The organism is Gemmatimonadaceae bacterium, from assembly GCA_035606695.1.
GTDB lineage: Bacteria > Gemmatimonadota > Gemmatimonadetes > Gemmatimonadales > Gemmatimonadaceae > JAQBQB01.
On record DATNEW010000027.1, the window covers coordinates 57,672 to 115,342 of the forward strand.

The window sequence follows — 57,671 nt, forward strand, 5'->3', positions numbered from 1 at the left end:
CGCCGATGAGCGCCTCGGTGGCGGTGGATTGCTCGATCGGCATGAAGCAGGGATAGATCCCCGCCGCCTGCGTTTCCCGGGCAAGCGTGTAGCCATCGCACTTTTTGAGGATGCTCATCCGACCGCTCGATCGTAGATGCGCCAGCGGCGATACTCCGTCGCGCCCATCCCCCGCAAGGGCCGATTGAGCTTGTCGTTATCCTCGAGAATCCACGAGGCTTCTCCGCCGATCATCCCCTCCTCCTTGCCGCGGCGGTACATCTCGTCGGCAAACAGTCCGAAGATCCCGCGATTCTGATACTCCGGCTTGGCGCCCAGGATCATGATCCGGCAGGATTTGAGACGGGTCTTGGCGGCCAGGATCTTGAAAATGCCCGTCGGAAGCAGTCGTCCGTTGCCGATCTGCTTGAACACGCGATGGTAGTCGGGCACGATGATCATGAAGCCCGCCGGCTCGCCGTTCACTTCCGCCACGAACGCGAACCGCTGCCAGATGAGGTACTTGAGGACCTGCGCCTCGTGCTGGAAGCTCTCACGCGACATCGGGACGAATCCCCAGTTCGCTTCCCAAGCTGAGTTATAGACCTCCCAGCAGCGCTCGACTTCGGCGCCGAAGTTCTTGAGGTCGAGATCCCGGAAGACCAGGTTCTTGCCCTTGAACGCGCGCTCGGCGATGTGGCGAACGCGCTCGGGCAGCTCGAACCGGTGCTCGCCTTCCATGCCGAAATAGTAGGCGATGAGGTCTTTCGCCTTGGTGAATCCCGCGTTCTCGATGAGCGTGGAATAGTACTGCGGATTCCACGTCGTCATGATCATGGGGTGTTGCTCGAATCCGTCCACGAGCAACCCGCATTCATGATTCGTCGAGGGATTCATCGGCCCGCGCACGGTGTCCAGCCCGCGCGTGCGCAACCAGGACGCGGCCGAAGCGAACAGTCCGTTCGCCGCTTCCTGATCCTGCCCACACTCGAAGAAGCCGAAGAAGCCGACCTTGTCTTTGTGGAAGTCGTTGTGCGCGCGATTTTCGATCGCGGCGATGCGGCCGACGGGCTTGCCGTTGCGCATCGCCAGAAAGAGTTGGCGGTCCGCCGTGCGGTAGAACGGGTTCTTCTTGCTCAACGCATCGGCAACCGCGATGCGGAGCGGCGGAACCCACTGTGGGTGATCGACCGGGTTGTAGATCTGCCACGGCAGCCCGATGAACCGGCGCAGATCACGCGAGGAGTCGACAGAGACGATATCCAATGCCACGGTGCGAATCTAACACGCGACGTCCCTCTGGATAGGCCCCCGTCCCGAGTGCGGCTGGTCCTGTACGGCTCACAATCTTAATTTGGGCTCGAGCGATCGCTCATTCCTCAACGATCGAGCCACATTGAGCATTCGAACGCTGCTGGTCACCGGTGGGGCAGGCTTCATCGGATCCGCCGTCGTGCGTCAGGCGGTGAAGGCCGGTTTCACCGTGTTGAACTACGACAAGCTCACGTACGCCGCGAGCCTGGAGTCGCTGCGCGACGTCGAGGATCACCCGCTCTACCAGTTCGTGCACGGCGACATCTGCGACGCCGAGCTGGTGCGCCGCACGATCGCCGACTTGCAGCCGGACGCCATCATCCACCTGGCTGCCGAGTCACACGTCGACCGCTCGATCGACGGGCCCGGCGAGTTCGTGCACACGAACATCCAAGGCACCTTCGTGATGCTGAACGAGGCGCGTCGCTACTGGGCCGAGCTGTCGGGCGAGGCTCGCGCTCGATTCCGATTCGTGCAGGTGTCCACCGACGAAGTCTTCGGGTCGCTGCATGACGACGGCCTCTTCACCGAGAACTCGCCATACTCGCCCAACTCGCCGTATTCAGCGAGCAAGGCGGCCGGCGATCACCTCGCGCGCGCGTGGCATGCGACGTACGGCGTGCCGGTCATCGTCACCAATTGCTCGAACAACTACGGGCCGTACCAGTTTCCTGAAAAGCTCATCCCGCTCGCGATCCAGCGGGCGCTCGCCGGCGAAGAGATTCCCGTCTATGGCGACGGTCTGAACGTGCGCGACTGGTTGTACGTCGAGGACCACGCCGCGGGACTGCTCCTCGCCGCGACGCGCGGCACGCCTGGCAGCACCTACCTGTTCGGTGGCCGCGCGGAGCGGACGAACCTGCAATTGCTCCACACGCTGTGCGCCGCGCTCGACGAGTTCCGTCCCGAAGGCGCTCCGCACGAGCGGCTGAAGTTCGTGACCGATCGGCCCGGCCACGATCGCCGGTACGCGATCGATCCATCGTCGGCCGAGCACGGTCTGGACTGGAAGGCGGGCCACGACTTCGACTCCGGCATGCGCGATACGGTGCGCTGGTATCTCGCCAACCGCGACTGGGCCGAGCGCATTCACCGCGCGCGGTATCGTGGCGAACGTCTGGGCACGGTGGGAATGCGATGAAAGGACTGATTCTCGCCGGCGGAGCGGGTACGCGGCTGCATCCGATGACGCGCATCATGAGCAAGCAGCTGCTGCCCGTCTACGACAAGCCGATGATCTACTATCCCTTGTCGACGCTGATGCTCGCGGGATTGCGCGACATTCTCATCATCACGACGCCGGAAGACGCACCGCGGTTCTCCGCGCTGCTCGGCGACGGATCGGCGTGGGGGATCTGCCTTCACTACGCGGTACAGCCGGCGCCGGAGGGCCTGGCGCAGGCGTTCATCATCGGCCGAGAGTTCATCGGCGGCGACGACAGCGCGCTGATCCTGGGCGACAACATCTTCTACTCCGAGAGTTTGTCGGCGCGCCTGCAGACGCTGGCGCGACAGGTATCCGGCGCGACCATTTTCGGCTATCACGTCCACGATCCCGAGCGCTACGGCGTGGCGGAACTGGACGCCTCAGGCAAGATCATCGGCATCGAGGAGAAGCCGAAGCAGCCCAAGTCGAACTTCGCCGTCACCGGGTTGTACTTCTACGACAACGACGTGGTGGACGTCGTGCGCCATCTCAAGCCCTCGGCGCGCGGCGAATTAGAGATTACTGATGTCAACCGGACGTACCTCGAGCGCGGAACGCTGCGGTTGGAAGTGCTCGGGCGCGGCGCGGCGTGGCTCGACACGGGGACGCCGGAGTCGCTGCACGAGGCCGCCGCGTTCATTCAGACCATCGAGCGCCGGCAGGGGCTCAAGATCGCGTGTCCGGAAGAGATCGCCTGGCGCATGGGGTTCATCGACGCCGAACGCGTGGAGCAGCTCGCTCGGCCGATGCGCAATGCCTACGGCGCGTATCTGCTCCAGATGCTGCACCAGTCGCCGCTGGTTTGATGGACGCACGCGCGACGGCGCTCGACGGGGTGCTCGTCATCGAGCCGAAAGCGTTCCACGACGATCGCGGGTTGTTCTTCGAGGCATGGGAGCTCGAGCGATATGCGGCGCTGGGACTGCCGTCCGAGTGGCGGCAGGACAACGTCGTGCATTCGCGCCGTGGTGTGTTGCGGGGCATGCACTTTCAGCATCCCAACGGACAGCACAAGCTCGTGTACGCGCTCGAAGGCGAGATCTTCGACGTCGCGATCGACGTGCGGCGCGGATCGCCGACGTTCGGGCAATGGGTGGGCGAGACGCTGACCGCGGAAAATCGCCGCCAGCTGTCGGTGGCGCCTGGCTTCGCGCACGGCTATCTCGTCCTGAGCGATTTTGCCGTGGTGGCGTACAAGTGCTCGACGCGGTACGATCCCGCGGCCGAGCGCGTGATCCGCTGGGACGATCCCGAGCTGGCGATTGCGTGGCCGGGGCGGGCGACGCTCGTGGCGCCCCGCGATGCATCGGCCCGCCGCCTTGGCGAGCTGGCGCCTCCGGAATTACCAGATTGTTAATACTAATTCTGGAAACACCGCCGCCGTGAGCCGCCACCGCCCCATCCTGCTGTTCGGCCGCAGCGGTCAGATCGGGGACGCGCTGTACGAGCGGCTCGCGGCGCGGCACGACGTCGTCGCGCCGGATCGCGCGAGCGTCGACCTGAACAGCGAGACAGCGGTGCGCGAGGCTGTGTCGCAACACCAGCCGTGGCTGGTATTGAATGCCGCCGCGTACACCGCCGTAGACGCCGCGGAGTCCGACGAGGCGGCGGCGCATCGGGTAAATGCGGTCGCTCCGGGCGCGATGGCCGCCGCGGCGCACGCGATCGGCGCGGCGATCGTTCATTTCTCGACCGATTATGTCTTCGACGGAACGAGTGCCACGCCGTACGTCGAATCCGACGCACCGGCGCCGCTGGGTGCGTACGGCAGAACGAAGCTCGCGGGCGAACGAGCGGTGCGGCAGTCCGGCGCGCCGCATCTCATTTTCCGAGCGAGCTGGGTCTACGCGCCACGCGGCCGCAACTTCCTGCTCGCGATTCTGCGCCGCGCGCGCGAGACCGGCCAGCTTCGCGTCGTCGGCGATCAGACCGGCGCGCCGACCTCGGCGGCGGCGATCGCGGCTGCCGTGGTCACGATCCTCGAACGCACCGCCTCACCCAACGACATCTCGGCGCATTCCGGCGTGTATCACATGACGGCCCGGGGATCGACCACCTGGTTCGACTTTGCGCGCGCGATTCTCGACGGTGCCGGTGTCGGCGCCAACGTCGAATCCATCAGCACGCACGAATTCGGAGCGGCCGCGGCGCGCCCGCGGTACTCGTTGCTCGACAACACCAAGCTTCAAACGACATTCGGACTCGAGCTGCCTGACTGGCGTGTGCAGCTCGCGGATGTGCTGCGCGAGCTTGGACTCGCCGCAACGTGACCGTGTCCGGCGCGCGCGACACGAATGCGCCGGCGCCGCTCGCGTTGCGCATTCTCGCCGTCTATCTCGCCGCGACCGTCGTCCCGGCGATTCGTGGCGGCGTACGCGGCGAGGGTGCGTGGCCGTTCGCCGTGGCGCACGTCGTTTTGCTCGCGATCTCGTTGATGCTCATCTCCAGGCGCGCGAACAGCTCCGCCGCGGCGTGGCTTCCGCTGCTGGCGGTGCCCGTGTTGTACGCGTCGCTTCCCACGCTGATCGCCGGGCTCGACGGCCGGATGCACGATGGTGTCGTGCAGGGTTGGGAGGGGGGCGTCTTCGGGCAATCGCCCGCCGCGACACTCGCCGGCCGCTATCCGTATCGTGGTATTAGCGAGCTCTTACATCTCGCGTACCTGTCCTACTACCCCGTCATCTACCTGCCGCCGCTGCTGCTGTTTCTGCGCGGCCAGCGGCCGGCGTTTGACCGAACCACAGCCGCGCTCGTCACTACCTATGCGGTGTGCTTCGCGGTATTCGTGGTCTTTCCGGTGGAAGGACCGCGCTTCGCGTGGGCGCCGCCCGCCGGCATTCCAGATGGTCCGGTGCGCCGATTCACCTTGCGTCTTCTCGCGGCAGGCTCGTCGCGCGGTGCTGCCTTTCCGTCGTCCCATGTCGCCGTCGCGGTGACGCAGGCCGTAGTGGCGCTTCGGTGCCAACGAGCCGTGGGCATCGTGGTGTCGGTCTGCGCCGCGCTCCTTTCGCTCGGCGCGGTGTACGGAGGGTTCCACTACGGCATCGACGTCCTGGCCGGCGCCGCTGTCGGCCTGCTGATAGGCTCTGGATTCCTATTGCGTTGATCGCTGTGCATTATTCCTAGCTCGGTCGGCGCACCTTGCTGTAACCTCCTTTGCTTGTTCCTGTTATGACGTTTCGACGACTCGCCGCGCGGCTCGTGCTCGCGGCTCTCATTCTTTTCCATCCGCTGCATCGGCTGTCGGCCCAAACGCCGACGAAGCCGCCGTCTCCGGCCGACGCCCAGGCCATGCTTCAGAACCGGCCGGATCTCGTCGGAAAGCTTCAGGCGCAGCTTGCGGCGAGCGGACTCACTCCGGACCAAATCAAAGAGCGCCTGCGCGCCCAGGGTTATCCCGACAGTCTGCTCGACGCCTACATGCCGGGCGGCAAGGCCGACTCGACAGCCGTGCCGAGCGCTGACGTGTTCGCCGCGATGCGCCTGCTCGGGCTGAGCGATACGACCACGACGGATTCACTGAGTCGCGTCGCGACCCGACGCCGAAACTTCAAATCGAAGCTGGACTCCGCGTTCATGGACTCGCTGACCCTGGCGGCCCAGAACGACACGATTGCCGATGCGATGCGCCGCGTGCTGAGGTCGCGCGGGCGAGCGCAAATCGCCGACAGCGGATTTACGGTCTTTGGTCTGAACTTTTTCCATAACCAAACGACGCAGTTCGACGCCAACACCGCCGGTCCGGTCGATGATAATTACCGGTTTGGCTTGGGCGATCAGTTAGTGCTGATTCTCACCGGCGACGTCGAGACCTCGTATCCGCTCACGGTGACGCGCGAAGGATTCGTCGTCATTCCGAACGTCGGCCAGGTGCCCGTCGCGAATCTCACCAAGGCGCAGCTCGAGGACGAATTGTACACGCGGCTTGGTCGCGTGTACTCGGGAATCCGGCGCGGTCCGGACGCGCGGACTCATTTTTCGATCAACGTCAGCAAGGTCGGCACCAATCGCGTCATCGTGACGGGCGAAGTCACCGAGCCGAACGCGTACCAGGTTTCGCGCGCCGGCTCGGTCATGGATGCGCTATACAAAGCGGGCGGTCCCACCGAAACCGGCTCGCTGCGCAACGTCATCGTTCGCCGCGGGACGGCAACCGTCGGGACGCTCGACGTGTACGACTATCTCGTCCACGGCGACGCATCACACGACGTACGTCTCGAGAGCGGCGACGTCGTGTTCGTGCCGCCGCACGGTCCGCGCGCGCGCGTCGTCGGTGCGGTGCTCCGTCCCGCCACGTATGAGCTCAAGGCGGGCGAGACCATTAGCGATCTCGTACAGATGGCGGGTGGCTTCACCGCCACCGCCGATCCGGCGCGCGTTCAGATCGAACGTATACTTCCCCCGAACGAACGCCCGAGCCTGGGCTCGAGCCGCCGCGTGATCGAGGTGCCGCCGCAGGCGCTCGGACGAAATCCGGCGGCGGAAACGTGGATCGAGGATGGCGACGTCGTGCGCGTCGGTGAAATTCCCAAGCGTGTCGCCGCGCGGGTCAAGGTCGAAGGGAATGTCTGGAGTCCGGGCGACGTCGGCTTCGTGCCCGGTATGCGGTTGTCGGACGCGCTGCACCGCGCGGGCGGGCTCAAGCCCGACAGTTATCTCGGAACCGTGCAGATATCGCGGCTTCGCCCCGACTCGACCTACGAGATGCTGACGGCGCAGCTGCGCGATACCACCGGTGCGGTCGTCAACGACATCACGCTGGCCGACGGCGATCAGATACGAACGTTCTCGACGCCGGAATTCCGCTCGAAGCGCTACATCAACATCAGCGGCGCCGTTCGCAAGCCGGGCCGATATCAGTATCGCGAAAACATGACGATGCGCGACGCCGTGCTGCTCGCGGGCGGGCTCGAGGAAGGCGCGTTGCTCACGCAGGCCGAAGTCGCGCGAATGCCCGAGAATCGCGCCGGCGGCGTGACGGCGAAAACCACGCGCGTTCCGCTCGACTCGAGCTATCTGTTCGACCGCACGGCCGACGGCCGCTACGTTGCTCCGCCCGGAATTCCGGCGCCGGTGGCGCGCGCGCCCGAGGTTCAACTGCAGCCGTATGACGACATCCTCATTCTTCGCCAGCCCGACTGGGCGCTGCAGCGCACCGTCAGCATCTCGGGCGAAGTGAAGTATCCCGGTCGCTACACACTGCAGAAGAAAACGGAAACGCTGCGCGAGCTGATCGAACGCGCCGGCGGTCTCACGAAGGACGCGTACGCGAATGGCGTGTCGTTCTATCGGCAACGCGACAGCGTGGGGCGGATCGGTCTGGATCTCGGTCTCGTGATGCGAGACGCGAATGCACCGGACAATCTGCAATTGGCCGACGGCGACTCGATCATCGTTCCGGTGTTCACCGGCGTGGTGCAGATGAGCGGCCAGGTCAACTCGCCTGTCGCGGTAGCCTATGTGCCGGGCGCCGATCTCGATTACTACATTCGCGCCGCTGGCGGCGGCACCGCGAAGTCCGACGTCGGTCGCGCCTACGTCCGCCAGCCGAATGGCAAGGTCGAAAGCCGTAACCGCCACTTTTTGATCTATCATTCGACGCCTCAACCGGAGCCGGGCAGCACTGTGGTGGTCCCGCTGTCGGCCGGCGATCACAGCTTCGACTATGCCGGCTTCTTCACCGGCCTCGCGTCCGTCCTCTCGGCCGGTATCGGTCTGGCCGCCATTCTCAGGAGATGACCGACGCCTAAAGTGCCGCGGTATTTGATCGTCCGCATCGCCGGCATCGGCGATGTGGTCATGGCCAGCGCGCTGCTCGCCCGCATTCGCTCCGAGCAGCCCGCGGCCGAGGTCACGTGGGTCAGCGGTGAAACCGCGGCGCCGCTCGCCGAGATGCTCGAGGGGGTGACGCGCGTCGTCGCCGTGAATGAACACCGCCTCTTTCGCGGATCGGCGCTTCAGCGGTTCGCCGAATTGATCCGCGCCTGGCGATCGATCGGCTTTGCGCGCTTCACGCGCGTGTTCGTGGTGCACGTCGACGCGCGATATGCGGCGCTCACGCTGCCGCTCGTCACGTCGCCGCGTGTCATGCTCGATCGGCGCATTGGCCCCGCGATGAACCCCGTGCCCGGGCGATTCCTCGGCGACGAATACGCCCGTCTATTCGACGAGGCAGAGAACGTTGGACCGATCGCCGGTCACTGGCCGCTCGCGCGGGCGCGGGTCGGCGTGGCTGCGGGCGACCAAACCGACATCGCGATCGTACCTGGCGGCGCGAAGAACGTACTCCGCGAAAGCGCGCTCCGGCGCTGGCCGATTGAATCGTACGTCGCACTCACGCGCGAGCTCGTTGCGCGCGGCCGCACCGTGACGCTCGTCGGCAACGGTGACGACGCATGGGTTCGCCCGTATTTCGACGACCTTCCGGTGGACGATCGCATCGGGCAGCTGACATTGCCGCAAACGCTCTCGCTGCTCGCTGCGGCGCGCGCTGTCGTCTCGCACGACACGGGGCCGATGCATCTCGCGCGCCTCGTGCGCACGCCGCTCGTCGCACTGTTCGGACCGACACCGCCGTCGCATTTCATCGTGGCGGACGAGCAGACGATCGTGCTGTGGGGCGGTGAGCATCTCGCCTGCCGCCCGTGTTACGACGGCCGCGAGTTCGCGCGCTGCAGCAACAACGCGTGCGTCGCGAGCATCACCGTGCCCGCGGTCGTCGACGCGGTTATGACGCTCTTGTCGGCGAGCGACGCGTCAGCACGAACACCAGCGCCCACTGCACCCAGAGCAGCTCCATCACGAATGGCGTGAGGAGGCTGTTCACGAACAGGCTGTGGACGCACACCGCGAAGATGGACGCGGCCACGCCCATCGCGAAGCCGCGCTCGTCGGCCGTCGTCTGCGGGTCGCGCCAGATGCTGCGGCACCGCTTGATGATCTGCAGCAGCATCCAACAGTAGACCGCGAGGCCGACCAGGCCCGTCATTGCCGCGATGAACAACAGGCCGCCGTCGCTCGAGTATGACGCCGCGCCGAATCGTTCGACGCCGTAGGCCCGCTCGAGCACGTAACCAAAGGTGTTGAACCCGACGCCGATGATCGGATGATCGCGCAACGCCTCGAACGCATGCAGCCAGCTCACCAGGCGTGCCGCCGCGGACGCGTCGAACTTCAGCTTTCCGTACTGCGCCGCGAATTTCAGCAGGAGCGGCGCGGCGGCAAGCACCAATACGCCGATCGCGACAACGAGCCGCAGCATGCGCTTCGACAAACCGCGCGCGATGAGCAGCACCGTACTCCCGACGATGAGTCCCAGCGCCGCACTGCGCGAGAGCGTGAGCACCAGCGCCGTGAACAGCACGAGCAACTTCCAGTGCGCGACCTTGGCGCCCGCGACGAGACGCCCGAGCGCGACGAGAAAGCCGACCAGCAGCATGGCGCTCGCGATGTTCGGCTCGAGCACCGTCGACACCAACCGGCGACCTTGAATGTCCCAGTCGTAATACGCGCGCGAATCCGGATAGACCATCTGCGCGAATCCCGGCAGAAACGCGGTTTGAAAGATTCCGAATACCGCGAAGAGCAGCAGCATGTGTTCGGCCGCATTCCACACGGCGGTGGCTTCCTCTCGGCGCACGGTGTTGATGATCGCGACGTACACCGCCGCGTAGAACATCCAGCGCGCGAGATACGCGAGACTCACCACGAGCTCGAACCCCGACAGCCCGAAGCGCGGAATGGCGAGCACCGCCGACGCGGCACCGACGCACGCGAAGAGCAGTGTCAAAAGCGCCACCGAATCCAGCCGCAGCGAACGCGCACGCAAACTAGCGAGACCCGCGACGCCGATGATGCACGCCACGCACAAATCGTTGATCAGGATCGGTGCCTGCCGTTCGCCCGTCGACAACACCGGAATGCGGCCGAGGTTCGCGATGAACAACATCAGCAGCATGGCCTGAATGATCAGGCTGGGCCTGACCCCGCGAACGACGGTGGCCGGCCCGAAACTCGTCAGCGTTGCGGACGCGCGTCGAGACGAGCTCGCAGGCGCCGTCGGAAGCTCAGTTCGCGAGAGCGCCATTGGCGTTTCCGCTCAGCACGATGCCGGCGCACGGCATGTCGAGACGTTTGAGCGTTTGCACCGCACCCATGAGCTCCGCGCGATCGATGCGCCGTTCGGGCACCACGAGCACGACGGGCCGCGAGCGCCTGAGCGCCGCGATCGTCGCCGCCGATCCGAGACTCGGCAGCTGCACGACGACGAGCGAGTGCTCCTGCTCGAGGCGCTCGATCGATGCGTTCACGTCGATAGCGCCATTCCCGCCGTTGGTGTTGCCGTTCGAGGTGGCGCTCAAGCGCAGCGGCTGCGCCGCAACGTCGAGCGACGAGAGGTCGAGCACCGTCGCCGACATCGAGCGGGCGAGCGCCGTTTGTGCGATCTGCCGCGCCACCGGCTCCGCGCGCGCGCGCGGATCGATCGGCAATACGAGAATCGTCTGCGCCGTGTCGGTACCGATGAAGAGCGGAATCGCCGAATCGAACCGCAGCGCCGGAAAGCCCGTCGTCTGTTCGACCTGACGCGGATCCTGCATCCAGCGTCCGAGCAAGCCGAGAAGAAGTGCTGCCACGAGACCGGCGCCAAGACCGCCGCCGATCCCGAATCCCGCCGTCTTTACCGGGTCCGGGAACGCCGGCTTGCGCGGCACCGTCGCGACGTCGAGCGCACGCACGTCGCCGCCTTCCTCGATCGCCGCGAGTCGCGCGCCGACGAGCTGCGCTTGAATGCCGGCGTAGATCGTTCCGAGACGCAACACGTCGCGCTGCAACCGCAGGCCCGACTGCGACACCGCGGGCAGTCCGGCGATCTTCTGCGTGAGTCCATCCAGCTCGGTCTGGTAGTCCGCTTCCTGCCGCTCGAGCGACGTGGCATACGTCTGCGCCATCGCCACCATCTGCCCTTCGAGACTCTTGCTGCTCTGCGTGAGCGCAATGACTTCGGGATCTTTTTCGGTGCGGCTCTCGAGCAGCTTGTAGCGGTCGGTCTCGACCTGCGTCAGTTGGCTGAGCAACTCGTTCACGCCGGCGCTTTTCAAGAACGCGGGATAGGCGCCGAGATCACGTGGGCGAATGGTGCCGCTCTTCACCTGCTGCATCAACTGCTTGATGGCGCCGTCCTCGACGCGGATCTCGGTGAGCGCGCCGCGAAGTTGCACGGCGCGTTCGAGCTCGAGCTTGCCGACGACCTGCGGGTCGATCACACCGCTCGCTTCCTGCTGCCGGCGCAGCGCCTGCTCTGCCGCCGCGAGCTCGCGCGACGCGCTATCCGCTTTCGCCTCGAGAAACTCGACGCGATGCTGATTGACTCCGCGATCCGTCGTCGTGCGGCGCGCGAGATAGATGGCGACGAGCGCGTTCGGAACCGCCGCGGCGCTGATCGAGTCGTCGCCCTGATAGCCGATCTTGGCGACTTCACCGCCCGCCTTGTCGATCGACAGATGCTTCGTGAGCCGCGCGATCGCATCCTCGTGATCGCGAAACTCGAGCTGGAGCGAGGGGGCGGTGACTCCCGGCATCAACGTCACCTGACCGATGGCGAGCTTGCCCGGCACCCCCGGCATGAGCTTCGCGCTGTCGCCTTTCGTCACGGCGAGATAGCTGCCATCGCCCGCGCGCGTGAACGTGTACTTCCGCGGCGCAAACGAGGGCGCGAGCGCGTAGGACGCAACGAGCCGATTGGTCGGTGTGCCACGGGGCTCGACGACGCGCGCCTGAAGCAGCAGCGAATCGACCACGCGCCCCGCGACGGCGCGGCTGTCGAGAATCGCGATCTCCGTTTCGATCGGCGACTTGAGCGCCCCGGACAACATGCCGCCCGCGTCACTCAGGCCGCCGCTCAAGCGCGACAGCACGGATGCGCCCGCGTCGCCGCCGGTTTTCAGCACGAGACTCGCTTCGCCGCCGAACTTCGGCGGCGCGAAGACGATGACGGCGACGGCGGCCAGCGCGCCCAGCACCACGAAGAGCACGATGGCCTGCCAGCCGCGTCGCAGCGCGCGACCGACGTCGGCAAGATCGATCGTGTCGGCGGCGGTCGTTGCGCTCATCGGCGCGCCGCGATGACGAGTGACGAAACGACGGTGAGCAGGCTCAGTACCGAGATGAGATTTTGTTTGATCCAGCTCTTTCGGCCGACGACGACCTGGTCGCCCGAGTAGAGGTCGGACTTCGTGGAGAAATCACTCTGCCAATCGACCACGCGTGTTGCCTTGCCGTCACGAATGACCGTGACCGCATTCTCGTCTCCATCCGAAGCGACTCCGCCGGCGCGCGCGATCACGTCGCGCAGCGTCGTCGTCACGTCGACGAAGTAGATGTTCGGGCGATTCACCGCGCCGTTCACGGCGATGCGCCGAAGTACGATCAGGTCGATCGGCGAATCGTGAAAAAACTCCGCGAAGCGGCCGCGCACAGTATCCCGAAACGCGGCGATGCTCATTGACGACGCGTTGACGACGCCAATCTTCGGCAAGAGCACCTGGCCGCGCTCATCAACCGTGACGGTGTCGCTGAGCTTGGGCTCGCGCCACACGTGGAGCCACACCCGGTCGCCCGGCTGCACGAGCGCGTTCGCCGCGCGGCGAACTGCCGCGGAAACGGAGTCGCCTTGTTGAGCCGGCTGCTGCGCACCCAGCGGTGCGGGATGGGCGGCACTGCCCATAGCCAGGGTGGCTATGACCAAGACAGTTAACACTTTATGCATTCGTGCCCGTTGTCTGCACGTTCATAGGTCAAGTAGAATAGCTCTGTGACACCACGTATCGCCATCGTTCAGGAGTGGCTGATCACCCTCGGCGGGTCCGAGTTGGTGCTCCGCGAGCTTCTCAAAACGTTTCCCGACGCCGATGTCTTCACCCTGGTCGACCGAATGCCGGCCGAAGATCGGCAGTTTCTGGGAGTGGGGAAGACCACCACGTCGTTCCTGAATCGGCTTCCGAACATCCAGAAGCGATACCGCTCGCTGCTGCCGCTGTTCCCGGCCGCGGTAAGGTCCCTCAATGTAAGCGATTACGACATCGTCATTTCCAATTCGCACGCGGTGGCCAAGGGTGTGCGCACCCACGACCGGCAGATCCACTTGTGTTACTGCCTGTCGCCCATGCGCTACGCGTGGGATCTGCGCGAGCAATATCTCCGCGAGTCAGGCTTGAGCCGCGGCCTCAAGGGCGCCCTCGCGCGAACGGTGCTCGAGGTCTTGAGGCGCTGGGACAAGGCGAACACGCGGTCGGTCAGGGCTTTCGCCACGCTCTCCCACTACATCGGCGACCGCATTCGCCGCGCGTACGGGCGGCCCTCGGAGGTGATCTACCCGCCGGTCGCGACGGACTACTTCGGCAGTCCCGCCGAGCCTTCCGAGCCGGAGGAGTATTACATCACGGCAGGTCGGTTCGTCCCATACAAGCGAACCGACCTCATCGCCAGCGCCTTCCGCCACATGCCCAACCGTCGTCTGATCATCGTAGGAGACGGGCCGGATGCCGCGAAGGTGCGAGCAGCTGCCGGACCGAACGTGACGCTCGTCGGCCGGGTAGACCGCGCACGGCTCCGCTCGCTCGTGCAAGGGGCGAAAGCATTCATCTTCGCGGCCGAGGAGGATTTCGGCATTGCGCCCGTGGAAGCACAGGCGGCCGGTACGCCGGTGATCGCGTTCGCGCGCGGCGGCGCGACGGAAACCGTTCGCGGTCTCGACGCCGCGGAGCCAACGGGGGTGTTCTTCGACACGCAGAGTGACGTAGCGATCGCCCAAGCGGTTCGGCTATTCGAGAATTTGGATAGGCCGATCGACACGAACGCATGTCGTCGCAACGCGCAGCGGTTCGCGGAAGATCGTTTCCGTCGCGAATTCGAATCGTTCGTGGCGCGCGAATGGGAGCGATTCGCGTCGGAAAAGCTCGCCCGCCGGTCCGCCGTCGAAGTCGCGGTGGAGGCCTGACCCTTGCTGCTCCATTGCGCCTCGATGCCGGTGCCGTACCGCACACGTATCGCCGAGATCGGTCCCGACCGTTCAATTTCCCGTGGGTGCTGTTACACTCAACTCGATTCAACTAGAATTGTGCGAGTCAGTTGTAGCACCTTGAAGCAGATCATACCATCACATTTTGACCGCCCGGATGCCTGAACGACAGACACCCGTTGTGCTTCGCAATGCGCAGCCCAATCAAGCCAACGAACGCAGTGAAGCAGCTCGGGAACGTGGCGGCAAACAGCGACTGCACCGTCGCGTGCTCGTCATCGGCGCCCCCGGCGATCTGCCGCGCGCGCTCGCACACCCGGCGGTCGTAGGACGGCGCTTCTCCGTCGTCGATTCCATCGCCGTCGACGTCGAAGCACCGGAATCGAGCGGCACCGCGCTCGTCGAGACCGCGGAGTTGATTCGCGGCGGCCACGTCGACACGCTGCTCGTGGCGGGTGAGATCGGACCGTCCGCGATGCGGCGCGTCGCCGACCTCGCGCTCGCGTATCATTGCGACGTGCTCGCCGTGATGCCGACGGAAGTGCTGGCCGAGCACGAGCCGGTGGTGGTGTGGAGCGGCGACAGCCCGCTCGTCCAGCTCACCAAGATTCCGCGCCATCCCGTCGACAACGCGGCCAAGCGCGTGATGGACGTCATGTGCGCCTCGATCGGGCTGATCGTGACGGCTCCGCTCATGGTCGCCCTCGCCACGCTCATTCGTCTCGAGTCGCGCGGTGCACCGTTCTTCCCGCACGAGCGCGTCGGATTCCGTGGAAAGAAATTCCGCTGCCTCAAGCTGCGCACCATGCGCGCCGACGCCGAGCAGGTGTTGCGCGCGGATCCGCGAATGTACGAGGAGTACCGGCAGAATCATTTCAAGATTCCTGACAGTGTCGATCCGCGCGTGACGCGCATCGGCCGCTTTTTGCGCCGCACCAGTCTCGACGAACTGCCGCAGCTGTGGAACGTGCTCATCGGCGAGATGTCGCTCGTCGGTCCGCGGCCCGTGGTCGAGGAAGAGCTGGAGATGTACGGCGACGACCGCGACCTCGTGCTGTCGGTGAAGCCGGGCCTGACCGGCGCCTGGGCCGTGAATGGCAGGCAGGCGGTCGGCTATCCGGAACGCTGCGACCTGGAATTGCGTTATGTTCGAGAGCGCACGCTCGTTCAGGACACGCGCATCATGTTCCGCACGGCCGCGGTCGTGCTGCGCCCTCTCAGCCCCCTCAAGCCGGGCGAATAGCCGTCGCCGGCCGGCGTATCGGCGACCTCCCCGGGCAGGACGATACACGTGGTACCCGCCTTCGGCTCGCCGCACGTCCTTCGCATGGTTCGGCGCGGCATACTCGCCGCGCTGAGCTTCGGCGCGATGACCGCAATGGCCGCGTGCGATCCATGCAGCGGAACGGCGTCGTGTACGACCCGGCCACAACTGGCCCTGGAAGGCACGATCATCTCCCACCTGACAGGGAGCGTCCAATCCGGCGCGCGTGTCGATGTGGTGCGCACCGGAGGCGTCGGGCTCGAAGCCGACTCCGTCTCGACCGTCACCGACGGCAACGGGCATTGGGCGGTCACGATTCCCGCCCAATCAGCGGGCAGCGTCACCGTCGCCATTGCGGTCACCAGGAAGGAATCGGGCTCGTACCGCATCGACGGCCAGACCTTCTCGACCACCGAGCGCCGCGGCGAAGGCACCATCATCCCGACGTGGGTAGACGACCCGCACTTCCCGTACGCCGCGGAAGTCTACTTCCGCGGTCCCGGCCAACCTCGCGCGAGTGGAATTCGCCTGGATTTCGTGAGAACCACGGGCATCTCGTTCTACGACATCGACGGAGCTATCAATCCCGACTACGGCGTCATAACCGACGCGGCGGGCCGCGGCTCGCTGTTCGACGTCAACGAGCACGCCTTCACCGTCGGCGACGTCGTCGGCAATCTCATCGCGACACTCCCCGCGCCCTTCGCGCCGGACACGATCCACGGCGTTCGCCTCACGTCGACGCAGCTGCTCAGTCCCGAGGTGAACATCCTGCGGTTTGGTGTCGGACCGTCGTTGCTGTATGTCGGCGAGGTCCACGACCGCGCCACCGGCAAGCCCGCGACCGCGATCGCCGTCTCGTTCCATCGCACGTCGGGCGCACACACCGATCCGGAATCGTTCAACGCCACGACTGATGGCGGCGGGCGATTCCTGTTTCCGCTCCGCGCACTCGGCGAAGGCGCCGTCGTGGGAGATCTCACGATCGTTCCGCGACTCGGGTCGGTGGAGACGATCAAGAACGTGACCCTTCGCCCGCACGATGACGACGACGCGAGCTTCTTCGGCGTCTGGTCCGTGGGGCCGTATCTGCCGTGGGTCGGACTCGTGCAGATCGGTGGCCGTGGCGTCGCTGGTGTGCAGGCTGACTTTCATCGCACGGGCGGCATTCAAGTCACGCCAGCCGATTTCACGATGACCAGCGACGCGAACGGTTTTCTGCACTTCAATCCGCTGCCGCAACAGGTCGGCGTCGTCGAAGCCGACGTCGTCATTCACTCGCCCGCACCGTTCGCTGACGTACACGCGCACGTGAGCCTGCCGACGGTCGAGGACGATGTCACGGGCGGCATCATCGCGGCCTGGGATCTCGATGCGAGCCGCGCCTCAACGGCTCGCACGGCGTCCGCCGCCGCTGCTTCGGCGATTACGGCACGATCCAGAATCGCAACGAGTGATCCTGCGCGTCGTTAGAGCGCTCGGGGCCGAACCCGCCTCGCAGCGCCTGAAACAGAAAGTTGAGCCGCTGCGATAGACTGAACTCGGCGTGCACCTCGCTCCTCCGCCAGCGAAACGTTCCGCGCAATCCGCCCATCACGCTCACGTCCTGCGCGAAGAACGAGAAACCGCTCGGCTGCAGATAATACACGTCGTTGTTCCACCGAATGCGCTCGGCGAACAGGCCGACGTCCCATCGCGCGGGCATGTAGTCGACGGCCACGAGCTGGCTCGATCCACCGGGCCCGATCGCCGCGCCGATCGCCTGGCCGCGCTGCGTGTAGCCCTGCGCCACCGCGCGGCTCGTGTAATACGTCAGCGTGTCGCCGGCGCGCGACGGCGGGGTTTGTTCGAGATCCGTGAATTCCGCTTGAAACCTGAGGACCGCGCCCGCGCGAATCGGTCGCGCCACCTGCATACCGATCGTGAAGCCCTGCGTGTACTGCGGCGCAATGAGCCAGTCGCGCAACGACACCGGCGGTAGCATGCGCGCCCACTCCGCATAAACCTCCAACCCGCTCGCGGGAAAAATCCAGCGGCCGAAGAACGACATCATGTCGTCGAAGGCGTCGGAGCCCGTCGCCGTCGAATCGACGCGCGTCGTGCTCCACCGCGTCAGCGCGCCGAGCGCATTGCCGGCGATGTTCGACGCACGCGGCGCGTTCGCGTAGACGACACGCGAGACGCCGACGGTGACATTCGGCTCGACACTTGGCGAATACGTCGCGACGACGCCGCTCAACGCACGCACGTCGTTCGTCGACACCGTGTCGAAATACCGCGACTCGGTGAGTCCGCCGGCCACAGCCTTCGCCTCGAAACTGCCGATGCGCGTCTGCCACGGGCGATTCGTTCGCACGAACACCGACGGAATGCCCGCGGCATTGTTGCTCATGACGAGCGCATTCTGAATCGCGGGACCCCACCACTGATTCTCGGTGGAGGCGCCGATGTCCGCGCCGCGCGCGCTCACCCACACCGCCGACTGGCCCGGCGTGATCGTGCTGAATGGCTCACGCCCGAAGCGCTCGGGCAGATCGATCGATCTGGGGCCCGCGTAGAAGGGCGACGCGAAGCTGCTTCGGCCCGGAATGTTCGACGGTAAATCGCTGAAGGCAAGATTGGCGCTGTGCATGAGCTCGGGCGCCGCGAGATAGCGCACCGGGCCCACCCGTCCGTCGATGCCGACGGTGAGCCGCGTGCTCGCGCCCCGGCCGGCCCACAGCGCGCCGTCATCGATCGAGAATGGCAGCTGCGCGTTGTACGTGCCGTCGATCACGGGCCTCACAAGTCCGACGACCGGCAGTCGCGATAGCGAGTCCGCTTCGATCGTCGACGACGGCGAGCGGATCATTTCACCCGCCGCCGAACGCGTTCCGAGTATTTGCGCGATGCGTCGGCGGTCGTCCTCAGGACTGCCAATCAACACCTGCGCGCCCGCGCTCGAATGGCGATGCAGCGGCAGGATGGTCATCGCCACCGCCGCGAGTGCCCATTTCAATTGCATCGCGCAGGATAGGCTCTTCGCCGGAGGGTGTCTAGTACATTCCCTGTCACTCTCGTTGTCACCTTCGTTCCCACCGTGACGCGCATCGTCTTCCTCGACCACAGCCCAATCATCGGCGGCGCGCAGCTCGCGCTCGCCGAGCACATTCGGCATTTGGACCGCGATCGTTTCGAGGCGCACGTGGTTTGCGGGCGAGATGAACCGGAGATGACACGCCGTTTTCGCGATGCCGGCGCGGCCGTCCACGAGTTCGACTGGCCGCGGCTGCGTGCGCTGTCGCCGCTTCGCGTTCCGCACCTGATCGGCCGAGCGCGTGCGCTGCGCCGGCTCGTGCTCGGGCTCCGGCCCGACGTCGTCGTCGCCAACACGTCGCGCACCGCGTACATGTCGGCCCTCGCGCTCGCCGGGAGCGGCGCGCACGTCGTGTGGTGGGTGCGCGACTTCGAGTTCGGGCGGCGCGTCTTTCGACTGCTCGAGCGATCGGCGACGCGCATCGTGTGCGTGTCGCACGCCATCCGGGAGTTTTACGGCGGCACCGGCGATCCGCGCTTTGACGTCGTGTATGTTGGCAGCGGATTGCACGCCCGGCTCGCCGAAATCGGTGCGGGCGACATCGCCGCGGAGCGAGCGCGCTGGGGACTCGACGCATCGGACCTCGTCGTCGGCTACATGGGCCGGCTCGTCGAGGGAAAGGGTCCGCAGGACCTCGTCGCCGCGGCCGAGCGACTGGCCGGTGAGTTTCCGCGTTTGCGGGTGCTGATCGTCGGGACAGGGCGCGGGCAGACCGGCGACAACGAACGGGCGCTGCACGATCTCGTGGCCGCGCGCGGACTCGAGCCGATCGTTCGATTCGCGGGCTTTCAGTCGAACGAAGCGCTCTACTACCGTCTGTTCGACGTCTTCGTGCTGACGTCGCGGTATCGCGAGGCGATGCCGACGTCGGCGATTCAGGCCATGATGGCGGAGACGCCCGTGGTCGCGACGAACACGGGCGGTACGCCGGAGGTGGTCGTCGACGGCGAGACGGGGCTTCTGGTGCCGCCAGCGAATCCCGACGCGCTGGCGGCCGCGATCGGGCGCGTGCTCCGGGACCCCGGCCTGGCGCGGCGCCTGACCGAGGCGGGTGCCGCGCGCACCGCCGCGGCGCACCGCGAAGAACGCGTCTCGGCGCAACTCATGAGTATATATGAATTAATATGTGCTAATTAACGAATATTAATTAGCAAACCCTAATCACCGCTCAAGTACGACGCGCGCGCCGCCAGCGCCTTGCCAAGCAAGTCGACGTGCGCCAGCGCCGAGACGAGGCCGAGCGCCGCCTTCGCGCGATCCGGCCACGTGCGCGCCCGCACCAGCGCCCGCGAAAAGCTCCGCCGCGCCGCGCCGTAGTCCGACGCCGCCAACGCACGCCGCGCCGCGGCCACCACGCCGGCCGCCTCCGTCTCCCGGCGCAGCGTATCCCACCCCAGCCGCGCCTGCGTGTCGCCGTCCAGCCGCGCCGCCACGTCGAGCACCACGCCCACATGCTCGGCGTCCATTTCACGGCCGAACCGCTGCGTCGTCTGGTGCTCGTGCACGCGATAGTGCGCCAGCGTGTGATTCACGAATCGCACGCGGCCGCGAGTGCGAGCCGTCAACGTCAGCCACGTCGCCAGATCGACGAAGTAGGACGATCCGCCCTGTTGAAACCCGCCCACCGCGTCGAGCATGCTTCGCCGCATCATGACGGATGCCGCCGGGGCCAGAACGTTCGTCCGCGCGAGACGACGAAACACCTCGACCGCGTCGAAATCCCGCCACGGCGCGTCGGTCCGCACCGTCGACAACGGGCGCAGTGTGCGGCCCTTGTCATCCACCGCCAGCGCGCGGCCCCATGACAGGAACACGTCGCTGTCGTCGAAGGCCGCGACTTGCGTCGCCAGCTTGTCCGCCGGCCACAGATCGTCGCCTTCGAGCACCGCCACCAGGCTACCGCGCGATGCCGCGAGCGCCGCGTTGTAGGACTCGGCGAGATGGGTCAGGCCGCGATGCGGCAGACGCAGCACGCGGATGCGCGGATCGCCGAAGCTCTCCGCGACATCGGCCGTGCCATCGGTCGAGCCGTCGTCCACCACCACCTGCTCCCAGTCGTCATACGACTGCGCGCGCACGCTCTCGATGCAGGCGCCGATGAAGCGGCGTTGGTTGTAGCTGGCGGTGACGATCGTGACCCGCGGTGTGGTCATTCACTTCCGTTGGCGAAGTTTGACGCGGTGTTTTTTTATGCCGGCGGCCGAACCGCACCTGTTAATCTTAAAGGCTGATGTCCGACTCCAGACGACTCGCGCACAACACGGCGCTCAACTTCGCGGGCCAGGTCGCTCCCATGGCCGCCGCGCTGGTGTCGACGCCGCTGCTCATTCATGGGCTGGGCATCGATCGCTTCGGCGTGCTGACGCTCGCGTGGGTGATCGTCGGCTACTTCGGTTTCGTCGACCTGGGGTTGGGGCGCGCGCTCACGCACGCCGTCGCGAGCCGCCTCGGATCGCAGCAGGAGGAAGAGCTCGAGACGCTCGGCTGGACGGCGCTCATGCTCATGTTCGCGCTCGGCACCGTCGGGGCGCTCGTGCTCACCGTCGCGACGCCGGCACTCGTCGGACGCGTGATGCACATTCCCGACGCGCTGCAACCGGAAACCACGCGCGCGTTCTACATCCTCGCGGCGTCGCTGCCCATCGTCGTCTCGACCGCCGGGTTCCGCGGCATCATCGAGGCGCATCAGCACTTTGGTATTGCCACGGCGCTCCGCATTCCACTGGCGGTATTCTCGTACGTCGCCCCACTCGCGGTCCTGCCGTTCACGAAGCGCCTCGACGCGGTGATTCTGGTGCTCGTGCTCGGCCGTTTCATGGGCTGGGCGGCGCACTTTACCGTGTGCATCAAACGCTACTGGTTCCTGAGCCGCCGCATCATCGTGCGCCGTCACGTCGTGCTCCCGTTGTTGCGCGTCGGCGGGTGGATGACGGTGAGCAACGTGGTCAGTCCGTTGATGACGTACGTCGATCGCTTTTTCGTCAGCGCGCGGTTTCCCATGGCCGACGTCGCCTACTACGGAACGCCGTATGACGCGGTGAGCAAGCTGCTGACGTTTCCCACCGCCGTGGTGGGTGTGCTCTTTCCCGCGTTCGCCGAAAGCTTCGCGAAAAGCCGGGAGCGCACGATCGTGTTGTTCAACGCGGGCATTCGCACGATGCTCATCGTGCTGTTCCCCGCGGTGCTGATTCTCGTCACGCTGCCGCACGAGATCCTCCTGCTGTGGATCCGCCGCGCCGACGTTGCGCAGGCAGGCGCGCCGGTGCTGCAGTGGATCGCCGTCGGTGTGCTCATCAACGCCGTCGGCTACGTCGGCTTCGTGGCGCTGCAGGGCGTCGGCCGCGCCGATCTCACGGGAAAGCTCAACTTGCTCGAGCTGCCGTTGTACATCGCCGCCCTGTGGACACTCGGCAGCAGGTTTGGACTGCCCGGGGTCGCGATGGCGTGGACGCTCCGCGTCACCGTCGACACGACGATGCTCTGCATTCTCTCGGCACGGTTCCTTGGCGCCGCCGCGCGGCCGTCGCTGCGCAGCGCGATCTGGGTCTTCCTGGCCGCGGCGCTGGGGGCCGGCGCCGCGCTCGACACCACTCGTGAGCGTTTACTATTTACAGTTGTCATATTGCTCGCCTACGTGCCCACGGCGTGGTTCCTGCTCATCTCGCGCGAGGAGCGTGGCGTGGTCCGCGCGCTCCTGGCGAACCCGTTCGACCGAAACGGCGACTCCGGACGGAGAGCGGCGTGAGCTCATTTGCCCGCCGCATGCTGCGCTGCCTCGCGGCGCCGGCCGCTGTGGCGACTCTACCGCTGTGCGCGAGCGCCCAGGTACCGATCGATCGCGCCACCGGCCAGCTCGTCGAGGTGAACAGCGACGTCGAGAACTACCTGCGCGTGCTGCAGCTGCGCGGAATCGTCGCGCCGCATCCCTGGTCGGTGCGCGAGTTCGGCTTGCGTGAAGCGGATAATCTCGCGCCGAGCGATACGTCGCATCCATGGGCGGCGCGTGTTCGGAGAGCCGATCCCTCGTCGCGCCGGTTTCGCATTCTCGCGCCCGAGATTCGCACGATCGAGAACACCACGTTTCCCTATGGCTTCAACGACGGACCGATCTGGGCGGGACGCGGCCTGACCGCGGCCGCGACCGGCGGCTTTACGGCGATGATCGGTCGCCTGAGCATCGTCGCCGAGCCGATGGTGTTCGTCGCGCAGAACCAGGGATTCACGCTCGCGAACAACGGACAAACCGGTCCGCTGCGATTCGGCAACGAGCTCGTGCCGATATTCATCGACCAGCCGCAACGTTTCGGCGACGGGTCGTACAAGCGTATCGATCCGGGACAGAGCTCCGTGCGGCTGGATCTGCCGTACGTCGCGCTCGGCGCCTCGACCGCCGACCAGCACTGGGGGCCGGCCGTCGAGCATCCGCTCATCCTCGGCAACAACGCCGCCGGGTTTCCGCACGCGTACCTCGGCACGAACGGCGCGGTGGACCTCTGGCTGTTCAAGCTCGACGCGCGCACCGAAGCCGGACGGCTGGATCAGACCGCGTTTTCGCCGGCGGGTGATACGGCGGCGCATCGCTTGATGACGGGCGTCGTCGCGAGCATTGTCCCGCGCGGCTTGCCGAACGTGGAATTCGGCGCGAGCCGATTCTTTCATTCGCCTTGGCTCTCGAGCGGCATTGGGCCGGGCACGATCGTGCATGCGTTGCGCGGCACGGAGTCGGCAAGCGACAATCAGCTCGCGTCACTGTTCGCACGAGCCGTCTTTCCGGCGAGTGGCGTCGAGGTGTACGGCGAGTTCGGACGCGACGATCGGAATGCCGATCGGCGCGATCTCACGCTCGAACCCGACCACGTCAGCGGCTACATGCTCGGCATGCAAAAAGTCTGGGCGAGCGGCTCGCGATCGTTCACTGTATTGCGCGGCGAGCTGCTGAACACGCGTGTGACGCATCTTGCGTTGGCGCGGCCGCAAGCGCCGTTCTACGTCAACGTCGCGCTGCCGCAAGGGCATACAGAGCTGGGGCAGGTACTTGGATCGGCCGCCGGGTTTGGCGGTCTTGGAACGAACCTCTCCGTCGACCGCTATGATCCCACGGGCAAATGGACGTTCGCCTGGGATCGTATCAACCGCGCGTCGAGCGACGGCAACCTCTCCGATCCGCGGGGGGCTGACGTCTACCAAAGTCTCGGCGCGCAGCGGACGATGTTCCGGCCGCGCGCCGACATCATCGCCGGCCTCACGCTCACGCGCGAGCTCAATCGCAATTTCGTGAAGGACGCCACCAACCTGCAGCTGCAGGTTGGAACGCGCGTCCACTGGTAACTGGTCGCCGGCGCGCTTTCTTCGCTCGACTACTTCGTCAACGAAGGCCGCGGAGCGGCTGGCGCCCGGAGCGGGGCGCGCTGCCGCGGATCGGTGCGCGCATCTTCGTGCGCGAACTCGGGCACGAGGACGCGGAGCGCGCCGCGTAGTTCGGTGTCGTCCGGCGAGTGCACCAGCGCGCGGCGAATCAATGCGTCGACCTGGTCGACGAACGCGCGATTCTCACCGTGCGTGACGACAGCGCGCAAGACTTTCGGGTGGCCGGTCGGCTGCACGTCTTCGCCGCCGAACAGCACTTCCTCGTAGAGCTTCTCACCGGGGCGTACGCCCGTAAAGACGATCTCGATGTCGTTGCCTTCTTCCAGACCCGACAACCGAATGAGATCGCGCGCCAGGTCGACGATCTTGACCGGCTCGCCCATGTCGAGCACGAACAGCTCCGCCGCCTTGCCGAGCGCGCCCGCCTGAAGCACGAGCTGCACCGCCTCGGGGATCGTCATGAAGTAGCGGCGCATCTCCGGGTGCGTGACGAGCACCGGCCCGCCTTCCTGAATCTGCTTCAAGAAGGTGGGGATCACCGAGCCGCGTGAGCCGAGCACGTTGCCGAATCGCACCGAAACGAACTTGCGGTTTTCGCCGATCGCCGCGGTGAGGACGATCTGCTCGGCGACCCGCTTGGTGGCGCCCATGATCGACGTCGGCCGCACCGCCTTGTCGGTCGAGATGTTGACGAGATGCTCGGTCTCGTTGTCGAGCGCCGCCTCGACGACATTGCGCGTGCCGAGGATGTTGTTGGTGATCGCTTCGGCGATGTTGCCTTCCATCAGCGGCACGTGCTTGTGCGCCGCGGCGTGGAAGATCGCGTAGGGCCGATGCTTGTTGACGATCGCGTGAATGTGCGCGGTGTCGCGCACATCGGCGATGAGCGGCACGATCGTGAGCGACGGGAAGCGCTTGCGCAGCTCGCCCTCGATCTCGAAGACCTGATTCTCACTGTGATCGAGCGCGATCAACTTGGCCGGCTCGAGCGCGGCGATCTGCCGGCACAGCTCACTGCCGATCGAACCACCGGCGCCGGTGACGAGCACCGTGCGCGACGACGTCAGCGCGCGCACCGCCTCGAGATCGGTCACGATCGGCTCGCGGCGCAGCAAGTCCTGAATTTCGACGGGACGCAGCGCGCTCACCTTGATGCGCCCCGAGATCAGATCGTGCAGGCTCGGCATGATGCGCGCGTGAATGCCCGCGGTCGTCGCCGCCAGCAACACCTTGCGCACCACGGAGCCGCGCGCTTCCGGCATGGCGATGATCAACTCGTCCGCGCCCAGGCGCGAGATCACCGACGAGAGATTGTCGAGCGTGCCCGCGATCGGCACGTTGCCCAGCAGCTTGTCCTGCTTGTACGGATCGTCGTCGACGAACGCGATGACGTTGATGTGCAGCTTGGGATTGAGACGCGTTTCGCGAAGGATCAGCTGTCCGGCCGAGCCGGCGCCGACGACGATCGCGCGGCGACCGGTGCCCGGCCCGCGGCGACGGGCGCGCAGACGCGCGACCAGACGCGGTGCAGCCAGGGCGCTCAGCGTGAACAACGCATCGAGCACGAGCGCCGAGTAGGGAAGTCGTACGGGAGAGAGATCCAGCGCAGTGAGCAACACGCTTCCAACCAGCAGCCCAATCGAGCCGCCGATGGCGCCCGCATAGAGAATCCGTTCGAGCTCGCTGACGCTGGCGTGCCGCCAGATGCAGCGGTACAACCCGCAGAGATACGCGGTGGCCAGACGAAGCGGCAGCGTGATGCCGACGTACAGCAGCGCCGCGCGGAGGATCTGCGCGCTCCAATCGACGGTCTCGTAGCGCAGGCTCAGCGCCAACAGGGGCAGGCTGGCCAGCAGCAGGGCGTCGATCAGCAGGAAGTAGCGGTTGCGCATAACCCCTGAAAAGGAAACTCACATCCCGTATTTGCAAGTGGGCGGAATGCCCCAGGCAGTGCGTAGGACGGAGCGAGGTGGGCTGTTGTTAGTGTTGTGAGTCCAGCGGCGCGCGGCTTCGTGTAACGCCGAGGACCCGGAGGACCCGTCCGCGGCGAAGGTCATCGCGGACACCGCGCGCGAGGCGCGCGAACTCCTGGGCTTCGGGTTGGCCGTGTGTCTCCGGGCCCTTGAGGTATTCACGGAGCAGTGCGAGCAGCGTCCCGAAAACGAAGCCGAGGATCAACGCCCGAATGAGCGCCATGAGGCGACCGCGCGGCTCGGGGTGCAGGGGGATTTCCGGCTGGCCGAGCACGCTGATCGTCGGCGTGTCGCGGACCTCTTCGAACTTCGCGCGCTCGTAGTTCTGGACCAGCGTCGCATAGATGGTCTGGTGGAGCTGATAGTCGCGGTCGAGCCGTTCGTGCTGAAACACCAACGTCGGCGAATTGCGGAAGTCGCGATTCTGCGCGAGGAACGCCTCGAGCCGATCCTGTGAGGCCTGCAGTTGCCGGGATTCGTCGGCGACGCGGCCTTCGAGGAACTGGCGCTCGGCCGTTGCACCGCTCTGGCGCATACGGGCGTTGAACTCGCTGATCTGACGAAGGATCTCGTCCGCGATCGCCTTGGACAGGCGTGGATCGGTGGTCGAGACGCTGATGGTGACGATCCCGGTGCGGGGCGCGGGGACGACGTCGACCTCATCATTCAACGTGCGAATGGCGGCGTCGCGTGCGAGCTGTACGTCTTTCTCCTGGATTCCGTATAGCTGGATCAGGGTGTGAGGCGTGCTGTCGCGCGCGCCTGGCAGAACATATGAGGCCTGCGCGACCTGGCCGAGGAAGGTGCGCGAGCGGATGAGCTCGGGGTAGAACTGGGGCGAGGCGACGCCGGCGGACGCCTGGACGGGGACGCCGAGTTGTGCCGCGATGCCTGAAACGCTACTGGTCGTCGACGCTTGGCCTTGCGAGATGAACATCGCCGTCGAGACATAGCTCTGGGGCTCGTTGAGGCGCGGTACGATGGCGATGGCGCCGGCGAGCAGGGTGACGGCGATTACGAGCGCGCGCTGGCGGAGGACCGCGTTCATGACGCGGAAGGCCGACAACTCCGAGGGCGCGGGGGCCGGGACGGCGATGATGTCCGCCGGACCGCTACCGTTGCCGTTGCTTTCAGCGACGCTCATTCAAGAAAACACGTGGTGGCAGGGGCTTGAGTCGTCTGCTGCGTGTGTTGCGGCAACCTCCGCTGAGGCAAAGCCAGGAGGGCGACTGGTGGAAATTAGAAGACTCACACATGGCGCGAAAGTGCCGTCCGAGCGTCGATGTCGAGAATCCGCTTCGACTTGCGCCACCCGGGCGCGCAGGGGTTGCAGTCTCTCCAGCGCGGTGTAGCTTCCGCAGGATTGCAAAATTGCCCGGGGCCGCGGCGCTCACGCATCGTCAGCTTTTTCGAGCTTTTCGAGCTTTTCGCTGCGCGTGATATGCGGCACGCGGCTCGATACCCGCCCAGTGGCTGGCGTCAATTCCCGGCATAAGTGGTAGAATATAAGGACTTGCGCCGTTGTTGGCCGCGTAAGTCTGGCGGTAGCTTTGATCATATCTTTCTTTGGGAACGTGTGGGATGTCGCAGTCGTCGGATGCGGACCAGGGCCTCACCTGGCAACTCATTTACACCAAGCCGAGGTGCGAAGCCTGGGCTGAGGTAAACCTCCGCAACCAGGGCTTCGTCGTGCTCGGTCCACGCACTCGCGGCCGTACCTCGCTCGTCCCGCTCTTTCCACGATATCTGTTCGTCGGCGGCCAGCCGGCCCACCCGTTCGAGCGTCTTCGCAACACCCGCGGCGTAGCCAAGGTCGTTTACTGCGGCGATTACCCGGCACGCGTCGAGCCCGACGTCATTCGCCAACTGCGTGCGCGAATGAACGCCAACGGCGTGGTCACGCCGGACGCGCCGACGCGCACGGGCTTGTTCTCGGGCCGCGAACGAGAGCGCGTTCGCGCCCTGCTCAAGCTGGCCGCCGCAGGGTATCGCGTACGATCGGCATGATCCTTCGAACGACTCACGCACTTTAGTCTTGCCATCCGCCGCCGTTTTCATCGTCGCGCGCACCGGTTCGTCGCGGTTGCCGCGGAAGGTCCTGACACCGATTCACGAACGGCCTATCCTCGCGCGCCTCGTCGAGCGCGCGCGCCGGGCCGTCGAACCCGACGCATGGGTGCTGTGCACGACGACGGCATCATCCGACGACGAGCTCGCCGCCCTCGGCCTCGCCCTCGGGTTGCGGGTGTTTCGCGGCAGCGAGCGCGACGTCCCGGTACGGCTACGCGACGCCGCGCGCGCGACGGAGGCGGAGTTCTTCGTGCTCCTCGAGTCGGACGAGATCTTCGCCGATCCGGAATTCATCGATGCCGTCATTCGGCGGCGTCTCGAAACGGGTGCCGATTACATCGTCACACGAGGTTTGCCGATCGGCGCGTGGGTGTGCGGCATCAGCCGGCGAGCCATCGAACAGCTCTGCGCGGACCGAGCGACGGAGGCGGTCGACGGTTGGGGGGTATTTCTCGAGCGCGACGCCCGACTGCGCACCGAATCCGTTCACACCGATTCTGCGCTCGCCGCGGCGTCCGAAGGGTTGCGTTTGACGCTCGACTACCCCGAGGATCTCGAAGTCATTTCGGCGGTGTTCGACCGGTTGCGCGACCGAGGCGACGACTTTTCAGTGCGCGACGTCGTGGCGTTGCTGACCGCGGAGCCTGAGCTGGCGGCGCCCAATCGCAAATTGAACGAGCAGTACTGGCAGCGAATTGAAAAAACGAGGCAATCGTGACTGATAAATTCCTGATCGTCGGCCTTGGCTCCATGGGCAAGCGGCGCATTCGCAACCTGCAGCATCTCGGCGCGGGTGAGCTGCTCGGGTTCGATCCGCGCGCCGATCGCCGCGCCGAGGTCGAAGCCAAGTACGGCGTGCGCTGCGTGGAGAGCTTCGAGAAAGGACTGGAATGGGGGCCTGGGGCGCTCGTCATCTCGACACCGCCCGACATGCACGTGCGCTACGCACGCGCCGCTGCCGAGAGCGGACGGCATTTCTTCACTGAAGCGAGCGTCGTCGACGACGGGCTCGCCGAGCTCGACGAGCTGGTGACGCGCGCCGGTGTGGTTGCGGCGCCCTCGTGCACGATGCGGTTTCATCCGTCGATTCGCGCCATCAAGTCGGCGATCGACGACGGGTCGATCGGTCGAGTGGTGGGACTGACGTATCACTCCGGACAGTATTTGCCGGACTGGCATCCGTGGGAGGACATCGCGGACTACTACGTCAGCAAGCGCGAGACGGGCGGCTGCCGCGAGATCGTGCCGTTCGAGCTCACGTGGCTGACGTGGGCGCTCGGTGATGTGCGCAAGATTTCGTGCTTCCGCGGCAAGGTGTCGGATGTGCCGGCGGACATCGATGACTGGTATCAGATGCTGCTCGAGTTCGAGAGCGGCGTGCTGGGACACCTGACGGTCGACGTGGTGTCGCGCGTGGCGGTGCGCGTGTGTCGCGTCGTCGGCACCGAGGGCGTCGTGGAGTGGAGCTGGGAGGACAAGCGCGTGCGCGTGTTCCGCACGGCCGACAACGCCTGGGCCAACGTCGCCGAGCCCGAAGGGATTCGCGTCGAGGGGTATTTGCTCGCCGACGACATGTACATCGCCGAGATGGACGCGTTCGTGCGCGCGACGCGCGGACAAGCGCCGTATCCGTATACGATCGCCGAAGACCGGCGAATGCTGGAACTGTTATACGCTGCCGAGCGGAGCTCCGACGACGGCGTGCATGAAGTCACGGCACCAGCGGGAGTGAAAGCATGACACACACGGATACCGCCGCGCCCGCGGCCGGGACCAAGAGCTACGAGAAGCGACTGCTGCGGGCGATTCCCGGCGGCGCGCACACCTATTCCCGCGGCTTCGATCAGTTTCCGGCAAACGCGCCCGAGATTCTGGAGCGCGGCGAAGGCGCGTACGTGTTCGATCCCGATGGCCGTCGGTATCTCGACTATGGGATGGCGTTGCGCGCCGTGATTCTCGGCTACAGCGAGCCGCGCGTGAATCAGGCCGCGTGGCGTGCGATCGAGCAGGGGAACAATCTGACACGTCCGTCGGTGGTGGAGCTCGAAGCGGCGGAAACGCTGATCGATCTCATCGACTCCGTCGACATGGTGAAGTTCACGAAGAACGGCTCGACCGCAACGAGCGCCGCGGTGAAGCTGGCGCGCGCGTACACGGGCCGGACGCTCGTGGCTCGCTGTCTCGACCATCCATTTTTTTCGTATGACGACTGGTTCATCGGCTCGACGGTGATGAATCGCGGCGTGCCCGACGAGATCTCGTCGCAGACGAAGCTCTTTCGCTTCAACGATGTGGACAGCTTCGAGCGGTTGATCAAGGAATTCCCGGGGCAGATTGCGTGCGCCATGCTCGAGCCGGCGACTTCCGTGGCGCCGGAGCCGGGATACCTCGAGCGCATGCGCGAGCTGTGCTCGGCGAACGGCATCGTCCTCGTGTTCGACGAGATGATCACGGGATTCCGCTGGCACGTCAAAGGCGCGCAGCATTTCTACGGCGTGCAGCCGGATCTCTGCACGTTCGGAAAAGCGATGGCGAACGGGTTTTCGGTTGCCGCCGTGGCGGGCAAGCGCGAGATCATGGAATTGGGGTCGATCGAGCTCGAGGGACGCGAGCGCGTATTCCTTCTGTCGACGACGCACGGCGCGGAGATGTGCGGGTTGGCGGCCTTCATGGAGACCGTGCGGCTCATCGAGAGCGAAGGCGTCGTCGACCACGTGTGGCAGTACGGTCGCGATCTGCTTGCCGGCCTCAACGCGCTCGCCAAGCGACATGGTGTCGAGCAGAGCTTCGTCGCGGGCGGTGTGGAGTGCTCGCCGTACTATCTCACGCTCGATGAGCGCGGCGCCGCGTCGATGCCGCTGCGCACGCTCTTCGCGCAAGAGATGGTGAAGGGCGGAGTGCTGATGCCGTGGATCGCGCTATCCAGCGCGCACGGAGCGGCTGAGCTCACGGCGACGCTCGACGCGGCGGACCGTGCGCTGGCGGTGTATGCCGCGGCCGTACGCGACGGCGTCGACGAATATCTCGAAGGCGAAGCGATTCGTCCGGTGTTCCGGCGATTCAATTGAGCGCGATGCTGCTCGACGGAAAAGTCGTGGTGGTTGCCGGGGGCGCGGGGCTGCTGGGCAAAGCCTTCACGTCCGGCATCGTGCGGCACGGCGCCACCGCGATCGTCGCGGACGCGTCGGAAGAGCGCGGCGTTGCGGTGTGCAATGAATTGCGCGCGGCCACGCCTGCCGCGCGCGTGGAGTACGTGCGTCTCGACATCACCAACGCGGACTCGATCGTGGCCGCGATTGAGCGCATCGCGTCCAGACACGGACGAATCGATGCGCTGGTGAATACGGCGTATCCGCGCAACGCGCGATACGGGCGCCACGTCGAGGACGTGACGTACGAAGACTTCTCCGAGAACGTCTCGGTGCATCTCGGCGGATACTTTCACACGACGAAGCATTTCGGCAAATACTTTCGCGAGCGGGGAGCGGGCAACATCGTGAGTCTTGGCTCGATCTACGGGGTCGTCGCGCCGAGATTCGAGATCTATGAAGGCACGCCGATGACGACGCCGGTCGAATACGCGGCGATCAAATCGGGCGTCATTCATCTCACGCGGTATTTCGCGCGCTACTATCGCTCGGCGGGCGTGCGCGTGAACTGCATCAGCCCCGGCGGCATCAAGGATCGGCAACCCGAATCGTTCGTCGCGCGGTACTCGCAACACGCCGCGAACGGTGACTTGCTGCAGCCGAACGACGTGGTGGGAACGCTCGTGTTTTTGCTCTCCGATCTGTCGGCGGCGATCACCGGACAGAATCTCGTGGTCGACGCGGGGTGGACGCTATGAGCGTTGCCGTCGGAACCCGGCGTATCGGTGATGGTGCGCCCTGTTACGTGATCGCCGAGGCCGGCGTGAACCACAACGGGGATGCCGAGCTCGCGCATCGGCTGGTGGACATCGCGGCCGACGCGGGCGCGGACGCGGTGAAGTTTCAGACGTTCGATCCCGATCTGCTCGCGAGTCCCGGCGCCGTGAAGGCGGATTATCAGATCGAGAATACCGGAACGGGCGGCTCGCAGCACGAAATGCTGATGGCGCTCACGCTACCGCGTTCGGTCTTCGCGGACCTGGCGCGCCATGCGACCGAGCGACGGATCGAGTTTCTCTCGACGCCGTTCGATCTGAACAGCGCGGACCTCCTGGCCGACATCGGCGTGAGCGCGTTCAAGATCGGATCGGGTGAGGTGACGAACCATCCTTTTCTCGCGCGGTTGGCGGGTTTCGGTCGTCCGCTGTTGCTCTCGACGGGCATGAGCACGCTCGACGAGGTCGTCGCCGCGGTCGGCGTGATTCAGCGCTCGGGCAATCCGCCGCTCGCGCTCTTTCACTGCGTCACGAGCTATCCCGTCGATGCCGCGGCGTGCAACCTGCGCGCGATGCAGACGCTGCGCGACCGATTCCGCGTGCCGGTGGGGTGGAGCGATCACACCGTCGGCGGAGTCGTGAGTATCGCGGCGGTGGCGTTGGGGGCGGAGTTGATCGAGAAGCATTTCACCGTCGATCGCACGTTGCCGGGGCCGGATCACGCGGCGTCGCTCGAGCCGGACGAGCTGCGCACGCTCGTCGCCGACATTCGCTCGACGGAATCCGCGCTGGGCGACGGCCGCAAGGTGCCGGCGGCGTGTGAATTAGGAATCTCTAAAGTCGCGCGGCGCAGCCTGCACTTCAGCGGCAATCTGCCGGCGGGGCACGCGGTGCGGCCGAATGATCTCGTGGCGCTGCGGCCGGCAACGGGTTTGTCGCCCGCGCTGCACGACCAGCTCGTGGGTCGAGTGTTGCGCGTCGACGTCGCGCGCGGCGACATCGTTCGCGAGGACCAGCTTGTCTGAGCTGCGACGACTTGCGGTGCTCACCACGGGCCGGCAGGACTACGGCATCCTGCGCAGCACGCTCGAGCTGCTCGGCGAAACTGGTCAACCGGACGTCGCGCTGTGGGCGGGCGGCATGCTGCTGAGCGAGCGATTCGGTCGCGCGATCGATCTCGTGCGCGCGGATGGACTGACGGTGAGCCGGGAACTGCCGTTCGTCTCGGATCCGCCGGACCAGACGCGCGACACGGCGCGTGCGCTCGCCGCCGTTGGCGACGCGTTGGCTGAAGACCGGCCGGACGCGCTGATGTTGGTGGGCGACCGCTATGAAACCGCCGCGGCTGCGATCGCCGCGACGCTCGCCCGCGTACCGATCGTGCATTTGCACGGCGGCGAAGAAACCGAAGGCGCGATCGACAACGCGTTTCGGCATGCGATCACGAAGCTCAGCCACCTACATCTCGTGAGTCATCCGGCGTACGCGGCGCGCGTGCGGCAGATGGGCGAGCCGGATGCGAGCGTGATCATCGTTGGATCGCCGGGAACGGACAACCTCTATCGCGACGATCTGCCGTCGATCGCGGATCTCGAGAAGCGGCTGGGCCGCGCGCTGACGCCACCCATCGTGCTGGTAACGATGCATCCCACCACGCTCGGCGGCGATCCGCGGGCCGAGACGAACGCGGTTGCGGAAGCGATGGCGCGGGTAAACGCGACGTACGTGATCACGGCACCGAATACCGATACGGGCGGAACAGCGATCGACGACGTGTGGCGCGCATGGACGGCGCCTCGCGCGAACGCGCTCTATGTCGATGCGCTCGGCGCGACGAATTATTGGGCGCTGCTGCGCGCGACCGCGGCGGTGCTGGGGAATTCGTCGAGCGGCATTCTCGAGGCGCCGTCGGCGGGCGTGCCGGTCGTGAACGTCGGCGATCGTCAACAGGGGCGAATTCGCATGGGGTGGGTGCGCGACGTTCCGGCGGAGACGGACCGAATCGAAGCGGCGTTGCGCGAAGCGTTGGCCGCGGGCGCGCCCGAACGCGCGAGCGGGCGCGGCGGCGCGGACGTTCCGCGCGGACCGGTCGCGCCGCGCATCGTTGATGCGCTCCGCGCGTGGGACCTGCCATGTCCGCCGCGAAAGCGTTTTGTGGAGCGCGTGCCATGAGGTGGAGCAAGGAGCTGGATACCGGATTGTCGAACCTATGTGTCCGAAACACCGCCACGCTGTTCGAGGCGCTGCAGGCCATCGACAGCGGCGCCGAGTCGATCGTGTTCGTGTGCGATGAGAGTGGAAAGATCATTGGATCGCTCTCGGACGGCGATGTTCGCCGCGCGCTGCTTTCGGGTGCGGCGCTCTCGGACTCCTGCCTCGAACGCGTGATGAATCGCCAGTTCGCGTGGGTGACGCCGTCCGCGGGTCGTGCGGAGGTGTTGGACATCATGCGCGCGCGCGACGTCGGACAGTTGCCGGTGCTCGACGAACACGGGCGGTTGTGCGGGCTTCACACCGTCGGTCAGATCATGTCGGCGGCGCACCGCACGAATGCCGCGGTGATTCTCGCCGGCGGTCGCGGCACGCGGCTGCATCCGCTTACGGAGACTGTGCCGAAGCCGATGGTGACCGTCGCGGGCCGGCCGATCCTCGAGCGGTTGGTGTTGCATCTCATGAGTTGCGGGATTCGCACGATCTACATCTCGGTGAATTATCTGGCGCACGTCATCGAGGAGCATTTCGGCGACGGATCGCGCTTCGGCTGCCGCATCGAATATCTGCGCGAAGACCAACCGCTTGGCACCGGCGGGCCGTTGGCGCTCGTGAAGGATCGCGTCAGCGAGCCCGTCGTCGTGATGAACGGCGATCTCGTGACGCAGTGCGACGTGGGGGCGATGCTCGACTTTCACACGCAGGGCGGCTACACGGTGAGCATGGGATTGCGGCGGTACTGCTTCACGGTGCCGTTCGGCGTCGCGCGCGTGCAGGGTGAGCGGTTGCGGGAATTGATCGAGAAGCCGACGGAGCGAGAGTTGATCAACGCCGGCGTGTACGTGCTGTCGCCGGAGGTGTTGCAGCACATTCCGCGTGGCCGTGAGTATCCGATCACGGAGTTGTTCAACTATTGCCTGCGCGAAGCACTGCCCGCGGGCGCGTTCCTGATCGAAGAAGAGTGGGTGGACGTGGGCCAGCATCATGAACTGCAGCGCGCGCGCGGCGAGCAGTGACCTCGTGACCTCGTGACCTCGTGACCTCGTGACGTCGATGGCGCCGCGACGCGTGCTGCTCATGATCAATTGGTCCGCGCACTACACGGAGCTGGTGCGCGCGGCGCGATTGCTCGTCGAGTCGTCGCGATACGAGCCCGTGGTGATGTTCGCGCGGTCGTACCCGGGATTCGAGCGCGACATGGCGGCGAGCATTGCCGAAGGTTTCGTGACGCTCGGCTTCGACGGAGCGGTAGTGCGCTCGGCGCCGGCGGTGTCGACGGCGCCGCCAGCCGCGGAAGCGCCGAATGACTTCGACGCGGGCCCGTCACGCGGGCTGACCGCGCGCGCCAAAGGACTGCTGCTGACGATCGCCGGCTACCGGCGCGATGACACGCTGCTGGCGGCGCCGGCGAGGACGCTCGCGATTCGGCGGCGGTTGCGCCACGCGCGACAGGTGCTCGCGCGCGAAAACATCTCGGCGTTGCTCCTGGCGAGCGACGACGTCGGCGCCGACACGGCGGAGTGGATTCGCGCGGCACATGGGCGCGGCGCTCCGGCCATCATTCTGCCGTTCACGATCGTGAAGCCGGGCGGGATCGCCGACGAATTGTACGTGCAGCGCGCGCACCAGCTCGAGACTCGAAGCAATCGGTTGGTGGCGAGATTCTTTCCGCGCTGGGCTCACGACCATCATGGTCGCCGGCTGCTGCGGTTGCCGAGCGCGCGTGTCCTGGCGAAGGAAGTGACGCGGACGGCGCCGCCCGATCCCTGGCAGTGGAACAGCGGAGCGGCGGACGCGATCGCGCTCGAGAGCGAGTATGCCCGAGCGCATTACCGCTCCGCGGGATTTCCCGAACAGCAACTCGTTGTGACCGGCGCGCTGTTTTCCGATACGCTGGCGGGGGCGATCGCGAGCGCGTCCCAGCGGCGTGCCGCGTTAGGAGAGCAGTTCAACGTCGATCCGGCGCGTCCGCTCGCCGTGTTCGCGCTGCCGGGCGATCTATTCGGCGCGCTGCGACATCAGCCGGATTTTCGCGACTATCGCGAGATGATCGAGTTCGTCGTCGCGACGCTGCGCGCACTCGGCGCCGAAGTGCTGATTCGCCCGCATCCGTGCGACGACCTCGCCGCGCTCGACGGCATCGAAGCGACCGGCGCGCGCATCACCGACGTCGATACCGCCTTGCTCGTTCCGCTTTGCGATGTCTTTGTCACCAGTGCGTCGGCCACGCTGCGCTGGGCCGTGGCGTGCGGCAAGCCCGCGCTCAACTTCGATCTCTTCCGCAGCCGGTTCGACTATCTGGCGGCGCCGGGAACCGTCGCGGTTGAAACGAAGGAAGAATTCATCGATGCTGCATCGCGCTGGCTGGGCGATCGGTCGGCGCTCGCGGCCGCGGCAACCGCGCAGAAAGACGTGAGTGATCGCTGGGGTGCGTTGGACGGGCAGTGCGGCGCACGCGTCCTCGCGCTCTTCGATCGCCTCGTGCGCGAGCCGATGGCGCGCGAACCGATGGCGCGCGAGCGCGCGGCGGCCGTATCGAACCACACCTCCGCGGTGCTGCGGAGCGAACCACATACGAGGCACTCATGAAGGCGGCAGTGATCGGCGTTGGACGCATGGGACGACGACATGCCGCGGTGCTCCGCGGCATGGGCTTCGACATTGCCGGCGTCAGCGATCCGAGTGAGGCGGCTTTGGAAGCGGCGCGCACCGAGCTTGGGCTCGAGTCAGAGAACTTGTATCGCGATCCCGCGCAGCTGCTCACGTCGACGTCTCCGGAGGCCGTGGTGATTGCCACGACCGCCGACTGCCACGCACCGCTCACGTTGCGGGCGGTGCTGGCCGGCGCGCGTTACGTGCTGTGCGAGAAGCCGATGGCGGTCTCGCTCGCTGAATGCGACGCGATGATCGCGGCGTGCAAGGAGCGTGACGTGCGCCTGGCGATCAACCATCAGCGTCGCTACATGCCCCAGTTCGAGGTAGCGCGCGACATCGTCGAATCGCCCGAGTTCGGTGGTTTGCGCGGCATGACGGTCGTCGCCGGGAACATGGGACTCGCGATGAACGGCAGCCACTTCCTCGAGATCTTCATGCATTGGACGGGTGAGACGCCGCGCACGATCGCGGCGTCGTTCTCCGACGTGGAAGTTCCGAATCCGCGCGGCGCACAATTCCGCGACGCGTCCGGATTCCTGCGCGTGACGACCGCCTCGGGACGGCGGTTGACGATCGATGCCGAAGCGGACGCCGGTCACGGGCTGTTGAGTGTCTACATGGGACACAACGGCCAACTCGTCGTGGACGAGCTCACGGGCGTTGCCACGACGGAAATCCGAACATCGGAACAGCGCGGGCGTCCGACAACGTTGTACGGCCTTCCCGCCGAAGGGTCGCGCCAGCAATTCACCGCGGATCTCAATGTTGCGATCCGCGCGCTGTGGGAGCGACTGCTTGCCGGCGAGAGCGTGCCGAGCGGCGAGGATTCCCGCCGCGTGATCGAATGTCTGGTCACGGCGTATGTGTCACATGAGCGCGGCGGCGTGCCGGTCGCGTTCGATCCATCGTCGTTGCCGCGCGAGCGTCGATTTGCCTGGGCCTGACCGCCGCCGATGCCGGCGATCCGATGCCGGCGATCCGATGCCGGTGATCCGATGCGGGTGATCCGATGCGGGTGATCTTCATGGGTCGCAAGCCGGCGGCGTCCGCGGCGTTGCGCAAGCTCGTGGCGTCGGGCGCTGACGTTGTCGCCGTCGTGGCGCCGATGCCTCCCGACGAGCCGTTGAGTGCGACATTCTGGCGTCCGCTCCTGCACGACACCGCGAGCGAGCTGGGTTTGACGACGGTGCGAGACACGGCGCTCTACGAGAGCATCGACGCACTACAGGCCGGCCGCGATCCCGCGATCGACCTGCGCGACATCGACCTCGTCATTTCGTTTCTGTTCTGGAAGAAGATCCGCCGGCCGCTGATCGAGCTGCCGCGTATCGGCTGCTTCAACTTTCATCCGGGACCACTGCCGGAGTTTCGCGGCCGTCGCGGATACAATCACGCGATTCTCGAGGACTACGCCGAATACGGCGCGAGCCTGCACTGGGTATCCGAAGGTGTCGACCTCGGTGACGTGGTGAGCGTGAAGCATTTCCCGATTCGCCCGGACGATACGGCACTGTCCCTCGAGCGGCGCACGATGGGCTGTCTCCTGGACATGTTCGACGAGTTCATCACACAGCTCCGGGCTGATGTGCCGCTGCCGCGTATTCCGCAGGGACCGGGGAAGTCGGCGACGAAGAAAGAGTTGCTCGCGGCGATGCGTGTGTCGCCGGACGACGACGCGGAAACGCTTGCGCGGAAGGTGCGGGCATTCTGGTACCCGCCTCATACGGGCGCGACGATCGAGATTGGCGGCACGGAATTCACCCTCGTCGACGCGAACACACTCGACAAACTTGGCCGCTTCCTGCACGGCAGTGAGCCGGACGCGTGGTGAAGCGTGGTAAGTTCCTATCCGCATGCTCATGAGTAGAACCTCTTCGAACGCGCCATTGCGCGGCGTCAAAGTCCTCGTCACCGGTGCGGATGGCTTCATCGGAAGCCACCTCACCGAAGCGCTCGTGCGCGAGGGCGCGGACGTGCGCGCGATGTGTTTCTACAACTCGAATGGCTCCGCGGGTTGGCTCGATCAGAGCGGGGACGACATTCGCGCGGCGATCGACGTTCGGCTGGGCGACGTCCGCGACGCGCGCTGGGTGGAAGCGGTCTGCGAGGACGTCGAGATCGTGTTTCATCTCGCGGCGCTGATCGCGATTCCCTACAGCTACACCGCACCGGAGTCGTTCGTCGACACGAACGTCCGCGGTACGCTCAACATGCTGGAAGCGGTGCGCCGCGCCGGGTGCGCGCGGCTGATTCAGACCTCGACCAGCGAAGTCTACGGCACGCCGGATTCACTGCCGATCCGCGAGTCGCATCCCCTCAAGGGACAATCGCCCTATAGCGCCACGAAAATCGCCGCGGACAAGTTGTGTGAGGCGTACTTCAGTTCATTCGGCACTCCGGTGGTGACGCTGCGACCGTTCAACACGTACGGCCCGCGTCAATCGGCACGCGCCGTGATTCCCACCATCCTCTCTCAGCTCCTTGCAGGCCAGCGCGTCATTCGACTCGGCAACCTGAAACCGCGGCGCGATCTCACGTTCGTCAGCGACACGGTGGCCGGCTTCGTCGCGGCAGCGCGCGCGACGGACGTCAACGGCGAGACGATCCAACTCGGTACCGGACGCGCCGAGTCGGTCGGCGACGTCTTCGCGGCGGCGTGCAAAGTGTGTGGCGTGGATGCCACCGTGGAGCAGGACACCGCGCGGCTTCGCCCCGATCGCAGCGAGGTCATGGTCCTGCAATCCGATCCGTCGTTCGCGAGCGAGCGTCTCGGTTGGCAAGCGGCGGTGGGATTGGAGGACGGCCTGGCGCAGACCGCCGAATGGATTGAGCGGAATCTCGCGTCGTACTCGCCCGAGTGTTATGCGGTCTGAGAGTCGCGAGCCCGGCGCGCCGGTCGCGGCGGGCGGTATTCCGCTGTGCGTGCCTCATCTGGCGGGGAACGAGTGGACGTACGTGCGAGAGTGTCTCGACACGAATTTCGTTTCTTCGGTCGGACCATTCGTTCGGCGATTCGAGACCGAGCTCGCACAGCGCGTGGGTGCACGCTTCGGCATCGCGACGTCGACGGGAACCGCGGCGCTGCATGTCGCGCTGCTCGTGGCGGGCGTCGAGCGCGATGATGAAGTGCTCGTGTCGTCGCTGACGTTCATCGCGCCGGTGAACTCGATTCGATACGCGGGTGCGTGGCCCGTGTTCATCGACGCGGAGCCGAAGCATTGGCAGATGGATCCGGCACAGGTCGCGCGGTTCCTCGAGCAGGAGTGCGTGGAGCGCGACGGCGTCGTGCGCAACCGCGTGACGGGCCGGCGGGTGCGGGCGATTCTGCCGGTGCACATTCTGGGACATCCGGTCGACATGGATCCGATTCTGGCGCTCGCGAAGCGGTACGGGCTCGCCGTGATCGAGGACGCAACCGAGAGTCTCGGCGCGACGTACAAGGGAATTCCGACGGGGCACATCGCCGACGCGGGGTGCTTCAGCTTCAACGGCAACAAGCTGATCACGAGCGGCGGCGGCGGGATGGTGGTGACCGACAACGCGGCCATGGCCGAGCGCGCGAAGTATTTGACGACGCAAGCGAAGGACGACGCCGTGGAGTTCATCCACGGCGAGGTCGGCTACAACTATCGGCTGACGAACGTGCAGGCGGCGCTCGGTGTGGCGCAGCTGGAGCAGGTGGACGCGTATCTCGCGGCCAAGCGACGTATCGCGACGCGATATGTAGACGGACTACATGATGTAGCCGGCATCACGACGCCGACCGAAGCGCCGTGGGCGCGCAGCGCGTGGTGGTTGTTCTCGGTGATCGTGGCCGATGAGGAATTTGGAATGAGCAGTCGTGATCTCATGCGCGCGCTCGACGAGCGCGGCATTCAGACGCGGCCGCTGTGGCAGCCCGTGCATCTGTCGCCGGCGCATCGTGATGCACAGCGCCGGAGCTGTCCGGTGGCGGAGGAGCTCAACCGAACGGTTCTCAGCCTGCCGTGCTCCGTTGGACTCACGGATGCGGAGCAGGAGCGCGTCATCGACGCCATCACGACGCTCGCGTCGGGCGCCCACCGCACGCGGGCCGCTGCCGCGGCGCGGTGAGCGGGATCTGTTCATGACGACGGATTTGCATTTCCCAACGCCGCCGGCCGACGTGCCGATGACCGGACCAACGCTCGTGATCGGCCCAGGCAATCGACGCGGGCTGATCGACGCGGCGGAGCTCTGGAGCTATCGCGACCTCGCGCTCTTTCTCATCTGGCGCGACGTCAAGGCGCGCTACGCGCAGAGCATCCTGGGCATTGGCTGGGCGATCATCCAGCCGCTCTTCACCATGCTGGTGTTCACGGTGGTGTTCGGGCGGGTCGCGCGGGTGCCGTCCGACGGGTTGCCCTATTCGCTGTTCAGTTTCGCGGCGCTGGTGCCGTGGACGTTTTTCTCAACCTCGTTGACGGCGGCCACGGATAGTCTCGTGACCGCGTCGGCGATGATCTCGAAAGTATACTTCCCGCGCATCATTCTTCCGATCACCGCGGTGCTCGGCAAGGGAGTGGATCTCGCGATCGCGCTCGCGATGCTCGCGGCGATGATGGGGTACTACCGAATCGCGCCGACGCGTTGGGCGGTGATCGTGCCGTTGCTTCTCGTGCTCGCGGCGTTGGCGGCGACGGGACTGGGACTGTGGCTGACGGCGCTGGCCGCGCAGTACCGCGACGTGAAGTACGCGGTTGGTCTGGTCGTGCAGCTCATGATGTACGCGGCGCCGGTGGTGTATCCGGTGAGCCTCATCCCCGCGCGGTACCGGCTCGCGTATGCGATCAATCCCATGGTCGGCGTGATCGAAGGCATGCGGACAACGTTGTTGCGCACGGGCAACGTGCCGTGGGACTTGATCGTCGTCGGCACGGTGTCGGCGCTCGTCTTCGTGGTGACGGGCGCGGCGTATTTCCGCCGCAAGGAGCCCACACTGACGGACGTGCTTTGATGTCGCACGTCGTGATCAGGGCGGAAGGCCTTTCCAAGTCGTATCGCATCGGGCTCGAGGAAAAGCGGCCGGACACGCTAGTCGGTCGCATGACGAGCCTCGCCCGCAAACCGATCGACAATCTGCGCTCGCTGCGCCGGCTCACGCGCACCGGCGACGAGGCGCCTGACATCGTGTGGGCGCTGCGCGATGCAAGCTTCGACGTTCGCCAGGGCGAAGTCGTGGGGCTCATCGGCCGCAATGGCGCGGGAAAGAGCACGCTGCTCAAGATCCTCTCGCGCATCACCGCGCCGACGACCGGATCCGCCACCGTGCACGGTCGCGTGGGCTCGCTGCTCGAGGTGGGAACGGGGTTTCACCCTGAACTGACCGGCCGCGACAACGTGTTTCTCAACGGCGCGATTCTCGGCATGAGCCGCGCCGAGATCGCGCGGCAGTTCGACGAGATCGTGAGCTTTGCGGGAGTCGAGCGGTTCATCGACACGCCGGTGAAGCGCTACTCCAGCGGCATGTATCTGCGCCTCGCGTTCGCGGTGGCGGCGCATCTCAATCCCGAAATTCTGATCGTGGACGAAGTGCTCGCGGTCGGCGACCTCGAGTTTCAGAAGAAGTGCTTGGGGAAGATGAGCGACGTCGCGCGCGGCGGACGCACGGTGCTCTTCGTATCGCACAACATGGCGGCGGTCCAGCGATTGTGCAGCCGGACGATCCTGCTGCACAACGGAACGATTCACCGCGACGGGGATACGCAGTCGGTCGTCGGTGAGTATCTCGGACTCGGGATGGATCGCCACGGCGAGCGCCGATGGGACGATCCGCGCACCGCGCCGCACGACGACGTCGTGGCGCTCCGCGCCGTCCGCGCGTTCGACTCCGGCGGCCGAGTGACGTCGAGCTTTCGCTTGCAGGAAGAGATTCTGCTCGAAGTGGAGTTCGCGATCGCGCGCCCGCAGCCGCTCAACGTCAACCTGTTCGTGTACGACGCGTCGGGGAATCTGCTGTTCGTCATCGGCGACTTTCAGACCGACGAATGGCAGGGTCGTCCGCGACCGGCAGGTATCCATCGCAGCCGCTGCCGCATTCCGGCGAACCTGCTCAACGAGGGCATGATTCGCATTCTCGTTGGGCTGGTAACGCCGCCGGCAACGCTGCGCGCGATGGAAGAAGACGCGCTCACGCTCGCGTTGCTCGATGACGGCCGAGCCGAGGGCGCGCGTGGTTTTTATCCAGCCTCCTGGCCTGGGGGCGCCATCCGGCCGCTCGTCAGTTGGGAGTTCGAGTATGTTCAAGACGATCAACCGGCACACTCAGGAATTGTTTGATGTCTTCACCATCATTCGCGGAGCGTACGATTACAGACTCGAACGCCAGCAGCCCTTCGTCGGCTGACGCGATATGCGTCGCCCGCTCGAACTGTCGCATTTGCGGTTCGAGTGTCCTCACGCCGGTGATCGATCTCGGCGCGCAGCACATCGCGAGCATTTTCGTGTCCGGCGACGTGCCGGACTACCTCGACCGGCCGTATCCGCTCGAGGTGGTGCGCTGCGCCGCGCCCGACGGCTGCGGCCTCGTGCAGCTTCGGCACAGTATCGCGCCGCGCGTGCTCTACTCGAACTACGGCTATCGCTCGGGCACGAATGAGCTCATGCGCGCGAACCTGCACGACATCGCGCGCCAGGTGGAGAATCTCGTGCAGCTTCAGCCCGGCGACACCGTGCTGGACATCGGCTGCAACGACGGTACGCTGTTGACGTCATACGAAACGACGGGTCTGGACAAAGTCGGCATCGATCCCGCGCCGAACGTGGCCGAGGTGGCGCGCACCAAGGGACTCGACGTCGTCAACGATTTCTTCTCCGCGCGAGCGTTCCGCGGCGCGCGGCCCGACCGCCAGGCGCGCGTCGTCACGAGCATCGCGATGTTTTACGATCTCGAGGCGCCCATGCGCTTCGTCGCGGACGTGGCGTCGGTGCTCGCCGACGACGGCGTGTGGGTGATCGAGCTGTCGTATCTGCCCACGATGCTCGAGCGCAACTCGTTCGACACCGTGTGTCACGAGCATCTCGAGTACTATGCGCTGCGGCAGATCGAGTGGATGCTCGAAAAACACGGGCTGCGCGTGCACCGGCTGCAGATGAACGACGTGAACGGCGGCAGCTTCCGCTTGTTCATTCGAAAGGCCGCCGCTGGTGATCCAACGCGCGCCGATGCGGCGGTGATTGCGGCGGTGCGCGAGCAGGAGCGCGAGTTGGCGCTCGACAGCGAGCGCCCGTACGCGGTGTTCCGCGAGCATGTCGACGGCGTGCGCGACGAGCTGGTGACGCTGCTGCGCAATCTCAAGCGCGACGGCAAGCGCGTGTACGTGTACGGCGCATCGACGAAGGGCAACACCATTCTGCAATTCTGCGGCATCGATCACACGCTCGTCGAGAAGGCGGCGGACCGGAATCCGGACAAATGGGGACGCCGCACACTCGGCACCGACATTCCGATCGTGTCCGAGGAGCAGGCGCGCGGCGAAGCCCCGGAATATTTCCTGGTGCTGCCGTGGCATTTCGTGGACGGCTTCTTCGCTCGGGAGGCGGACTTTCTGGCGCGCGGCGGCAAGTTCATCCTGCCGCTCCCGCACGCACGCGTGGTGGGTGCCAACGCGTCGTGATCATTCCGGACGACCTGTATCGGCAGATCGTGTCGACGATGCCGATCGCCTGCGTGGATCTGGTGGTGCGCGACCGTGCAGGTGCCGTGCTGTTGGTGCGACGCCGGAACGAGCCGGCCGCCGACGAGTGGTGGTTTCCCGGCGGCCGAATTCATTTCGGCGAGCGCCGGCGCGACGCCGCTGCTCGTAAACTCGCTGAAGAAGTCGGTCTTGCCGCGAGCGACGTTCGCGAGCTGGGGACGTACGACGTGTTGCTGCCGCTCGCCGGCGATCCGCCGTTGAGCCACGGCGTGTCGACGCTGTTCGAAGTGCGCGTCGACGACGCGCCCGCCGTGCGGCTCGATCCGCAGAGCGATGATGCGCGTTGGGCCGCACCGGAAGCGTGGTTGCGCGAACCGCTCGCGCCATTCGTCGCCGAGGGTATTCGCGCCGCGTGTGGCTTGGAGGCGCAGACGTGGCGTTGACGCGCATTCGCCGCATGGTGTTGGTCGGCCACGAAAATGAAGGATCGGCGCGGTTGTTCGATCGCGTCGTCGAGGCCTATCCGGACGTCGAGTTCTTGCTCGTCGTCGGAGAGGGCCTCTACTACAAGAAGTCGTTTCTCGGGTCGGTGATCAAACTGCTGCGCGAGGCGAGTTGGAGCTTTGCGTTTCATCGGTTCATCGAGCTCACGCATTTTCGGCTCACGCAGAAAACGCTGACGCAGCGCGCGAAAGCGCGCGGTGTGCGCATCATCCGCACCATGGACATCAACGGCGACAAGACCGTCGCGGAGATGAAAGCGTTCGCGCCGGACTTGCTGGTTTCGTTGTACACCATGCAGCTCTACCGCAAGCCGGCGCTGAGTGTCGCCAAGTTGGGCGGCATCACCAGCCATCCGTCGATTCTTCCCAACTATCGCGGTCTCGAGGTGTTTTTCTGGGCGCTCGCCAACGAGGAGAGCGAGACGGGCGTGAGCGTCTTCTTCCTCGAGGAGAAGATCGACGCCGGGCGGGTGTTCCGGCAGCGGCGGATTCCAATCCGTCCGGATACGACGGTGGCGTCGCTGTATCGCGAAGTCACCGACGTCGCGGGCGAGCTGCTCGTGCAGGCAATCGCCGACGTCGATCGCGATTCGATCACGGTCATTCCACAAACGGGCAAGGGATCGTACTACCGCATGCCTGATCGAGAATGCATGCGCCGCTTTCGCGCCACGGGACGCAAGTTCTCATGAGCCAGCAGACGACTGAAGCGCTGATCGCCGCGGTGAATCACGCCGCGGCCGGTGACGACAAGATTCCGTGGGCGAAACCCGACTTCTGGGGCAAGGAGCAGGAGTACCTCGTTCAGGCGCTCAGCTCCACGTGGATTTCGGGCGGCGCGTTCGTCGAGCGATTCGAGCGTGACTTCGCCGCCTACGTCGGCGCACGCTACGCCCTGACGTCGTCGAACGGTACGACGGCGCTGCACATGGCCTATCTCGGGTTGGGCGTGGGCCCGGGCGATGAAGTCGTGATTCCCGGCTTCTGTTTTCTCGCGGGCGCCAACGTCGCGATTCACATGGGCGCGAAGCCGGTGTTCTGCGAGGTCGATCCACGCACGTGGTGCGCGACCGCCGAGGCGATCGAACGCGTGCTGACCCCGCGCACGAAAGTCATCGTGCCGGTGCACACGTACGGCAACGTGTGCCGCATGGATGAGATCAATGCGCTCGCGAAATCGCGGGGCGTCGCGGTGATCGAAGATGCCGCCGAGTCGTTCGCGTCGACGTATCGCGGCACGCAAGCCGGGATGATGTCGGACATCGGCTCGTTCAGCTTTCAGGCGACGAAGACGATCACGACCGGCGAAGGCGGGATGGTCGTGACCGAGCGCGAAGATCTGCAGAAGACGATGGCGCTTTACCGTAGCCACGGCATGCTGCGCAAGCGCTTCTACTGGCATGAAGTGCCGGGGCACAATTTCCGGCTGACGAATCTGCACGCGGCCATCGGCTGCGCGCAGCTCGAGCGGCTGGATCGCATCATCGTCGAGCGCCGGCGTGTACACGAACACTATCGCGCGCGACTCGAGGGTCTTGGCGGGGTGACCCTTCAATACTTCGAGCCGGAAGTCGAGCCGGTGCTATGGGCGATTGCGCTCGAAGTGGACGAGGCCGCCTTTCCCCAGGGACGCGACGCCATCATGGGCGAGATGATGGCCGCGGGCATCGAGACGCGAAATGGGTTTTACGCCGCGAGCATGCTGACGCACTTGTACGAGACCGGCCCCCTTCGGACCAGCGAGCAGTTGGCCCGCACGGTGCTCAGCCTTCCCACCTATCCGACGTTGACTAACGATCAGATCGATCGCATTTGCGATCGCCTTGCCAGCCTGCGACGCTGACCGCACGTGCGTTTCCACGACAACTTTCTTCCGCGCTACGTTCGCGAAGCGCCGCTGCCGCTCGCCATCGAGCGGAGCATCGAGTGTGAGCTGTACACGCAGCTCTCGTTCGAGCGCCCGATCCTCGACGTCGGCTGCGGCGAAGGCCTCTTCGCGAAGATCCTGTTCGCGGAACCGATCGACACGGGCATCGACCCGAACGCGCGCGAGCTCGAGCGGGCGCGGGAGCTGGGCGCGTACAATGAATTGATCGAATGCTACGGCAACGCGATTCCGAAAGCGGATGCGACGTACCGCACCGTGTTTTCGAACAGCGTGTTGGAGCACATTCCGGATCTCGAACCGGTGCTGCGCGAAGTGTATCGCGTGCTGGCGCCGGGCGGACGGTTCTACTTCACGGTGCCCTCGCACCGATTCGACCAGTACACGGTCGGCAACCAGGTGCTGAGTGGCGTCGGGCTGCGCGGATTGGCGGCGCGCTTTCGCGCGTTCTATGACCGCTTCTGGGCGCACTATCACTACTACACCCTGGACGGGTGGCAGGCGCTCGCCCGCAAGTGCGGATTCGAGGTCGTCGAGTCGTTCACGTATGATCCGAAACGCGTGTGCCTGATGAACGACGCGCTCGTGCCGTTCAGCCTCCCGGCGATGATCGCGAAGAAGCTCACCAACCGGTGGGTGCTGGTGCCGTGGCTGCATCGGCTGCTGGTCGCGCCGATGACGAGCGTCGCCCAGCGCGCGATGAGTGACGCCGCGCGGACGGATGACGGCGGGCTCGTGTTCATGTCGCTCGTGAAGAAGTCCGGATGAAGAAAGTCTCCGTAATTCTTCCGACGTACAACGAGAGCGGAAACATCGTACGCCTGATCGGCCGGATCATCGAGAACGTTCCGGCGGCTTTGAGCTACGAGATCGTCGTGGCCGACGACAACAGTCCCGACGGCACCTACGATCTCGTGCGCGAGACGTTCGGCGATGATTCGGCGGTGATCGCCATCAAACGCACGAAGGACCGCGGACTCGCGGCCTCGATTCGCACCGGCATCGAGGCGTCGTCGGGCGATCAGGTGATCGTGATGGACACCGACTTCACGCACGATCCCGACGAGATCCCGCGCTTGCTGCACGTCGCGGAGGTGTACGACGTTGTGAGCGGCTCACGGTTCTGTCCCGGTGGCAACATGCAGGACGTGGGACACTATCTCGCGAGCATGGCGTACAACGTCTATCTGCGCCTGCTGCTGCGCACGCAGATTCAGGATAACATGGGCGGCTACTTCACCATGAGCCGCGAGAAGCTCAACCAGCTGCCGTTCGACTCCATCTTCTTCGGTTACGGCGACTACTTCTTTCGGCTGCTGCACTTCGCGCAGAAAGCGGGAATGAGTGTCGTCGAGATTCCCGCGATCTACCGCGCGCGGACCGCGGGCACGAGCAAGTCGAGCTTCCTGCGGATGTTGTTCACGTACACCCGCTCGGCGCTGCAGCTTCGGCGCATGAGCAAGCGCGCCGACGCCGTCGGGCTGATCAAAGCACGCCAGGGCTGAGCGTACCGGTGCGCGCCGTACTCCTGCTCGATCCCGGCGTTCCGCTCGACTGGGTGCCGGCGGCGGCCAAGACGGCGGTGCCCGACGCCAGTGCAACCACGCTTCCGATTCACGAGCTCCGCGCGCTGCGGCGGTCGTCGGACGGGAGCGGTGAGTTGGCCCTCGACCGCTACGATCTGATACTCCTGCCGTTCCGCTTGCGGCTGCTCACGCATCCGCGGTATTGGCGAGGACTGCTGTTCGTCGGCGGCAAAGGTCGAGCGGATCGCCGCCTGCTGGATCCCGCGGGCAATCTGCTCACGGCGCGCGCGCTCGCGGCGAACATTTTCTGGCCGCTGATTCAGCCGCTCCTCGCCCTCGGCAACCTCGTGCTCCTGCCTTGGTACACGGTCACGCAGGTCGTTGGCCGATTCGCGCTGGCTCGCGAAGACCGCGACGACGAGTTCGTCGGTTTTGGCGCGGGCAAGGGCTCGGGTGGCCTCGTCTACTGGAATGCCTTGGCGCGTCAGGCGCGCCGCGCGGGGCCGTTCGGCATCGCGCATGAGAGCCACTATGGCGCGCCGCTCTCCGTACACAGCTGGCCGCTCGCGCTGATTGCGCTCGAACGCCTTGGGTTTCGACGGCTCGTCGGACTATCGGCGCTGCTCGTCGTCGCCGCACTCGTATGGTTGAGCCGAGCGAGCGGACATCCGGCGACGGCGTGGCTTGCGCCGATCGTGCTGCTATCACCCTATGCGTTGTTCAATGTGTCGGTCGCGACGTGGGAAGTGCTCGCCTGGGGGTTCGTGGGGTTGGCGCAAACCGCGTTCATAGTGGGACATCCGATCGCCGCCGGCGTGTTGATCGGCGCCGCGGTCACCGCGCATCCAGGCACGGCGGCACTTGGTGCCGTTGCTGTTGCGGCACTCGTCACGGGCGGATTCGGCTCACTGCCTGCGCTCATCGCGTTCGGCCTCGCGGTGGCGGTCGCGTCGTCGTGGTTTGTCGTTCCGTATTGGCGATCGCGCGATCGTCTCGGACGTGGACCGATGATCAACGCCGTGTGGGAGTACTCGTACCGGTGGACACGGCCGCGCGCGTACCAGGGAGTGTTGTACTTTCTGTTCGCCGTGGCGACGATCGTATTTGGCGGATGGACGTTCGCGCCGTTCGTGATGCTGCCCCTCGCCGCGCTCTGGTACAACGTCAAGCGCAACTGGGTGTTCTCGGCATATACCGTGAACAACTTCATGCTGCTGACGGGCGCGCTCGCGCTGGTGCTGCATCCGGCGATTCTACCGATCGTGCTGTATCTGCTGGTCGTGTTCTCGAGTGGCGACATCATCTGGCCCAACGCGAATGCGCGATGGGGTTTCGATCTCACCCCCGTGAAACTCGGCGACGCCAGGACGCGCATACGCTCGGCATTCGCCACGCTGTCCTCCGGACGCACGGCGTTCGAACTGGGGCGGCGCGATCACAAGTGGAACGACCTCGCGGCGATCTCCTACGTGCTTGCCGACACGGGCCGCGAGCTGCTGAACACCGCATACGTCGAGATCGGCGACCACGCGCTGTATGAGAAGTACGCCCGACACTTTCACGCTGAAGCCACCGCGGAGGAGGTGCGTGCGGCCTGCGTTGGAACGGGCACTCGATACGTCGTGGCATTCACCGACGAGTTCGCGGCGCTGCTGCAGCAGTGTGGCGCCACAATGCGCGCGCACGTCGATGACCTTTCCCTTTCTCCCGAGCCAGCAATGCCGCCAACGCGGTTTAGCATATTCGAAATGCCGTGGGCGACGAGTCTGGTCGAACCGCCCGCATCGCTCGAGCAGAGCAGGAATCGCATGCGGTTCGCCGCTCGGGCGGGCGAGAGCTACCTGCTCAAATACACCGCGTTCCGCGGATGGCGCGCGACGCAAGGCGGAAAACCGCTTCCAATCGGGGACGCGAAGCCGGGCATGCTCATTCGCGCGCCCGAGAACGGCGACGTCGAGTTGCGATACTCGTATCGCAACTACTTCCGGCCCGAGGTGCGCGCATGAGCGCGTCGTCACGCAATCCGGACGACGTCACCCGCGTCGCGATCATCGGCGCCGGAGGAATGGCGCGCGAGCACGCACGCGCATTCCGGGCAGTTCCGGGCGTCCAAGTCGCGGGCATCTTCGGCCGCACGCACGCTCGCGCCGAATCGCTCGCGGCGGAATTCGGCATTCCGTCGATCTGTGATTCCGTCGCCGAGTTATATGAGAAGACTCACGCGCGCCTCGTCGTGGTCGCGGTGTCGGAGCTTTCGACGCGCGGCATCGTCGATGAGGCGCGACAGTTTCCCTGGACGTTGCTGCTGGAGAAGCCGCCCGGCTACGACCTCGCGGATGCCGAGGCAATCCGCGCCGCGCTTGCCGCGAGCGGGCGGCGCGCGTTCGTGGGGATGAATCGCCGTTTCTACGGCAGTACGCGCGCGGTTACCGACGACCTGAATCACATCGACGGACCGCGGCTGATCGCGGTGCGCGATCAGGAAGATCCGGAAGAAGCGCGCGCGGCCGGCCGTCCCGAACAGGTCGTGGCCAATTGGATGTACGCGAACTCCATTCATCTCATCGACTTCTTCCGGTTTCTCGGCCGCGGAACGATAGAGCGAGTGGAACCCGTCGTTCCATACGATCCGGCCGCGCCACGCTTCGTCATTTCGACGATCACCTACAGCTCGGGCGACGTCGGACTTTACGAGGGCATTTGGAACGCGCCATCGCCGTGGGTCGTGTCGGTGACGACCGCGCAGAAGCGCTGGGAGTTGCGGCCGATTGAAACGGCACAATTCCAATTGCGCGGCGAGCGAAGACTCACCCCGGTCGCGGCGACGGCGTGGGACACGGACTTCAAGGCGGGGTTTCGCATGCAAGCGGAACAGGCCGTGCGCGCCGCGCGCGGCGAGCCGTCTGAATCCATCACGCTCGACGATGCGCTGCTGACCATGCGGCTCATCGCGCGCATCTTCGCCCAGACGCCGAGCGACGCACGGCTCGAGTGAGCGCGAAGCAGGGCGCCAGGTCGCTCACGACCGAGATCTACGAGCGCGTCTGCGACGTCGAGCGACGGCACGACCTGCTGCAGTACGAGGTCGATGGCTGGTGTGTCTGGCCGCTGTTCCGGCTCGGCGCGTGTTACGCGCTGAATCCTGCCATCCCGGGTAACGGATCACGGGCGAGCACGAGGAGCGCGCGTGTCGTCGGCGCGGCGCTTCGCCAACTGCCGGCGCTCGCGACGATCCCGCGCGCCGAGCATCTCATCAAGACGTACGCGTCCGGACTTCGCGAGCAAGTCGGTGCACGCTTCAAAGATGTCTGGTTCGACGAGCTGATCGCGTCGCTCGACGCGTGTTACAAGATGCAGATGGACGACAATCCGGCCTTCGCGCCGCGCGTGCGATCCGCGCTCGTTCCGCCCAACTTGCGCACGAACTGGATTTCGGTGGTCGCCAACCAGCTCGCGCGGCGCTGGGTCGCGAACGCCCCGCGCATTGCGCGTGACTCGGCCGCGCTCAGTCGTGTGATGATCTCCGAACTGGGACTCGCATCGCACGCGCCGGCCATGATGGAACGCGTCTTTCGCGTGTTCTATTGGGAACGACGCATCAACGGCTGGCTGCTCGACCGGCTGCGGCCGCGCGATGTGATCACGGCGGATTTCGGCGAGTATGCGCTCGTCTCCGCAGCGCGCGATCGCTCGATCCCCACGCTCGAGCTGCAGCACGGCATGGTCACGCCCGAACACGGCGCCTATTCATGGACCGACTACGCGCTGCCCTATCGCGACCGCATTCCGCTGGCCGACAAATTTCTGGCGTGGGGCGACTACTGGCGCGAGTTGATCGACCGTTCCGGATTCTGGGGCGAACGCGCCGTCTCGGTTGGCAGTCCGCGCATCGATGAGTACCGAACGCGGCCGGCCGCGAAGGGTAACACGCCCGGAGTGAGCATTCTCGTCACGACGGAAGGCATCGAGCGCGACGCGCTGGCGGCATTCCTCGCGCGCTTCATGGCGATCGCCCGCGGTACTTGCGATTGCAGTCTGATGGTGAAGCTCCACCCGCTCGGCGACCTCGACAAAGCGCCGTATCTCGAGGTGCTCGGGCAGTTCCCCAACGTCGCCGTCGAGCTCGGGAGCGAGGGTTCGTCCACCTTCGAGCTGCTGGCGCGCGCCGACCTGCACGCGAGCATCTCGTCCGCCGTGCATTTCGAGTCGCTTGGGCTCGGGGTGCCGACCGTCATCCTCGGCATGGATCGGCACGAGATCATGCTGCCGCTCTACGAGGCCGGCCATGCGGCGCTCGTGACCGAGCCCTCGGAATTGCTGGAGGTGGCGCGGCACATCGACGAGCATCCGGTGCCGGACACGATCGCCGATTTTTACTTCAGGCCGGACGCCGTCGCCAACATCCGGCGAGAGCTGCCGCATTACCTTCCGCAGATGCGGCGGAGCGCGAGAACATGATCGTCATCGTCGACTATGGCGTCGGGAATTTGCGCTCGATCGCGAACATGTTTCGCAAGATCGGACACGCGGCCGAAATCTCCTCGGATCCCGAGACGATCGAGCGGGCGACCAAGCTCGTCTTGCCGGGCGTCGGCGCGTTCGACCACGGCATGATCGAGCTGACGAAGCGCGGCCTGCTGCCTGTGCTCAATCGAAAGGTCCTCGACGAAGGGACGCCGGTCATCGGCCTGTGCTTGGGCATGCAGCTTCTGGCGCGATCCAGCGAAGAAGGCTCGGTGCCCGGACTCGGCTGGATCGATGCGGAGGTCGTGCGCCTTGCGCTCCCGCCCGGTTCGCCGCTCAAAGTCCCTCATATGGGCTGGAATCAGGTCCGGGCCGTTCGGCCGCATCCGCTGCTTCAGGATTCGACGGACGAGACACGCTTTTACTTCGTCCATTCCTATCACCTGCGATGCGCCGACGACTCGGCCGTCATCGGGACGACCGAATACGGGTACGAGTTCCCGTCGGTGGTGGGGCAGGGGAACGTCATGGGCGTTCAATTCCATCCCGAAAAAAGCCATCGATTCGGTATGCGGCTGCTGACGAGCTTTGCCGCCGGAGCGCCGCTGCCAGCCGGTCGATAGGCTGGGCGGAACGGCCCTCGCCCCTACGGGGTTCAGCCGCTAAGTTGTTTATTTTAGGGCACCTGAGGGTGCCGCGCCCCGTATTAATCCATTGATGTCCGAGCACTCCTTCCAGCCCCCGGCGAGCGCGGCCGACGCCGCTGAAACGCGTCCATATCGGCAGTGCAGCGTGTCCGTTCTGGACACGCTCGACGACCCAAACATGCTCTTCGACGAGCAGGGTCGCTGCCATTACTACCACGACTACATGCGGGCCGAGCGCGCGTATGTGCGCACGGGAGAGGCGGGCCGTCGCGAGCTCGAGCAGATGGTCGACCGCGTCAAGCAGGACGGGCGCAAGCTCCCGTACGACTGCATCATCGGAGTGAGCGGCGGCGTCGACAGCACGTACCTGGCCTATCTCGTCAAGCAGCTCGGGCTGCGACCGCTGGCCGTGCATTTCGACAACGGTTGGAACTCCGAGCTCGCGGTCACGAACGTCGAGAATATCGTCAACCGCTTGGGAATCGACCTGTTCACCTACGTGGTGAACTGGGAGGAATTCCGCGACCTTCAGCTCGCCTATCTGCGAGCCTCGGTGGTGGACATCGAGGTCGTGAGCGACCACGCGATCATGGCGACCATGTGGCGCACAGCGGCGAAACACGGCGTGCGACACATTCTGAGCGGCACCAACATCGTGACGGAGCACGTGCTTCCGCCGCATTGGATTTACAACAAGTCTGACCATGTGAATCTGCGCGCCATTCACAAGGCGTTCGGCCGCGTGCCGCTCGACACGTATCCCCTGGTCGATTGGCGGGTGAAGCGGTACATGCACGGTGTGCGCGGCATCCGCACGCGCGAGCCGCTGAATCTCGTTCCGTACGACAAGGCGGAGATCAAGCGCGTCATCACCAGCGAGCTTGGGTGGCGCGACTACGGCGGCAAGCATTACGAGTCGATCTGGACGCGCTTCTACCAGGGGTACATTCTGCCGACGAAGTTCGGCATCGACAAGCGAAAGGCGCATCTGTCGAACCTCATCTTCTCGCGACAGATCACGAAGGAGCATGCGCTGGCGGAACTGGCAGAGCCCATGTACGAGCCGGCGCTGCTCCGGCAGGACATGGATTTCGTGCTGAAGAAGCTGGAACTGACGGCGGCGGAATTCGAGCGTATCATGCGCCTGCCGCCGCGCGCGCATCGCGAGTTCGATTACGAGCGTCCGATCTACGACGACTTTCCGGTGCTGCGTCCGTTCCGCGGCGCGATCGCCGGATTTCGCCGCCTGGTCAGCGCGTCGTAGTCGCGGCCGACGCGGTTCGAGTCGCGCGATGTGGCGTACGCGAGTGATCCCCACGCTGCTGCTGCATCGCGGCGGTCTGGTGAAGACGGAGCGATTTCGCAAGCCGAAGTACGTGGGCGATCCGATCAACGCCGCGCGCATCTTCAACGAGAAGGAAGTCGATGAGCTGGTCGTGCTCGATATCGGCGCCACGGTCGAAGGGCGCGAACCGGACATGCGGCGCATCGAGGAGCTCGCGGGCGAGTGTTTCATGCCGCTGGCCTACGGCGGCGGCATTCGCACGCTCGAGCAAGTGGGGCGCATTCTCACCGTCGGGATCGAGAAAGTGGTGTTGAACAGCGTGCTCGCGTCCAATCCCGCCGTGGTGAGCGAAGCCTCGCGCATGGCCGGGAGCCAGAGCGTCGTCGTCTCGATCGATGCCCGCCGGCGCTGGTGGGGCGCATATCGCACCTACACGCGCGGTGGACGAACGTCGACGGGGCTGCACCCGGTCGAAGCCGCGAAGCGCGCGGAGGATTTGGGCGCCGGCGAAATTCTATTGACGTCAATAGATCGCGAAGGCACCTATCGCGGCTACGATCTCGAGCTCATCGCGGCGGTTTCGTCCGCGGTGACGATTCCCGTCGTGGCGTGCGGCGGCGCGCGACAGATCGACGATCTCGCCGCCGCCATCGGCGCCGGTGCCTCGGCCTCGGCGGCGGGAAGTCTCTTCGTGTTCAACGGGCCGCACCGCGCGGTGTTGATCAGCTTTCCCGATCCCGCGGTGCTCAAAGAGAAGCTCGCCTCGTGATCCCGCGCGATCCGCTCAGTGGCCGGCGCATTCTCGTGCTGTCGCCCGACCGCTGGGGCGCGATGCATCTGTCCAAGCATCATTATGCGCTGGCGCTCGCGGAGCGCGGCAACGAGGTGTTGTTCCTCCAGCCGGCCGAGCCGACGCCGACGGCGCCGCGCGTCGAGCGGGTCGAGGGTGGAGTGCGCGTCGTGACGTGGAGCGGCAGCAGCTCGCTGCGTTTGCGCTACCACGCGCGATTCGTCCACGACGCGTTGTATCGCCGCTCCGTAGGAAACGTGCTGAGCGCGATCGGTGGCCCGCCCGACGTGGTGTGGTGCTTCGAGACGAACGTCTTCTCCGATCTGCGCGTGTTTCGCGCGCCCGTGCGGATCTATCATCCCGTCGACGCGGTCTTCGGTCCGCAGCAGCGAACGCTCGCACGCTCGGCGCAACTCGTGCTTTCGGTCGCGCCAGAAATTCTGAACGCGATTCCGCTCGGCGGCGCGCGCGGACACATTCTGAATCACGGCCTGAGCGAAGAGTTCGCGCGATTCGCGCGCGATCGCGATCCTGAGCCGCGCCGCGCCGGCCCGGTGCGTGTGGGCTTCATCGGAAGCTTGTTCAAGGAGAAGCTGGCGCACACGGCGATGCGGCGGATCATCGAAGAGCATCCGGATGTCGAGTTTCACATCTGGTCGCCGCTCGCGCTATCGGCGAGCAACGTCGCGGGGCTCGAATCGGCGCCGCGCACTCAATTCGTGCGACACCTGGGCACGCTCGCCAACGTGAGGTTGCACGGACTGCAACGTCCCGCCGACGTGGCGCGGGCCGTTCAGTCGCTCGACCTGTTTCTGTTCTGCGATCGCGGCAACGCGTGGAACTCACACAAGCTCCTCGAGTACCTGAGCACGGGAAAGCCGGTGGTCTCGATGCCGGTCTCGCGCTACCGCGGCAGTGCGCTGATCGAGATGACGGCGAGCGACGATGACGACGAGTTCCGCGCGCTGTTCGCGCGCTCCCTGGAGAATCTGGATAGTCTCAGCGCGCCCGCCGCGCAGCGTGCGCGAATGACGTTTGCTCTCGAACAGACCTACGCGCGCCAGATCGACCGCATCTCGGCGCTGCTCGCCGAGTCGTTGGTGAAGTCGACGGCGAGTGCATAGGATCGAGCGCGCATGAGCCAGGTCAACGCGATCGCCACAGGCGAGAGGAGCGCCGCGCACCACACCGCCGGAAAATCCACCGGCCTGCGTGTCATCGTCCTGGTGTTGATGGCCGCGCCGTTCATCACGGCGATGTTCGCGCCGCCGTCGCGACTTCCCGCGTTGCCGCGCGCCCTGGCGTTCACGCTGTGGGTCGCGTCGCTCGCGCCGGCGTGGACGTATCTCGGCAAGCCGTTACACCGTCGCCCGCCGCTGCCATTCATGCCGCTGATCGGCTTGTTGTACGGGCTGAACTTCGCGCTGCAGCTGGCGTTGGGGCAGGTGAACGTGTTTTACCGCATTGGGCTCGACCAGATGTCGCCGCTCGATCCGCGGCACGACTACACCGCGCCGATCACGTTGGCCCTCGTCGGGTGGTTGATCCTGCTCGGAGTGTACACGCTCATCGCGCGGCGCAACGTGTCGCCGACCGCGTTCGTGAACCCGCCACGGTCGGCACCGGCGTTGCGCCGACGACTGGTGCGCAGCGCGTTGATGTTGCTCTACTGCACCGTCGTGCTCGAGCCGCTGCGAGTGTTGGGTGTTCCGCTCGTCCTGCATGGCATACTGGTGTTCATGCAAATGTTGGGACTCTTCGCGCTCGGCCTGCTGATCGTCATGCAGCTGCAGGGCGTGCTCCCGAAGCGCGCGAAGTTGATGCTCTACGCCGGCCTTGCCGCGATGGTCGTGGGACGTTTGGCGACCGGTCAGATTTCGGGGCTCGCGCTGCTTGCCGTCACGGTGCTCGAGGCCTAC

At 65.7% G+C, this 57,671-nt stretch carries 51 protein-coding genes (2 of these 51 cut by a window edge); 42 read left to right on the plus strand and 9 right to left on the minus strand.

Annotated elements, in window-relative coordinates:
- Positions 1–118 carry the beginning of an aminotransferase class I/II-fold pyridoxal phosphate-dependent enzyme gene (locus VN706_13540; protein HXT16655.1) on the minus strand. 1,064 nt of this gene lie to the left of the window's left edge, so only the first 118 of its 1,182 coding nucleotides appear in the window; it begins with the start codon at positions 116–118; its stop codon lies beyond the left edge, outside the window.
- A complete protein-coding gene (locus VN706_13545) occupies positions 115–1,251 on the minus strand; it encodes a hypothetical protein (GenBank protein ID HXT16656.1) in 1,137 nt (378 codons plus the stop codon). Before VN706_13545 ends, VN706_13540 begins: the two co-directional genes overlap by 4 nt.
- 124 nt (positions 1,252–1,375) lie before the next feature.
- Between VN706_13545 and rfbB the strand changes: the two genes are divergently transcribed.
- From rfbB to VN706_13580, 7 genes are all read left to right on the plus strand, one after another.
- Positions 1,376–2,434, plus strand: a complete 1,059-nt coding sequence (rfbB, locus tag VN706_13550; GenBank protein HXT16657.1) for a dTDP-glucose 4,6-dehydratase — start codon at positions 1,376–1,378, stop codon at positions 2,432–2,434.
- Complete coding sequence (gene rfbA / locus VN706_13555; protein ID HXT16658.1) at positions 2,431–3,306, plus strand: glucose-1-phosphate thymidylyltransferase RfbA; 876 nt, start codon at positions 2,431–2,433, stop codon at positions 3,304–3,306. The genes rfbB and rfbA overlap by 4 nt, the downstream gene beginning before the upstream one ends.
- A complete protein-coding gene (gene rfbC / locus VN706_13560; protein ID HXT16659.1) occupies positions 3,306–3,857 on the plus strand; it encodes a dTDP-4-dehydrorhamnose 3,5-epimerase in 552 nt (183 codons plus the stop codon). Before rfbA ends, rfbC begins: the two co-directional genes overlap by 1 nt.
- 25 nt (positions 3,858–3,882) lie before the next feature.
- Entirely contained in the window at positions 3,883–4,770 is an 888-nt protein-coding gene (rfbD, locus tag VN706_13565; GenBank protein ID HXT16660.1) for a dTDP-4-dehydrorhamnose reductase, read from the plus strand.
- Positions 4,767–5,606 carry a phosphatase PAP2 family protein gene (locus VN706_13570; GenBank protein ID HXT16661.1) on the plus strand — a complete coding sequence of 280 codons (840 nt, stop codon included), beginning with the start codon at positions 4,767–4,769 and terminating at the stop codon, positions 5,604–5,606. Before rfbD ends, VN706_13570 begins: the two co-directional genes overlap by 4 nt.
- Positions 5,607–5,671: 65 nt before the next feature.
- Entirely contained in the window at positions 5,672–8,239 is a 2,568-nt protein-coding gene (locus VN706_13575; protein ID HXT16662.1) for an SLBB domain-containing protein, read from the plus strand.
- A gap of 12 nt (positions 8,240–8,251) precedes the next feature.
- Positions 8,252–9,313 (plus strand): glycosyltransferase family 9 protein, encoded by a 1,062-nt coding sequence (locus tag VN706_13580; protein ID HXT16663.1) that lies wholly within the window; start codon positions 8,252–8,254, stop codon positions 9,311–9,313.
- On the opposite strand, the gene VN706_13585 is transcribed toward VN706_13580, so the two are convergent.
- The 3 genes from VN706_13585 to VN706_13595 are packed head-to-tail and all read right to left on the minus strand — an operon-like array spanning position 9,228 to position 13,244.
- The gene (locus VN706_13585; GenBank protein ID HXT16664.1) at positions 9,228–10,586 is read right to left on the minus strand and encodes an O-antigen ligase family protein; all 1,359 of its coding nucleotides are present in this window, start codon (positions 10,584–10,586) and stop codon (positions 9,228–9,230) included. The genes VN706_13580 and VN706_13585 overlap by 86 nt on opposite strands.
- Positions 10,567–12,609, minus strand: a complete 2,043-nt coding sequence (locus VN706_13590; protein ID HXT16665.1) for a Wzz/FepE/Etk N-terminal domain-containing protein — start codon at positions 12,607–12,609, stop codon at positions 10,567–10,569. Before VN706_13590 ends, VN706_13585 begins: the two co-directional genes overlap by 20 nt.
- Positions 12,606–13,244, minus strand: coding sequence for a polysaccharide biosynthesis/export family protein (locus VN706_13595; GenBank protein ID HXT16666.1), 639 nt, complete (start codon positions 13,242–13,244; stop codon positions 12,606–12,608). The genes VN706_13590 and VN706_13595 overlap by 4 nt, the downstream gene beginning before the upstream one ends.
- 66 nt (positions 13,245–13,310) lie before the next feature.
- Between VN706_13595 and VN706_13600 the strand changes: the two genes are divergently transcribed.
- From VN706_13600 to VN706_13610, 3 genes are all read left to right on the plus strand, one after another.
- Positions 13,311–14,495 carry a glycosyltransferase gene (locus tag VN706_13600; protein ID HXT16667.1) on the plus strand — a complete coding sequence of 395 codons (1,185 nt, stop codon included), beginning with the start codon at positions 13,311–13,313 and terminating at the stop codon, positions 14,493–14,495.
- A gap of 178 nt (positions 14,496–14,673) precedes the next feature.
- Entirely contained in the window at positions 14,674–15,759 is a 1,086-nt protein-coding gene (locus VN706_13605) for a sugar transferase (GenBank protein ID HXT16668.1), read from the plus strand.
- Between the two features lie 48 nt (positions 15,760–15,807).
- Positions 15,808–17,253, plus strand: a complete 1,446-nt coding sequence (locus VN706_13610) for a hypothetical protein (protein HXT16669.1) — start codon at positions 15,808–15,810, stop codon at positions 17,251–17,253.
- Here the strand turns inward: VN706_13610 and VN706_13615 are convergent.
- Complete coding sequence (locus VN706_13615) at positions 17,207–18,784, minus strand: capsule assembly Wzi family protein (GenBank protein ID HXT16670.1); 1,578 nt, start codon at positions 18,782–18,784, stop codon at positions 17,207–17,209. The genes VN706_13610 and VN706_13615 overlap by 47 nt on opposite strands.
- 75 nt (positions 18,785–18,859) lie before the next feature.
- Between VN706_13615 and VN706_13620 the strand changes: the two genes are divergently transcribed.
- Entirely contained in the window at positions 18,860–19,993 is a 1,134-nt protein-coding gene (locus VN706_13620; protein ID HXT16671.1) for a glycosyltransferase family 4 protein, read from the plus strand.
- 20 nt (positions 19,994–20,013) lie between these two features.
- Here the strand turns inward: VN706_13620 and VN706_13625 are convergent, their stop codons facing one another.
- On the minus strand, positions 20,014–21,009 hold the full coding sequence (locus tag VN706_13625; protein HXT16672.1) for a glycosyltransferase: 996 nt from the start codon (positions 21,007–21,009) through the stop codon (positions 20,014–20,016).
- A gap of 77 nt (positions 21,010–21,086) precedes the next feature.
- On the opposite strand from VN706_13625, the gene VN706_13630 reads away from it, so the two are divergent.
- Together VN706_13630 and VN706_13635 are read left to right on the plus strand one after the other, a co-directional pair.
- The gene (locus VN706_13630; protein ID HXT16673.1) at positions 21,087–22,601 is read left to right on the plus strand and encodes a flippase; all 1,515 of its coding nucleotides are present in this window, start codon (positions 21,087–21,089) and stop codon (positions 22,599–22,601) included.
- Positions 22,598–24,184 carry a hypothetical protein gene (locus tag VN706_13635; protein ID HXT16674.1) on the plus strand — a complete coding sequence of 529 codons (1,587 nt, stop codon included), beginning with the start codon at positions 22,598–22,600 and terminating at the stop codon, positions 24,182–24,184. Before VN706_13630 ends, VN706_13635 begins: the two co-directional genes overlap by 4 nt.
- Positions 24,185–24,213: 29 nt before the next feature.
- Here VN706_13635 and VN706_13640 read toward each other — a convergent pair whose 3' ends face one another.
- Complete coding sequence (locus tag VN706_13640; GenBank protein ID HXT16675.1) at positions 24,214–26,115, minus strand: nucleoside-diphosphate sugar epimerase/dehydratase; 1,902 nt, start codon at positions 26,113–26,115, stop codon at positions 24,214–24,216.
- A gap of 88 nt (positions 26,116–26,203) precedes the next feature.
- Complete coding sequence (locus VN706_13645; GenBank protein HXT16676.1) at positions 26,204–27,340, minus strand: GNVR domain-containing protein; 1,137 nt, start codon at positions 27,338–27,340, stop codon at positions 26,204–26,206.
- 437 nt (positions 27,341–27,777) lie between these two features.
- On the opposite strand from VN706_13645, the gene VN706_13650 reads away from it, so the two are divergent.
- The 29 genes from VN706_13650 to VN706_13790 all read left to right on the plus strand — a co-directional run.
- Entirely contained in the window at positions 27,778–28,203 is a 426-nt protein-coding gene (locus tag VN706_13650) for a transcription termination/antitermination NusG family protein (GenBank protein ID HXT16677.1), read from the plus strand.
- Between the two features lie 28 nt (positions 28,204–28,231).
- Positions 28,232–28,984 carry an NTP transferase domain-containing protein gene (locus VN706_13655; protein HXT16678.1) on the plus strand — a complete coding sequence of 251 codons (753 nt, stop codon included), beginning with the start codon at positions 28,232–28,234 and terminating at the stop codon, positions 28,982–28,984.
- A complete protein-coding gene (locus VN706_13660) occupies positions 28,981–30,006 on the plus strand; it encodes a Gfo/Idh/MocA family oxidoreductase (protein HXT16679.1) in 1,026 nt (341 codons plus the stop codon). Before VN706_13655 ends, VN706_13660 begins: the two co-directional genes overlap by 4 nt.
- On the plus strand, positions 30,003–31,334 hold the full coding sequence (locus tag VN706_13665) for a glutamate-1-semialdehyde 2,1-aminomutase (GenBank protein HXT16680.1): 1,332 nt from the start codon (positions 30,003–30,005) through the stop codon (positions 31,332–31,334). The genes VN706_13660 and VN706_13665 overlap by 4 nt, the downstream gene beginning before the upstream one ends.
- A 5-nt stretch (positions 31,335–31,339) precedes the next feature.
- Positions 31,340–32,113, plus strand: coding sequence for an oxidoreductase (locus tag VN706_13670; GenBank protein HXT16681.1), 774 nt, complete (start codon positions 31,340–31,342; stop codon positions 32,111–32,113).
- On the plus strand, positions 32,110–33,156 hold the full coding sequence (gene neuB, locus VN706_13675) for an N-acetylneuraminate synthase (protein HXT16682.1): 1,047 nt from the start codon (positions 32,110–32,112) through the stop codon (positions 33,154–33,156). Before VN706_13670 ends, neuB begins: the two co-directional genes overlap by 4 nt.
- Positions 33,149–34,303 (plus strand): UDP-N-acetylglucosamine 2-epimerase, encoded by a 1,155-nt coding sequence (gene neuC, locus VN706_13680; GenBank protein ID HXT16683.1) that lies wholly within the window; start codon positions 33,149–33,151, stop codon positions 34,301–34,303. The genes neuB and neuC overlap by 8 nt, the downstream gene beginning before the upstream one ends.
- Complete coding sequence (locus VN706_13685; protein HXT16684.1) at positions 34,300–35,358, plus strand: nucleotidyltransferase family protein; 1,059 nt, start codon at positions 34,300–34,302, stop codon at positions 35,356–35,358. The genes neuC and VN706_13685 overlap by 4 nt, the downstream gene beginning before the upstream one ends.
- A gap of 28 nt (positions 35,359–35,386) precedes the next feature.
- The gene (locus VN706_13690; protein ID HXT16685.1) at positions 35,387–36,931 is read left to right on the plus strand and encodes a hypothetical protein; all 1,545 of its coding nucleotides are present in this window, start codon (positions 35,387–35,389) and stop codon (positions 36,929–36,931) included.
- On the plus strand, positions 36,928–37,941 hold the full coding sequence (locus tag VN706_13695) for a Gfo/Idh/MocA family oxidoreductase (GenBank protein HXT16686.1): 1,014 nt from the start codon (positions 36,928–36,930) through the stop codon (positions 37,939–37,941). The genes VN706_13690 and VN706_13695 overlap by 4 nt, the downstream gene beginning before the upstream one ends.
- A gap of 65 nt (positions 37,942–38,006) precedes the next feature.
- Entirely contained in the window at positions 38,007–38,828 is an 822-nt protein-coding gene (locus VN706_13700; GenBank protein HXT16687.1) for a formyltransferase family protein, read from the plus strand.
- Positions 38,829–38,856: 28 nt separating this feature from the next.
- Positions 38,857–39,870 (plus strand): SDR family NAD(P)-dependent oxidoreductase, encoded by a 1,014-nt coding sequence (locus VN706_13705; protein HXT16688.1) that lies wholly within the window; start codon positions 38,857–38,859, stop codon positions 39,868–39,870.
- A complete protein-coding gene (locus VN706_13710) occupies positions 39,860–41,089 on the plus strand; it encodes a LegC family aminotransferase (protein ID HXT16689.1) in 1,230 nt (409 codons plus the stop codon). The genes VN706_13705 and VN706_13710 overlap by 11 nt, the downstream gene beginning before the upstream one ends.
- A gap of 13 nt (positions 41,090–41,102) precedes the next feature.
- Complete coding sequence (locus tag VN706_13715; GenBank protein HXT16690.1) at positions 41,103–41,972, plus strand: ABC transporter permease; 870 nt, start codon at positions 41,103–41,105, stop codon at positions 41,970–41,972.
- A complete protein-coding gene (locus tag VN706_13720) occupies positions 41,972–43,294 on the plus strand; it encodes a polysaccharide ABC transporter ATP-binding protein (GenBank protein ID HXT16691.1) in 1,323 nt (440 codons plus the stop codon). The genes VN706_13715 and VN706_13720 overlap by 1 nt, the downstream gene beginning before the upstream one ends.
- Positions 43,294–44,631, plus strand: coding sequence for a class I SAM-dependent methyltransferase (locus VN706_13725; GenBank protein HXT16692.1), 1,338 nt, complete (start codon positions 43,294–43,296; stop codon positions 44,629–44,631). Before VN706_13720 ends, VN706_13725 begins: the two co-directional genes overlap by 1 nt.
- On the plus strand, positions 44,628–45,095 hold the full coding sequence (locus VN706_13730; protein HXT16693.1) for an NUDIX hydrolase: 468 nt from the start codon (positions 44,628–44,630) through the stop codon (positions 45,093–45,095). Before VN706_13725 ends, VN706_13730 begins: the two co-directional genes overlap by 4 nt.
- A complete protein-coding gene (locus VN706_13735) occupies positions 45,086–45,847 on the plus strand; it encodes a formyltransferase family protein (protein HXT16694.1) in 762 nt (253 codons plus the stop codon). Before VN706_13730 ends, VN706_13735 begins: the two co-directional genes overlap by 10 nt.
- Positions 45,844–46,998 (plus strand): DegT/DnrJ/EryC1/StrS family aminotransferase, encoded by a 1,155-nt coding sequence (locus tag VN706_13740; GenBank protein ID HXT16695.1) that lies wholly within the window; start codon positions 45,844–45,846, stop codon positions 46,996–46,998. The genes VN706_13735 and VN706_13740 overlap by 4 nt, the downstream gene beginning before the upstream one ends.
- A gap of 6 nt (positions 46,999–47,004) precedes the next feature.
- On the plus strand, positions 47,005–47,808 hold the full coding sequence (locus VN706_13745) for a class I SAM-dependent methyltransferase (protein ID HXT16696.1): 804 nt from the start codon (positions 47,005–47,007) through the stop codon (positions 47,806–47,808).
- Entirely contained in the window at positions 47,805–48,545 is a 741-nt protein-coding gene (locus tag VN706_13750; protein ID HXT16697.1) for a glycosyltransferase, read from the plus strand. The genes VN706_13745 and VN706_13750 overlap by 4 nt, the downstream gene beginning before the upstream one ends.
- 8 nt (positions 48,546–48,553) lie before the next feature.
- Positions 48,554–50,572, plus strand: coding sequence for a hypothetical protein (locus tag VN706_13755; GenBank protein HXT16698.1), 2,019 nt, complete (start codon positions 48,554–48,556; stop codon positions 50,570–50,572).
- A complete protein-coding gene (locus VN706_13760; protein ID HXT16699.1) occupies positions 50,569–51,561 on the plus strand; it encodes a Gfo/Idh/MocA family oxidoreductase in 993 nt (330 codons plus the stop codon). The genes VN706_13755 and VN706_13760 overlap by 4 nt, the downstream gene beginning before the upstream one ends.
- Positions 51,558–53,024 carry a hypothetical protein gene (locus tag VN706_13765; protein HXT16700.1) on the plus strand — a complete coding sequence of 489 codons (1,467 nt, stop codon included), beginning with the start codon at positions 51,558–51,560 and terminating at the stop codon, positions 53,022–53,024. Before VN706_13760 ends, VN706_13765 begins: the two co-directional genes overlap by 4 nt.
- On the plus strand, positions 53,021–53,653 hold the full coding sequence (gene hisH, locus VN706_13770) for an imidazole glycerol phosphate synthase subunit HisH (protein ID HXT16701.1): 633 nt from the start codon (positions 53,021–53,023) through the stop codon (positions 53,651–53,653). The genes VN706_13765 and hisH overlap by 4 nt, the downstream gene beginning before the upstream one ends.
- 94 nt (positions 53,654–53,747) lie before the next feature.
- Positions 53,748–54,941 carry an N-acetyl sugar amidotransferase gene (locus VN706_13775; GenBank protein ID HXT16702.1) on the plus strand — a complete coding sequence of 398 codons (1,194 nt, stop codon included), beginning with the start codon at positions 53,748–53,750 and terminating at the stop codon, positions 54,939–54,941.
- A 28-nt stretch (positions 54,942–54,969) separates the two neighbouring features.
- The gene (locus VN706_13780; GenBank protein HXT16703.1) at positions 54,970–55,731 is read left to right on the plus strand and encodes an AglZ/HisF2 family acetamidino modification protein; all 762 of its coding nucleotides are present in this window, start codon (positions 54,970–54,972) and stop codon (positions 55,729–55,731) included.
- Positions 55,728–56,876 (plus strand): hypothetical protein, encoded by a 1,149-nt coding sequence (locus VN706_13785; protein ID HXT16704.1) that lies wholly within the window; start codon positions 55,728–55,730, stop codon positions 56,874–56,876. Before VN706_13780 ends, VN706_13785 begins: the two co-directional genes overlap by 4 nt.
- Positions 56,877–56,888: 12 nt before the next feature.
- A protein-coding gene (locus VN706_13790; GenBank protein ID HXT16705.1) for a hypothetical protein crosses the window boundary here: on the plus strand, positions 56,889–57,671 show its 5' portion. Its footprint extends 753 nt past the window's final position; 783 of the gene's 1,536 nt are visible here — the first part of the coding sequence; it begins with the start codon at positions 56,889–56,891; the stop codon falls past the right edge of the window.

What these genes read in the sequence shown, in the direction of transcription:
- VN706_13585 (HXT16664.1), bottom strand. Translation starts at nt 10,586, where the DNA reads ATGGCGCTCTCGCGAACTGAGCTTCCGACGGCGCCTGCGAGCTCGTCT.
- VN706_13725 (HXT16692.1), top strand. Translation starts at nt 43,294, where the DNA reads ATGTCTTCACCATCATTCGCGGAGCGTACGATTACAGACTCGAACGCC.
- VN706_13695 (HXT16686.1), top strand. Translation starts at nt 36,928, where the DNA reads ATGAAGGCGGCAGTGATCGGCGTTGGACGCATGGGACGACGACATGCC.
- VN706_13710 (HXT16689.1), top strand. Translation starts at nt 39,860, where the DNA reads ATGCGGTCTGAGAGTCGCGAGCCCGGCGCGCCGGTCGCGGCGGGCGGT.
- VN706_13760 (HXT16699.1), top strand. Translation starts at nt 50,569, where the DNA reads ATGAGCGCGTCGTCACGCAATCCGGACGACGTCACCCGCGTCGCGATC.
- VN706_13700 (HXT16687.1), top strand. Translation starts at nt 38,007, where the DNA reads ATGCGGGTGATCTTCATGGGTCGCAAGCCGGCGGCGTCCGCGGCGTTG.
- VN706_13750 (HXT16697.1), top strand. Translation starts at nt 47,805, where the DNA reads ATGAAGAAAGTCTCCGTAATTCTTCCGACGTACAACGAGAGCGGAAAC.
- VN706_13780 (HXT16703.1), top strand. Translation starts at nt 54,970, where the DNA reads ATGTGGCGTACGCGAGTGATCCCCACGCTGCTGCTGCATCGCGGCGGT.
- VN706_13630 (HXT16673.1), top strand. Translation starts at nt 21,087, where the DNA reads ATGTCCGACTCCAGACGACTCGCGCACAACACGGCGCTCAACTTCGCG.
- rfbA (HXT16658.1), top strand. Translation starts at nt 2,431, where the DNA reads ATGAAAGGACTGATTCTCGCCGGCGGAGCGGGTACGCGGCTGCATCCG.
- rfbC (HXT16659.1), top strand. Translation starts at nt 3,306, where the DNA reads ATGGACGCACGCGCGACGGCGCTCGACGGGGTGCTCGTCATCGAGCCG.
- VN706_13645 (HXT16676.1), bottom strand. Translation starts at nt 27,340, where the DNA reads ATGAGCGTCGCTGAAAGCAACGGCAACGGTAGCGGTCCGGCGGACATC.
- VN706_13605 (HXT16668.1), top strand. Translation starts at nt 14,674, where the DNA reads ATGCCTGAACGACAGACACCCGTTGTGCTTCGCAATGCGCAGCCCAAT.
- VN706_13640 (HXT16675.1), bottom strand. Translation starts at nt 26,115, where the DNA reads ATGCGCAACCGCTACTTCCTGCTGATCGACGCCCTGCTGCTGGCCAGC.
- VN706_13775 (HXT16702.1), top strand. Translation starts at nt 53,748, where the DNA reads ATGTCCGAGCACTCCTTCCAGCCCCCGGCGAGCGCGGCCGACGCCGCT.
- VN706_13740 (HXT16695.1), top strand. Translation starts at nt 45,844, where the DNA reads ATGAGCCAGCAGACGACTGAAGCGCTGATCGCCGCGGTGAATCACGCC.
- neuB (HXT16682.1), top strand. Translation starts at nt 32,110, where the DNA reads ATGAGCGTTGCCGTCGGAACCCGGCGTATCGGTGATGGTGCGCCCTGT.
- VN706_13575 (HXT16662.1), top strand. Translation starts at nt 5,672, where the DNA reads ATGACGTTTCGACGACTCGCCGCGCGGCTCGTGCTCGCGGCTCTCATT.
- VN706_13650 (HXT16677.1), top strand. Translation starts at nt 27,778, where the DNA reads ATGTCGCAGTCGTCGGATGCGGACCAGGGCCTCACCTGGCAACTCATT.
- VN706_13715 (HXT16690.1), top strand. Translation starts at nt 41,103, where the DNA reads ATGACGACGGATTTGCATTTCCCAACGCCGCCGGCCGACGTGCCGATG.
- VN706_13720 (HXT16691.1), top strand. Translation starts at nt 41,972, where the DNA reads ATGTCGCACGTCGTGATCAGGGCGGAAGGCCTTTCCAAGTCGTATCGC.
- VN706_13665 (HXT16680.1), top strand. Translation starts at nt 30,003, where the DNA reads ATGACACACACGGATACCGCCGCGCCCGCGGCCGGGACCAAGAGCTAC.
- hisH (HXT16701.1), top strand. Translation starts at nt 53,021, where the DNA reads ATGATCGTCATCGTCGACTATGGCGTCGGGAATTTGCGCTCGATCGCG.
- VN706_13590 (HXT16665.1), bottom strand. Translation starts at nt 12,609, where the DNA reads ATGAGCGCAACGACCGCCGCCGACACGATCGATCTTGCCGACGTCGGT.
- VN706_13670 (HXT16681.1), top strand. Translation starts at nt 31,340, where the DNA reads ATGCTGCTCGACGGAAAAGTCGTGGTGGTTGCCGGGGGCGCGGGGCTG.
- VN706_13705 (HXT16688.1), top strand. Translation starts at nt 38,857, where the DNA reads ATGAGTAGAACCTCTTCGAACGCGCCATTGCGCGGCGTCAAAGTCCTC.
- VN706_13625 (HXT16672.1), bottom strand. Translation starts at nt 21,009, where the DNA reads ATGACCACACCGCGGGTCACGATCGTCACCGCCAGCTACAACCAACGC.
- VN706_13685 (HXT16684.1), top strand. Translation starts at nt 34,300, where the DNA reads ATGAGGTGGAGCAAGGAGCTGGATACCGGATTGTCGAACCTATGTGTC.
- VN706_13615 (HXT16670.1), bottom strand. Translation starts at nt 18,784, where the DNA reads ATGCAATTGAAATGGGCACTCGCGGCGGTGGCGATGACCATCCTGCCG.